General features: G+C 70.9%; 56 protein-coding genes and 2 pseudogenes. 26 read left to right on the forward strand and 32 right to left on the reverse strand.

The window, feature by feature from the left end; all coding sequences use genetic code 11:
• The 3 genes from K4S16_RS21240 to K4S16_RS21250 all read left to right on the forward strand — a co-directional run.
• Positions 1-424, forward strand: a 424-nt coding sequence (locus tag K4S16_RS21240; protein WP_149260770.1) for a transposase, incomplete at its 5' end; no start/stop codon positions are given.
• Between the two features lie 156 nt (positions 425-580).
• The gene (locus K4S16_RS21245; protein ID WP_160160974.1) at positions 581-1,192 is read left to right on the forward strand and encodes a response regulator; all 612 of its coding nucleotides are present in this window, start codon (positions 581-583) and stop codon (positions 1,190-1,192) included.
• A 42-nt stretch (positions 1,193-1,234) separates the two neighbouring features.
• The gene (locus K4S16_RS21250) at positions 1,235-2,371 is read left to right on the forward strand and encodes a hypothetical protein (RefSeq protein WP_149260772.1); all 1,137 of its coding nucleotides are present in this window, start codon (positions 1,235-1,237) and stop codon (positions 2,369-2,371) included.
• 68 nt (positions 2,372-2,439) lie between these two features.
• On the opposite strand, the gene K4S16_RS21255 is transcribed toward K4S16_RS21250, so the two are convergent.
• From K4S16_RS21255 to K4S16_RS21290, 8 genes are all read right to left on the reverse strand, one after another.
• Positions 2,440-3,822: a WD40 repeat domain-containing protein gene (locus K4S16_RS21255; protein WP_149260773.1), complete on the reverse strand. Its 1,383-nt coding sequence runs from the start codon at positions 3,820-3,822 to the stop codon at positions 2,440-2,442.
• Positions 3,823-4,033: 211 nt separating this feature from the next.
• Positions 4,034-4,510: a hypothetical protein gene (locus tag K4S16_RS21260; protein WP_149260774.1), complete on the reverse strand. Its 477-nt coding sequence runs from the start codon at positions 4,508-4,510 to the stop codon at positions 4,034-4,036.
• Positions 4,507-5,016, reverse strand: coding sequence for an RNA polymerase sigma factor (locus tag K4S16_RS21265; RefSeq protein WP_200842023.1), 510 nt, complete (start codon positions 5,014-5,016; stop codon positions 4,507-4,509). Before K4S16_RS21265 ends, K4S16_RS21260 begins: the two co-directional genes overlap by 4 nt.
• 19 nt (positions 5,017-5,035) lie before the next feature.
• Positions 5,036-5,971, reverse strand: coding sequence for an alpha/beta fold hydrolase (locus tag K4S16_RS21270; RefSeq protein WP_160160975.1), 936 nt, complete (start codon positions 5,969-5,971; stop codon positions 5,036-5,038).
• A gap of 444 nt (positions 5,972-6,415) precedes the next feature.
• Positions 6,416-7,972: an Ig-like domain repeat protein gene (locus tag K4S16_RS21275; protein ID WP_149260776.1), complete on the reverse strand. Its 1,557-nt coding sequence runs from the start codon at positions 7,970-7,972 to the stop codon at positions 6,416-6,418.
• A gap of 261 nt (positions 7,973-8,233) precedes the next feature.
• The gene (locus K4S16_RS21280) at positions 8,234-9,904 is read right to left on the reverse strand and encodes an Ig-like domain repeat protein (RefSeq protein ID WP_149260777.1); all 1,671 of its coding nucleotides are present in this window, start codon (positions 9,902-9,904) and stop codon (positions 8,234-8,236) included.
• A 256-nt stretch (positions 9,905-10,160) separates the two neighbouring features.
• Positions 10,161-11,714 carry an Ig-like domain repeat protein gene (locus tag K4S16_RS21285; protein WP_160160976.1) on the reverse strand — a complete coding sequence of 518 codons (1,554 nt, stop codon included), beginning with the start codon at positions 11,712-11,714 and terminating at the stop codon, positions 10,161-10,163.
• Positions 11,715-11,870: 156 nt separating this feature from the next.
• Entirely contained in the window at positions 11,871-13,184 is a 1,314-nt protein-coding gene (locus K4S16_RS21290; protein WP_200842025.1) for an Ig-like domain repeat protein, read from the reverse strand.
• Between the two features lie 637 nt (positions 13,185-13,821).
• Between K4S16_RS21290 and K4S16_RS21295 the strand changes: the two genes are divergently transcribed.
• A complete protein-coding gene (locus tag K4S16_RS21295) occupies positions 13,822-14,193 on the forward strand; it encodes a glyoxalase superfamily protein (protein WP_149260780.1) in 372 nt (123 codons plus the stop codon).
• Positions 14,194-14,389: 196 nt separating this feature from the next.
• Here the strand turns inward: K4S16_RS21295 and K4S16_RS21300 are convergent.
• Positions 14,390-15,757: pseudogene (locus K4S16_RS21300) on the reverse strand (IS1380 family transposase).
• Positions 15,758-15,893: 136 nt separating this feature from the next.
• On the opposite strand from K4S16_RS21300, the gene K4S16_RS21305 reads away from it, so the two are divergent.
• The 5 genes from K4S16_RS21305 (at position 15,894) to K4S16_RS21325 (ending at position 20,818) form a co-directional block, all read left to right on the forward strand.
• On the forward strand, positions 15,894-16,898 hold the full coding sequence (locus K4S16_RS21305) for a metallophosphoesterase family protein (protein ID WP_149260781.1): 1,005 nt from the start codon (positions 15,894-15,896) through the stop codon (positions 16,896-16,898).
• 284 nt (positions 16,899-17,182) lie between these two features.
• Entirely contained in the window at positions 17,183-18,277 is a 1,095-nt protein-coding gene (gene rsgA / locus K4S16_RS21310) for a ribosome small subunit-dependent GTPase A (RefSeq protein ID WP_149260782.1), read from the forward strand.
• 92 nt (positions 18,278-18,369) lie between these two features.
• Positions 18,370-18,879, forward strand: a complete 510-nt coding sequence (locus K4S16_RS21315) for a GNAT family N-acetyltransferase (protein ID WP_149261212.1) — start codon at positions 18,370-18,372, stop codon at positions 18,877-18,879.
• Positions 18,880-18,989: 110 nt separating this feature from the next.
• The gene (locus K4S16_RS21320) at positions 18,990-19,643 is read left to right on the forward strand and encodes a response regulator transcription factor (RefSeq protein ID WP_149260783.1); all 654 of its coding nucleotides are present in this window, start codon (positions 18,990-18,992) and stop codon (positions 19,641-19,643) included.
• Entirely contained in the window at positions 19,643-20,818 is a 1,176-nt protein-coding gene (locus K4S16_RS21325) for a HAMP domain-containing sensor histidine kinase (RefSeq protein WP_200842026.1), read from the forward strand. The genes K4S16_RS21320 and K4S16_RS21325 overlap by 1 nt, the downstream gene beginning before the upstream one ends.
• A 3-nt stretch (positions 20,819-20,821) precedes the next feature.
• On the opposite strand, the gene K4S16_RS21330 is transcribed toward K4S16_RS21325, so the two are convergent.
• From K4S16_RS21330 to K4S16_RS21340, 3 genes are all read right to left on the reverse strand, one after another.
• Complete coding sequence (locus K4S16_RS21330; RefSeq protein WP_149260784.1) at positions 20,822-23,110, reverse strand: ABC transporter permease; 2,289 nt, start codon at positions 23,108-23,110, stop codon at positions 20,822-20,824.
• Positions 23,107-23,835 (reverse strand): ABC transporter ATP-binding protein, encoded by a 729-nt coding sequence (locus K4S16_RS21335; RefSeq protein ID WP_149260785.1) that lies wholly within the window; start codon positions 23,833-23,835, stop codon positions 23,107-23,109. The genes K4S16_RS21330 and K4S16_RS21335 overlap by 4 nt, the downstream gene beginning before the upstream one ends.
• A 77-nt stretch (positions 23,836-23,912) precedes the next feature.
• Complete coding sequence (locus K4S16_RS21340; RefSeq protein WP_149260786.1) at positions 23,913-25,055, reverse strand: acyl-CoA dehydrogenase family protein; 1,143 nt, start codon at positions 25,053-25,055, stop codon at positions 23,913-23,915.
• A gap of 95 nt (positions 25,056-25,150) precedes the next feature.
• On the opposite strand from K4S16_RS21340, the gene K4S16_RS21345 reads away from it, so the two are divergent.
• Positions 25,151-25,927 (forward strand): MerR family transcriptional regulator, encoded by a 777-nt coding sequence (locus tag K4S16_RS21345; protein WP_235036966.1) that lies wholly within the window; start codon positions 25,151-25,153, stop codon positions 25,925-25,927.
• 15 nt (positions 25,928-25,942) lie between these two features.
• Here the strand turns inward: K4S16_RS21345 and K4S16_RS21350 are convergent, their stop codons facing one another.
• From K4S16_RS21350 to fdxA, 7 genes are all read right to left on the reverse strand, one after another.
• Positions 25,943-27,439, reverse strand: coding sequence for a polyamine aminopropyltransferase (locus K4S16_RS21350; protein WP_235036967.1), 1,497 nt, complete (start codon positions 27,437-27,439; stop codon positions 25,943-25,945).
• 131 nt (positions 27,440-27,570) lie between these two features.
• Positions 27,571-28,011 carry a DUF350 domain-containing protein gene (locus tag K4S16_RS21355; RefSeq protein WP_149260788.1) on the reverse strand — a complete coding sequence of 147 codons (441 nt, stop codon included), beginning with the start codon at positions 28,009-28,011 and terminating at the stop codon, positions 27,571-27,573.
• A 43-nt stretch (positions 28,012-28,054) separates the two neighbouring features.
• Entirely contained in the window at positions 28,055-28,489 is a 435-nt protein-coding gene (locus K4S16_RS21360) for a DUF4247 domain-containing protein (RefSeq protein ID WP_235036968.1), read from the reverse strand.
• 7 nt (positions 28,490-28,496) lie between these two features.
• Positions 28,497-29,009 (reverse strand): DUF2617 family protein, encoded by a 513-nt coding sequence (locus K4S16_RS21365; protein WP_149260789.1) that lies wholly within the window; start codon positions 29,007-29,009, stop codon positions 28,497-28,499.
• A 2-nt stretch (positions 29,010-29,011) separates the two neighbouring features.
• Positions 29,012-29,632 (reverse strand): DUF4178 domain-containing protein, encoded by a 621-nt coding sequence (locus K4S16_RS21370; protein ID WP_149260790.1) that lies wholly within the window; start codon positions 29,630-29,632, stop codon positions 29,012-29,014.
• A gap of 206 nt (positions 29,633-29,838) precedes the next feature.
• Positions 29,839-30,924: a succinyldiaminopimelate transaminase gene (gene dapC / locus K4S16_RS21375; protein ID WP_149260791.1), complete on the reverse strand. Its 1,086-nt coding sequence runs from the start codon at positions 30,922-30,924 to the stop codon at positions 29,839-29,841.
• Between the two features lie 120 nt (positions 30,925-31,044).
• Positions 31,045-31,371 carry a ferredoxin gene (fdxA, locus tag K4S16_RS21380; RefSeq protein ID WP_149260792.1) on the reverse strand — a complete coding sequence of 109 codons (327 nt, stop codon included), beginning with the start codon at positions 31,369-31,371 and terminating at the stop codon, positions 31,045-31,047.
• 112 nt (positions 31,372-31,483) lie between these two features.
• Between fdxA and K4S16_RS21385 the strand changes: the two genes are divergently transcribed.
• A complete protein-coding gene (locus K4S16_RS21385; RefSeq protein WP_149260793.1) occupies positions 31,484-31,750 on the forward strand; it encodes a hypothetical protein in 267 nt (88 codons plus the stop codon).
• Here the strand turns inward: K4S16_RS21385 and K4S16_RS21390 are convergent.
• From K4S16_RS21390 to K4S16_RS21400, 3 genes are all read right to left on the reverse strand, one after another.
• On the reverse strand, positions 31,747-32,655 hold the full coding sequence (locus K4S16_RS21390; RefSeq protein WP_200842027.1) for a polysaccharide deacetylase family protein: 909 nt from the start codon (positions 32,653-32,655) through the stop codon (positions 31,747-31,749). The genes K4S16_RS21385 and K4S16_RS21390 overlap by 4 nt on opposite strands.
• Positions 32,656-32,861: 206 nt before the next feature.
• Complete coding sequence (locus K4S16_RS21395; protein WP_149260794.1) at positions 32,862-33,734, reverse strand: crotonase/enoyl-CoA hydratase family protein; 873 nt, start codon at positions 33,732-33,734, stop codon at positions 32,862-32,864.
• A gap of 82 nt (positions 33,735-33,816) precedes the next feature.
• Positions 33,817-34,152 (reverse strand): hypothetical protein, encoded by a 336-nt coding sequence (locus K4S16_RS21400; protein WP_149260795.1) that lies wholly within the window; start codon positions 34,150-34,152, stop codon positions 33,817-33,819.
• A gap of 39 nt (positions 34,153-34,191) precedes the next feature.
• Between K4S16_RS21400 and K4S16_RS21405 the strand changes: the two genes are divergently transcribed.
• A complete protein-coding gene (locus K4S16_RS21405; RefSeq protein WP_149260796.1) occupies positions 34,192-35,004 on the forward strand; it encodes a class I SAM-dependent methyltransferase in 813 nt (270 codons plus the stop codon).
• A gap of 22 nt (positions 35,005-35,026) precedes the next feature.
• Positions 35,027-35,695, forward strand: a complete 669-nt coding sequence (locus K4S16_RS21410) for a hypothetical protein (protein ID WP_149260797.1) — start codon at positions 35,027-35,029, stop codon at positions 35,693-35,695.
• Between the two features lie 18 nt (positions 35,696-35,713).
• Here K4S16_RS21410 and K4S16_RS21415 read toward each other — a convergent pair whose 3' ends face one another.
• Positions 35,714-37,621: a TNT domain-containing protein gene (locus K4S16_RS21415; protein ID WP_235036970.1), complete on the reverse strand. Its 1,908-nt coding sequence runs from the start codon at positions 37,619-37,621 to the stop codon at positions 35,714-35,716.
• A 125-nt stretch (positions 37,622-37,746) separates the two neighbouring features.
• Between K4S16_RS21415 and K4S16_RS21420 the strand changes: the two genes are divergently transcribed.
• Positions 37,747-38,913, forward strand: a complete 1,167-nt coding sequence (locus tag K4S16_RS21420) for a S9 family peptidase (RefSeq protein ID WP_149260798.1) — start codon at positions 37,747-37,749, stop codon at positions 38,911-38,913.
• On the opposite strand, the gene K4S16_RS21425 is transcribed toward K4S16_RS21420, so the two are convergent.
• On the reverse strand, positions 38,897-39,853 hold the full coding sequence (locus K4S16_RS21425; RefSeq protein WP_149260799.1) for a zinc-binding dehydrogenase: 957 nt from the start codon (positions 39,851-39,853) through the stop codon (positions 38,897-38,899). The genes K4S16_RS21420 and K4S16_RS21425 overlap by 17 nt on opposite strands.
• Before the next feature lie 156 nt (positions 39,854-40,009).
• Here K4S16_RS21425 and K4S16_RS21430 point away from each other — a divergent pair, with 156 nt between their 5' ends.
• The 3 genes from K4S16_RS21430 (at position 40,010) to K4S16_RS21445 (ending at position 41,634) form a co-directional block, all read left to right on the forward strand.
• Positions 40,010-40,597: a hypothetical protein gene (locus K4S16_RS21430; RefSeq protein ID WP_149260800.1), complete on the forward strand. Its 588-nt coding sequence runs from the start codon at positions 40,010-40,012 to the stop codon at positions 40,595-40,597.
• Positions 40,598-40,617: 20 nt separating this feature from the next.
• A complete protein-coding gene (locus K4S16_RS21440; RefSeq protein WP_160160977.1) occupies positions 40,618-41,385 on the forward strand; it encodes a hypothetical protein in 768 nt (255 codons plus the stop codon).
• 69 nt (positions 41,386-41,454) lie between these two features.
• Entirely contained in the window at positions 41,455-41,634 is a 180-nt protein-coding gene (locus K4S16_RS21445) for a hypothetical protein (RefSeq protein WP_149260803.1), read from the forward strand.
• A gap of 202 nt (positions 41,635-41,836) precedes the next feature.
• Here the strand turns inward: K4S16_RS21445 and K4S16_RS21450 are convergent, their stop codons facing one another.
• Entirely contained in the window at positions 41,837-42,946 is a 1,110-nt protein-coding gene (locus tag K4S16_RS21450; protein WP_235037023.1) for a caspase family protein, read from the reverse strand.
• A complete protein-coding gene (locus K4S16_RS21455) occupies positions 42,930-43,286 on the reverse strand; it encodes a hypothetical protein (RefSeq protein WP_149260805.1) in 357 nt (118 codons plus the stop codon). Before K4S16_RS21455 ends, K4S16_RS21450 begins: the two co-directional genes overlap by 17 nt.
• A gap of 518 nt (positions 43,287-43,804) precedes the next feature.
• On the opposite strand from K4S16_RS21455, the gene K4S16_RS21460 reads away from it, so the two are divergent.
• Both K4S16_RS21460 and K4S16_RS44410 read left to right on the forward strand, forming a co-directional pair.
• Positions 43,805-44,212: a DUF1877 family protein gene (locus tag K4S16_RS21460; RefSeq protein WP_160160978.1), complete on the forward strand. Its 408-nt coding sequence runs from the start codon at positions 43,805-43,807 to the stop codon at positions 44,210-44,212.
• Between the two features lie 114 nt (positions 44,213-44,326).
• Entirely contained in the window at positions 44,327-44,503 is a 177-nt protein-coding gene (locus K4S16_RS44410) for a hypothetical protein (protein ID WP_160160979.1), read from the forward strand.
• Positions 44,504-44,842: 339 nt separating this feature from the next.
• Here the strand turns inward: K4S16_RS44410 and K4S16_RS21465 are convergent, their stop codons facing one another.
• Positions 44,843-45,223 (reverse strand): ATP-binding protein, encoded by a 381-nt coding sequence (locus tag K4S16_RS21465; RefSeq protein WP_149260807.1) that lies wholly within the window; start codon positions 45,221-45,223, stop codon positions 44,843-44,845.
• 138 nt (positions 45,224-45,361) lie between these two features.
• Here K4S16_RS21465 and K4S16_RS21470 point away from each other — a divergent pair, with 138 nt between their 5' ends.
• Positions 45,362-46,144 (forward strand): helix-turn-helix transcriptional regulator, encoded by a 783-nt coding sequence (locus K4S16_RS21470; RefSeq protein WP_149260808.1) that lies wholly within the window; start codon positions 45,362-45,364, stop codon positions 46,142-46,144.
• Positions 46,132-46,311 (forward strand): DUF397 domain-containing protein, encoded by a 180-nt coding sequence (locus K4S16_RS21475; protein ID WP_149260809.1) that lies wholly within the window; start codon positions 46,132-46,134, stop codon positions 46,309-46,311. Before K4S16_RS21470 ends, K4S16_RS21475 begins: the two co-directional genes overlap by 13 nt.
• A 56-nt stretch (positions 46,312-46,367) precedes the next feature.
• Here K4S16_RS21475 and K4S16_RS21480 read toward each other — a convergent pair whose 3' ends face one another.
• Together K4S16_RS21480 and K4S16_RS21485 are read right to left on the reverse strand one after the other, a co-directional pair.
• Positions 46,368-46,751 carry an ACT domain-containing protein gene (locus tag K4S16_RS21480; protein WP_149260810.1) on the reverse strand — a complete coding sequence of 128 codons (384 nt, stop codon included), beginning with the start codon at positions 46,749-46,751 and terminating at the stop codon, positions 46,368-46,370.
• Positions 46,752-46,788: 37 nt separating this feature from the next.
• The gene (locus tag K4S16_RS21485; RefSeq protein WP_149260811.1) at positions 46,789-47,211 is read right to left on the reverse strand and encodes a helix-turn-helix domain-containing protein; all 423 of its coding nucleotides are present in this window, start codon (positions 47,209-47,211) and stop codon (positions 46,789-46,791) included.
• An 89-nt stretch (positions 47,212-47,300) separates the two neighbouring features.
• Between K4S16_RS21485 and K4S16_RS21490 the strand changes: the two genes are divergently transcribed.
• On the forward strand, positions 47,301-48,128 hold the full coding sequence (locus tag K4S16_RS21490) for an NAD(P)H-binding protein (protein WP_149260812.1): 828 nt from the start codon (positions 47,301-47,303) through the stop codon (positions 48,126-48,128).
• A 37-nt stretch (positions 48,129-48,165) separates the two neighbouring features.
• Positions 48,166-52,272: a hypothetical protein gene (locus K4S16_RS21495; RefSeq protein WP_149260813.1), complete on the forward strand. Its 4,107-nt coding sequence runs from the start codon at positions 48,166-48,168 to the stop codon at positions 52,270-52,272.
• 5 nt (positions 52,273-52,277) lie between these two features.
• Here the strand turns inward: K4S16_RS21495 and K4S16_RS21500 are convergent, their stop codons facing one another.
• A complete protein-coding gene (locus K4S16_RS21500; RefSeq protein ID WP_149260814.1) occupies positions 52,278-53,531 on the reverse strand; it encodes a serine hydrolase in 1,254 nt (417 codons plus the stop codon).
• A gap of 200 nt (positions 53,532-53,731) precedes the next feature.
• Here K4S16_RS21500 and K4S16_RS21505 point away from each other — a divergent pair, with 200 nt between their 5' ends.
• Positions 53,732-54,922 carry a cell wall metabolism sensor histidine kinase WalK gene (locus tag K4S16_RS21505; RefSeq protein WP_149260815.1) on the forward strand — a complete coding sequence of 397 codons (1,191 nt, stop codon included), beginning with the start codon at positions 53,732-53,734 and terminating at the stop codon, positions 54,920-54,922.
• 26 nt (positions 54,923-54,948) lie between these two features.
• On the opposite strand, the pseudogene K4S16_RS46945 reads toward K4S16_RS21505, so the two are convergent.
• Together K4S16_RS46945 and K4S16_RS46950 are read right to left on the reverse strand one after the other, a co-directional pair.
• Positions 54,949-55,131, reverse strand: a pseudogene (locus K4S16_RS46945) (TetR/AcrR family transcriptional regulator C-terminal ligand-binding domain-containing protein); the annotation flags it as partial.
• Positions 55,118-55,348 carry a TetR family transcriptional regulator gene (locus K4S16_RS46950; RefSeq protein ID WP_375708337.1) on the reverse strand — a complete coding sequence of 77 codons (231 nt, stop codon included), beginning with the start codon at positions 55,346-55,348 and terminating at the stop codon, positions 55,118-55,120. The pseudogene K4S16_RS46945 and the gene K4S16_RS46950, both read right to left, overlap by 14 nt.
• On the opposite strand from K4S16_RS46950, the gene K4S16_RS21515 reads away from it, so the two are divergent.
• Together K4S16_RS21515 and K4S16_RS21520 are read left to right on the forward strand one after the other, a co-directional pair.
• Positions 55,241-55,744 carry a CatB-related O-acetyltransferase gene (locus K4S16_RS21515; RefSeq protein WP_235036972.1) on the forward strand — a complete coding sequence of 168 codons (504 nt, stop codon included), beginning with the start codon at positions 55,241-55,243 and terminating at the stop codon, positions 55,742-55,744. The genes K4S16_RS46950 and K4S16_RS21515 overlap by 108 nt on opposite strands.
• Positions 55,745-55,833: 89 nt before the next feature.
• Positions 55,834-56,235 carry a VOC family protein gene (locus K4S16_RS21520; protein WP_149261217.1) on the forward strand — a complete coding sequence of 134 codons (402 nt, stop codon included), beginning with the start codon at positions 55,834-55,836 and terminating at the stop codon, positions 56,233-56,235.
• Positions 56,236-56,418: the final 183 nt, after the last annotated feature.

The following is a 56,418-nucleotide window of genomic DNA, read 5'->3' on the forward strand; positions in this document are numbered from 1 at the left end:
TCGGCACCCGGACGCTGAGATCATCCTCTCCCAGCCCGGAGTGGGCGTGATCCTCGGTGCCCGGGTGCTCGCCGAGTTCGGAGACGCCCAAGGCCGCTACGCCTCAGCGAAGGCACGCAAGAACTACGCCGGAACGTCTCCGATCACCCGCCAGTCGGGCAAGATGCGCACCGTCCACGCCCGGTTCGTCCACAACGACCGCCTCGTCGACGCCCTGCACATGCAGGCGTCCTGCGCCCTGCTGCACGACCCGCACGTCCGCGCCTACTACGACCGGCTCAGAGCCCGCGACATCGGCCACAACGCCGCCCTGCGCCAGGTCGGCAACCGCCTGGTCGGCATCCTGCACGGCTGCCTCAAAACCCACACCCTCTACGACCGGGCAACCGCCTGGTCACACCACGACCACGACCTCGCCGCTTGACATCCAACCTCCAGGGATGTCTGACCCGCCGAGTCCGCGAACTCGCTGATCAACGGGTGACCTCATGCGGTCATAACCGAAATGAACAGGAGAAACGCGTGCGCGTTTCCCCGGGTGATTGAATGAGGCCTCAAGCCATCGCCGATGGGAGGCGACTTGAACGGGCTTCAACAATTCATCCTTGGATGCCTCTTGGTCGTCGTTATCGCGGGCACCGTGGCGTTCATCATAAGGAGAGGGCTCGGCGGGCGAGTGAGCCTGAGCCTCGCCAGCATCTTCGACATCGAGATAGAAATCGAGCCCGCCGACGCCGACGCGGCCCGCGCCGCCGCACGGTCCGCGACGGAAGCCCGCGGCGACATACCTGCCGAAAAGGTCGGTCAGGAGATCGAGAACCTGACCAATGTGCGGCTCGCCCGAGTGCTCTGGGTGGACGACGATCCCGACGGAAACCTGTACGAGACCATTGCCCTCGAAGAACTGGGGCTGTTCGTCACGAAAGCCACCTCGACCGCCGCCGGAGCGGTCTACCTGGGCAGCACGCTGCACTACTCCCTGATCATCAGCGACATCACCCGGCAGGACGACCCGGACGCCGGCGCCGAACTCCTGGCTTTGGCGCGGGACGAGGCCAGCGGCGTTCCGGTCATCTTCTACACATTCGGCAACGAGTCGAAGCACGCGGAACTTCTCGCCGCCGGAGCGAGCGCGGTGGTGCAGACACCCGATGATCTCATTCGAGCGGTGCTGGCCCACCGACCCGGGTGATGCCTCGAATCTCCACGTCCACATCGTCTGAGGACGGTACTGATGCAAACCAGGGATCGCGCGCACCGCTTCGGCGACTGGGCGGACCTGCGCGAGTTATGCCAGAGCGGCAGGGGCGTCGAGGAGCGCTCCTTCTACGCCGGCACGCACGTCGGCAGCAGGATGGAGCAGGTGCGTCGGGCGATCAGTGCCATCCGCATGGGCTGGGAGCGATACGCGGAGTTCAGGGACGAGCTCCACGAATACCTGGGCGTTGACCCAGGACTCGTCGACCCGGAAGAACAAGAGATCCACGAACTGGGGATGGCGGCCCTGTTCTCCCGCCGCCTGGAGTGGTCGGACCTGCGCACCTCCGAGGACGGCGATGACGGCGCGCTGGTCAGGTACTACACCTCAGAGGTCGGATACCGCAGCGTCTTCGGCCTCATCAACCGGGCCTTTCGCGCCGATGACATCACCGCCGACGCGTCCGCCCTGCGCAGCGCCGCCTTCCTCATCGAACTCCTCAGCATCGATCTGTTCAACTATCGCGCCGCCAACGCCCGCGCCGACGACTTCCACGGCACGGTCTACCGGGGGATGTGCGTTTCGCCGGACGTCTTCGCGCGACTGCGTCGTGCTGCGCAGGGGCCCGTAGAGGAGCGGTACCTCTCCGTCCCGCTCGCCATGGTGTCCACCAGCCTGGAGCCCGATCGGGCCATGGAGTTCGCGCTCCGGGAGGCCGCCATGCGACCCGGCTGGAAGCCGGTCCTCTGGCGGATCGAGGTGACCGGACTCCCCTCCGCGCTGCTCGACATCTACCGCACGGAGTTTCCAAGCAGCGTGGTGACCTCCCTGTGCGCGGTTCCCATACAGGACCTGTCCTACTACTCGCATGAACGGGAGGTACTGCTCCGCGGGCCGTTCTTCCAGATCCTGCGGGTCAGACCGGAACGACTGCGGGACCACGAGCGCATCAACGTCGTGGACGCCTGCATGCTCAACAGCAATCGGGACCACGTCACGACCATCGCGTCGAACGAAGGTGAGGACCGCCGAGCCAGGGACCTGTTCCGGCGGCTCGTCACCCTTCACCGTTCGGGCCTGTGCGCCGACCGCGCGGCCGCCTACGGCGCCACGGCGGACGCCGAGAGATACCGCGAGATCGCCGAAGAGCACCGTCACCACCTGAACCTGTGACCCCACGCTTGAAGCCGGACGTGGCGGCCGCCTTCGGAGTCGCCGCGCCCCGTTCACCCTGCTGATCCTCAGCCCGGGACGCGGAACACGTAGGTCTGGACGGGGTCGCTTGGGTGGAGGGGGCCGTCCGTGTTGGCGGCCAGCCATCGGCCGTTAGGGGACCATGCCAGGGCTCCGATGTTCAGGCCGAGTTTGCAGTGCAGGAGCGGACGGCCGTCGGCTACGCGCCAGATCGACGGTTCGTCCCCGGCCTCCCGTCCTTCGGCCTCGGGGCGGGCCGGCCACGGTGCCATGCCGGGCCAGGTGTGCGGTGCGGTGGCGATGTAGGCGCCGTCCGGGCTGGCCGCCACCGATCCGAGACGTCGCACCCCGGCGGTGATGGTGTCCAGGGCGCGGCCGGTCGCGGGGTCCAGGACGTAGACGTTGGGGCCCCAGCAGACGAACATCCGGCTCTCGGCCGCGTCGAAGGCGACGGCATCGGCGGACAGCAGCGAGTCGTCGTCAGGGCCGACCGGCACCGTGCGGTCCGGCGTCCGGGGAGCGGTGACGAAGGCGACCGTGCCGTCCTCGCCGAACTCGACCCGGTAGCGGCCGGTGCGCGACCGCACGTGACCGGCCTGCTGCGGTGCCGGGACCTCCGCGCCAGCGTCCATGTCGTATGCCCACGGTTCCGCATCGTGGATCCCGTAGGCATCGGTGAGCACGATGACGTGCTCTCCCGGTACCCACATCGCGTTGTCCAGGCCGTCGCGCCCGGGGTGGACGCGGGCGCGCTCCGTCCAGCCGTCGGTCTCGTACACCACCAGGCCACCGTCTTCGCTGGTGACGGCCAGGTACCGCGAATCGTCGGAGAACACCAACCGGTCGAGGACGGCGGGGTCTTCCAGCTCGTCGTACTCGTCGGGTTCCTCCGGGAACGGGGTGAGCGTCGCGACGGGAGAGCGCAGGCCCGGCAGGTGCGGGACGTCCTCGGGACGCAGGTGCTCGGTCGCCGCGTCCCGCGAGGCGCTCCCCAGCACCAGGCCCGGCTCCAGATGGTGCAGCCAGCGCGGGTCGGGGACCCGGACGTCGAAGTCGCCCTGAGCGAAGCGGAACTCGCCCGTCCAGCCGTCGCCCCGCTGGTAGTGGGTGTCGCCGTCGAGAAGACCGTAGTCGCCGCCGTCCAGTTGCTCCTTGTACCCGTCGCGCCCTTCGACGCGCTCCACGAACCACCGGCTGTTCTGTTCGAGCCAGGCGTCGTCCCGGATCCGGGCCGCGGAGATCTCCTCGCGGATCGGATCGCCGTCCGCCGCCGTCTCCCAGAGCAGCCGCACGAAGAAGGCGGCCTCGGATGGGACCGGCGGGTGGCTGCGCCGCTCGATGTCGTACCGGACGACGAACACCCGGACCCGGACGCGGCGCTCGGTGCGATCGAGGTCGAGCACGCTAATCCCGTAGTCGTCAGTCAGCATCGCATCCCCTCCGGGCAGTGAAGCCGACCATGATCACTCATTTCGGGTGCCGGGTTGATCGGAACCGGGAGAGTGGCGCGGATGGGGCCGCATGTGGGAGGAGTGCCGGGCGGTGATCGAGCGGTGGCAGGGCATGGCCGAGGACGGTCGCGGGCGAGGTCTGGGCGGCGGGCACGTCCTTACCGGTCGGGATCGCATTACGGCCTCCTGGCTAGTCGGTTGCTCGGGCTTGCAGGCGGGCCTCCAGGCGGTGAAGGACGCGGTTGCCCAAGCGCAGCCTGCGGACGATCGGATCGGCCAGGCGCACGCCGGGGATGCGGAGCGCCCCGAGAAAGGCGACGCGGGTGCCGTCGCCCTCGGGCGCGGCGGCCATTCCCCCGTGCAGAAATCTGCTTTGCATCCAGCACCATCCCGGGCGGAGAACGACATCGAACCGGGCACGCTGCCCCAACCTGCCGACGGCGACCGCTTCCAGGTGCTCGCCGTCGGCGTGAGCGATGGACATCGCGCGGACGTCGCCGAGCAGCATGGGGAACTCGGTCTCCAGGTCACCGGCGACCGCCCAGACCTCGTTCACGGAACGGGCGAGCACCAGCTCCGCGTAGGCGGCGCCGCGGATGGAGGCGGCCATGACGCGCAGGTGCCGCACCGGGTCGAGATCGGCCACGGGCCAACGGGGCTCGGTCATCCTTGCCATGCCTTCCGGAAGCTCTTGCGTGCTCGGTGGAGACGCGATTTCACAGTTCCCGTGGAGATCTGGAGCAGCTTGCCCACGGTCCGTTCGTCCAGGCCCTCGACATCGCGCAGGACCAGAACGGCGCGGTGCTCGGGTGAGAGCCGATCGAGGAGGTCGCGGATGTCGGCGGCCTCTTGCAGATCTCCTGTTTGGGGCACGGCGTCAAGGTCGAGCGGCTCCGCGGGCGGCCCGGACCGGCGCGCGGTCCGGACGGCTTCACGGATCGCGATGGCCCGTACCCAGCCGAACAGAGCGGCGGGCTCGCGCAGGCGGGAGATCCCGCGGAACACGGCGATCAACGTCTCCTGCGCCGCATCCGGGCCGTCCTCCAGGGCGATGGGCCCGCAGAGCCTGCCGACGTAGGGCGCCAGCAGATCGAGCAGTGCCTGCATGGCCATGCTGTCGCCGTGCTGGGCACCCCGGACCAGCGCGGCAACGTACTCGGGATCGGCCGTCACGCAGCGTGCTCCCACCTGGTCATATGCGCGCCCGGGCTGGATCCGGCGCCCGGTCGGCCCGGCTCCGCGCGAGTGGCTTGTTCTGAACGGTGGTCTCTGTCGCAGGGAAGAGTTCTTCGATGGTCGCGGCGACCAGTTCGGGTCGTTCGTCAGCAAGGTAGTGCCCACCGGGGACGATTCTGGAGTCCAGTTCATCAGCGTGATCGGCCCTGCCCTCCAGCATTTCCGGAACGAACGCGAAGTCGCCCGCGCCGAGCAGGACCGTCGTGGGAACGGCTAGGCGCTCGCGGCGGAAACGGCCGGTGGCGAGGGCGGGGATGTCGCGCAGCACGTACTGCCAATGCAGGGCGCGTCCCGCATGGGCGTGAGCCCGCGAACGCACCGACGCCACGAACTCCTCCAGTTCGCCGGCGCGCCAGCAGGCGGGGTCGGCGACGCCCCGGCGCAGGTGGTACCGCGTGAACCCTGGCCAGTGCCGCAAGATCGCACCGCCCAGCAGGGGGTACTCCCACAGGGCGGTGTACCACATGCGCCAGGCGTTCCGGCGGGTGGCGCGCTGGTCGGGCCAGGGATGGACGATGTTGAGCGCCAGGAACCGGGTGAACCGGTCGGGCGCGTCCAAACACGCCCTGAAGCCGGCCCAGGCGCCCCACTCATGCCCGACCAGGCCGACCCGGTCGAGCCCGAGGGCGTCCATGACCGCGAGCATGTCGGCGGCCCGGTCCCGAGTGCCGTACCCCCGGTAGGGCGCGTCCGACCAGCCTGCCCCGCGCATGTCAGGCATCACCAGGCGGTAGCGGTCGGCGAGCCGAGGAATCAAATGTCGCCACGCGTACCAGTGCTGCGGGAAGCCGTGCAGGAACAGCAAGGGCGGCCCTTCCCCCGCTCCGGCGACATGGAAGCGCATTGCGCGCGCTTTTACGAAGCGGTGCTCGACGCCGTCCACCCAGGGCATTTGCCGAGATGAGCGCATGCATGCCTCCCCCTGAAACTCTGTCCGTCAGAGGTAAGGAGGCGCCTGAGACGCCGAACGTTCCACACGAGTGCCGACTTTCTCGCTCGGAGTCGCACCGCCGACACCTCAGGACGGTCGCCCGCCACGCGCCGGTCCACCCGACCGCGCCGCCCGCACCGAACTCGACCCGGTAGCGACCGGTGCGCGACCGCACGTGACCTGCCTCCTGCGCTGCCGGGACCTCCGCGCCGGCGTCCCGTCGTATTTCCGCGGTTCCGCATCGTGGATCCCGAAAGTCTCGGTGAGGACGAGGACGGCGGGTGGCTGCGCCTCGTCGTGAGCCTTCATGCCCTGCCACAGGGTGATCTTGTGGGACATAGTTCAACGGCGGGGCGCCCGGTCAGTCCGAGTGGATCGAATGCCAGGCGCCCGCGGTCGGTGGGCTCAGAGGACGAGGACGGTGACAGGGGGCGACGTGGAGGCCTCGCAATGGCGGTCGCCGCTGTAGACGGCGGTGATGGTGTGGCGGCCGGTGGTGCGGAAGCCGGTGACCAGGAAGGCCACGCCTGCGAGCACGGGGACGGTTCCCAGGCTGGTGGCGCCATCACGGAACTCGATCGTGCCCGTGGGGAGGCCCTCGTCGCAGAGGACACGGGCGAGGAGGGTTGTCCGTAGGTAGCGCAGCGTCACCCGGGGCAATGCGGATGCCACGGTGGTCGAGGGGCCCTTGTTGACGGTGAGGGTAATCGGGCCGGACTCCGCAGGCGGGCAGCCGTCGTCCCCGCCGTAGACGGCGGTGATGGTGTGGGTACCGGCCTCGAACCTCCAGCCGAGGGTGGCGGTGCCTTCGTCCAGGTCGGCGGAGCCCAGGACGGTGGCGCCGTCGCGGAACTCGACCGTGCCTGTAGGCGTGCCTCCGCTGCAGGTGACCGTGGCGGTCAGGGTGACCAGGTGATGGACCTGGGTCGGGTTGGGATCGGCGGTGACCGTGACCGCCGAGGTGGCGCCCTCGCTGATCGCGATGCCGTACGGGTAGGGGCCGACGGCGGGGATGGTGAGGGTCACGGTGTAGGTGGCGGTGTCGATCACCGACACCGTGTCCTCGTAGTGGTTGGTGACGTAGGCGGTGCGCCCGTCCGGGGTGACCGCCACGCCGACCGGGGCGTTCCCGACGGAGATGGTGGTGGTGACGGTGTTGGAGGCGGTGTCGATCACTGACACCGTGTCGTCGTTGCGGTTGGTGACGTAGGCGACGCCTCCCTCGGGAGAGACGGCCACCCCGTACGGGTAGTTTCCAACGGGAACGGTAGAGGTCACGATGTTCGTGGCGGTGTCGAGCACCGAGACTGTGGCGTCCTCGCCGTTGGTGACATAGGCGGTGCCGCCATCCGGAGTGACCGCGATCCCGTACGGTGCGCCGCCGACGGGAACGGTGGCGGTCACGGTGTTCGTCGCGGTATCGATCACCGACACCGTGCCGTCCGCGTTGTTGACGACGTAGACGCCGCCACCGTCCGGGGAGACCGCCACACCGAGCGGACCGCCGCCCACGGTGATTCTGGCCGTCACGGTGTTCGCGGCCGCGTCGATCACCGACACGGTGTTGTCCCCGTTGTTGACGATGTAGACGCTGCCACCGTCCGGGGTGACCACCACCCCGTAAGGGGCGCTGCCGACGGGAACGGCGGTGGCCACGGTGTTCGTCGCGGTATCGATCACCGACACCGTGTCGTCCCCGGCGTTGGTGACGTATACGCCGCCGCCGTTCGGGGTCACCGCCACCCCGTACGGGTGGCTGCCGACGCCGATCGTGGCGGCCACCGCGTTGGTGACGGTGTCGATCACCGACACCGCGTCACCCTCCAGATCAGCGACGTAGGCCACCGTCATGGTGAGGGCGTCGGCGGACAGGGCGGCCCGGAAGGACGAGTCGCGAGCTGCACGGCTGGATATCCGCGCGCGTCTGCGGAAGAGGTCGGCCGGGGAGATATCGACGGGCATGGGGATTGCTCCGAGTTCGGAAAGAGAGATCGTCGAGCGACGAGCGAATGTCGCGTCTACTCTGCGACAGCTCACCTTGAGAAATCGACTCACTACTTAGAGTGTCCGCCATTCTTGATCCCCAAACAGCCATCTCCAGCGAAATGCGCAGAACGGCCGGCGGCACATTCACCGATCAGAACGCGACCGCCCGGACACGGCGTTCCGGGGCGGGCCTCTCTGCCGGGCACCCGCAGGGTGCCGCCGACCCGTTGGCGGGGGTCAGCGGACGGTGACAGTGACGGGGGGCGAGGTGGAGGGCTCGCAGTGCTGGTCGCCGCTGTGGACGGCGGTGATGCTGTGGGCGCCGGCGGTGGTGAAACTGGTGACCAGGCGGGCGAAGCCTGTGGTCAGGGGGATGGTTCCCAGGCTGGTGGTGCCGTCGAAGAACTCGACCGTTCCGGTGGGGAGGATTCCTCCGCAGAGCACCCGGGCGAGGAGGGTGACCTGCCGGTTCCGCAACGTCACGCGAGGTAGTGCCGAGGCCACGGTGGTGGAGGCGCCCTTGTTGACGGTGAGGGTGATCGGGCTGGACTCCGCGGCCGGGCAGCCGTCGCCCCCACCGTAGACGGCGGTGATGGTGTGGGCGCCCGCCTCGAATTGCCGGACGAGCGTGGCGGTGCCGTTGCGCAGGCGGGCGGAACCCAGGACGGTGGCGCCGTCGCGGAACTCGACCGCGCCGGCCGGGGTGCCCTCGCTGCAGGTGACCGTGGCGGTCAGGGTGACCAGGCGATGGACCTGTGCCGGGTTGGGCTCGGCGATGACCGTGACCGCCGAGGAGGTGGCGCTCGCGCCGATCGCGATGGCGGACGGGTAGGGGCCGACGCCGGGGATGGTGAGGGTCACGGTGTCGGTGGCGGCATCGATCACCGACACCGTGTTCGCGCCGGAGTTGGTGACGTAGACGCTGCCGCCGTCCGGAGCGACCGCCACCCCGTACGGGCCGCTGCCGACCGGGATGGTGGTGCTCACGGTATTGGCGGCGGTATCGATCACCGACACCGCGTCGATCCCGATGTCGGCGACATAGACGCGGCTCCCGTCCGGCGTGACCGCCACGCCGTAGGGATAGCTGTAGTCGCCGAGGGGGATGGTGGCGGTCACGGCATTGGCGGCAGTGTCGATCAACGAAACCGTGAAATCCGCGACGTCGGTGACATAGACGCCGGCCCCGTCCGGCGTGACCGCCACCTGGTATGGGGCACTGCCTACGGAGATGGTGGCGCTCACGGTATCGGCGGCAGTGTCGATTACCGAAACCGTGCCATCCCCGTTGTCGGCGACATAGACGCGGCCCCCATCCGGGGTGACCGCCACCCCGGACGGAGTGCTGCCTACGGGAATGGTGGCGGTCACGGTATCGGTGGCAGTGTCGATCACCGAGACCGTGCCATCGCTGCCGTTGCTGACGTAGACGCGGCCGCCGTCCGGCGTGATCGCTACCCCGTACGGGTAGTTGCCGACGAGGATGGTGGCGGTCACGGTGTTCGTGGCGGCGTCGATCACCGAGAGCGTGCCGTCCACGGTGTTGGTGACGTAGACGGTGCCGCCGTCCGGGGCGACCGCCACGCCCTCCGGAAAGTTGCCGACAGGGATCGTGGCGGCCACCACGTTGGTGACGGTGTCGATCACCGACACCGCGCCGCCCTCCATATCGGTGACATACGCCGTCGTAGCCGCCTCGGTGGGCAGGGCGGACCGGAGGGACGAAGCGGGTGTGGTACGACCGGATATCCGCGCGTGTGGCAGTCGGAGGTCGGCCGGGGAGATATCGGCAGGCATGGGGGCTGCTCCAAGTTGTGGAAGGTGATCGCCGAACGGCGGGCGCATATTGCCTCTCACCTGCGGCATTTCACCATGAGGATTCGACTCACTACTTAGAGTGTCCGGCATTCTTGATCCTCAAACAGCCGTCTCCAGGAAACACGCAGAACGATCGGCGGGCACATTTATCGATCAGGTCAGCCGTCCGACCTGGGACTCCGGGATGGCACCCACGTGCCGGCGCGCCATTCCTCGGGCATCGGACGCGGCTTCCGGGCCGGCCTGCATCGAGTGGCGCAGGCACTTTCAACAATGGGCGCCTGGGCGGCCCGGGTGTCTCGTCTGCCAGGCGCCCACGAGCTGTCGTCGGCCCGTTGCGGCGCGATCAGCGGACGATGACGGTGACGGTGACGGGGGGCGACGTGGAGGACTCGCAGTTCTGGTCGCCGCTGTAGAGGGCGGTGACGGTGTGGTTGCCGGTGGTGGTGAGGGTGGTGACCAGTGAGGCGAAGCCCGCGGTCAGGGGGATCGTTCCCAGGCTGGTGGTGCCGTCGCGGAACTCGACCGTGCCCGTCGGGAAGGTTCCGCCGCACGCGACGCGGGCGAGGAGGGTGACCCGCCGGTTCACCAGCGTCACGCGCGGCAGCGCCGAGGCCACGGTGACCGAGGCGCTCTTGTTGACGGTCAGGGTGATCGGACTGGACTCCGCGGCCGGGCAGGTGCCGTCCCCGCTGTAGACGGCGGTGATGGCGCGGGCGCCGCCATCGAACTGTCGGACGAGGGAGGCGGTGCCGTTGCGCAAGCGGACAGAACCCAGGCTGGTGCCGCCGTCGCGGAACTCGACCGTGCCGGTGGGGGTGCCCTCAAGGCAGGTGACCGTGGCGGTCAGAGTGACCGGTTGACGGACCCGGGCCGGGTTGGGCGACGCCTTGACGGTGACGGCGGACCTGGCACCCGGGGTGATCGCGATGCCGTAGGGGCCCGGGCCGACACCGGTGATGGTGGTGGTCACCTCGCGGGTGGCAGTGTCGATCACTTGCACCAAGCCGCTGCGGTAGAGGGTGACGTATAGGGCGGTGCCATCAGGGGTGATCGCAACCCCGCTGGCGCCGACTCCTCCGACGGGGACGGTGCCGGTCACCGTGTTCGTGGCCGTGTCGATCACCGACACCGAGTCGTAGAAGCTGGCGACGTAGAGGGTGGAGCCGTCCGAGGTGACCGCCATGCCGACCGGCCCGACGCCGACGGCGATGGTGGCGGTCACCGCACGGGCGGCGGTATCGACCACGACCACCTTGCCGGCGGCGAAATCGGTGGCGTAGAGGGTAGAGCCGTCCGGGCTGACCGCCAGCTCGGCCGGTGCGCCGCCGGTGGAGATGCCGGCGGCCACGGTATTGGTCGCCGTGTCGATCACCGACACCGTGCCGCTGGTCAGGTTGCCGACGTAGACGGCGGTGCCGTCCGGGCCGACCGCCACGCCGCCGGGAAAGCCGCCGACGTTGATGGTGGTGGACACGGTGTCGGTGGCGGTGTCGATCACTGCCACCCGGCCCTCGCCGGAGGCGGCGACGTAGACGGCGCCGCCGTCAGGCGTGACGGACAGCCCGTAGGGGCCGACGCCGACGGTGATGGTGGCGGTCACCGTATTGGTGGCCGCATCGATCACCGACACCGAATTGCCGTTGCGGTTGGTGACGTAGACGGTGGCGCCGTCGGGGGTGATCGCCGCCCACGCCGGACCGGAGCCGACGGGGATGCCGGCGGCCACCACGTTGGTGGTCGTGTCGATCACCGACACCGTATTGCCATCGAGGTTGGCGACATAGGCCAATGTCGCGGTCACCGCTGCCACGGGCAGATCGAGCAAGGCCGAAGTGGCGGTGCGGGCGGGCTTCAGAGTGCGTGAATGCGGCAAATGCGCTGGGATTCCGGTGGACATGGGGCTGCTCCGGGTTTTGAGACGATGAGCGGCGGCGGGCGCCTCGGGGCCGACCACCTGCGACATATCCCCTAAGGGTTCGATTCACTACTGAGAGTGTCCGTCGTTCTTGATTCCCACCCGCCACCTCGTTGTCATCGGTCCGTTGTCGAGGGATCAGCGGACGGTGATGGTGACGGGGGGTGAGGTGGAGGACTCGCAGTGCTCGTCGCCGCTGTAGAGGGCGGTGATGGTGTGGGTGCCGGTGGTGGTGAAGGTGGTGACCAGGGAGGCGAAGCCTGCGGTCAGAGGGATGGTTCCCAAGGTCGTGGTGTCGTCGCGGAACTCGATGGTGCCGGTGGGGAGGATTCCGTCGCACAGGACGCGAGCGAGGAGGGCCACGCGTCGGTTCGGCGGTGTCACGCGGGGCTGTGCCGAGGCCACGGTGGTCGAGGTGCCTTTGTTGACGGTGAGAGTGATCGGAGGGGACTCGGCGGCCGGGCAGTTGTCGTCGCCGCTGTAGAGGGCGGTGATGGTGTGCGGGCCGGCCTCGAAGCTACGGAGGAGGGTGGCGGCGCCCTGGATCAGGTGGGCCGAGCCCACAACGGCGGCACCGTCGCGGAACTCGACCGTGCCGGTCGCAGTGCCCTCGGGGCAGGTGACCGTGGCCTTCAGAGTGACGGGACGCTCGACCTGGGCCGGATTGGGCTCGGCAGTGACCGCGACCGCCGACGTGGGCCCCGCGCCGATCGCGATGCCCCCTGGACCGTGGCCGCCAGCGGGGATGGTGAGCGTCACGGTGTTGGTGGCAGTGTCGATCACCGACACCGTGTCATACCCGGCGTTGACGACGTAGACGCTGCCGCCGTCCGGCGTGACCGCCACATCCAACGCGTAGTTCCCGACGGGGATGGTGGTGGTCACGGTGTTCGTCGCGGCATCGATCACCGACACCGTGCCGGGATCCAGGTTGGCGACGTAGACGCTGCCGCCGTCCGGCGTGACCGCCACACCGAACGGGTTGCCACCGACGGGGACGGTGGCGGACACGGTGTTCGTCGCGGCATCGATCACCGAGACCGTGTCGTCCCCGGCGTTGGTGACGTAGACGTTGCCGCCGTCCGGAGTGACCGCGACCCCGCGCGGCGAGGTGCCGACGGGGATGGTCGTGGTCACGGCATCGGCGGCAGTGTCGATCACTGACACCGTCGCCTGGTGGCCGTTGGTGACATAGGCACTGCCGCCGTCCGGCGTGACCGCCACACGGTACGGGTAGACGCCGACGGGGATGGTGGTCGTCACGGTATTCGTCGCGGTGTCGATCACCGAGACCGTGTCGTCCCCGGTGTTGGTGACGCAGACGCCGCCGCCGTCCGGCGAGACCGCCACACCGTACGGGTAGACGCCGACGCCGATGGTGGCGGCCACCACGTTGGTGACGGTGTCGATCACCACCACCGTGCCGTCGCTGTGGATGGCGACATATGCCATCGCCGCAATGGGGGCGTCGGCGAACAGGGCGGGCCGGAGGGCTCGGGCGGGCGCAGCGCGAGTGAGGGGCAGACGCCCCGAGAGCGGAAGACGCATGGGGGTACTTTTGGCGGGCATGGGGCCCCTTTCAAATGAGGACGGCGCCCGCGGGGCGGCGACATTCAACCGCCGCTCGCCTGCGACAGATCACCGAAGAGATTCATCTCACTACCAAGAGTGTCCACAACCCTTGATCCCCAAACTGCCTTCCTGACCTCAGAGTTGTGATTTAGTAAAAGCACATTTTCTGATCAGATCCAGCCGCATCGATATCAGGGGATCGGCGTTATCCCCGCCCTGCACATTTTCTGCATGGAGACGCCGTCATGGGCGAGAGCGACCGGATGAACCTTCTCTGGGCTCTGATCGTCGGATGGGCTGACACCCCGCGATAGACGATCTCTGGTGGTGTGTAGTCGAGGTCGAGCAGCCATGGGTGTGGCCGGTCGCCGTCGGCGGGTTGCTGCTTGCCGTGGGCGTGGCAGCGGTAGCGAAGCCGCTTCGCTGGGCACGAGGGCCGGGTTTGGCGGGTGGACGCGGGGCTCGGCATGCCGGCTCTACACGGGTGAATGTCTGAGGGGCGCGGTAGGAAGGCGGTATGGACTTCAAGCTTGAGCTGGTCGCGGTGCCCGTCTCGGACGTCGACCGCGCCAAGGCGTTCTATACCGAGAAGGCCGGGTTCAACCTGGACCACGACCACCGGGTCAGCGACGAGATCCGGTTCGTTCAGCTGACGCCGCCGGGGTCGGCGTGTTCGATCGCCATCGGCAAGGGGATCGTCGAGACGGCGCCGGGCTCGGTGCAGGGGCTGCAACTGGTCGTCAAGGACGCCGACGCCGCCCATGCGGAGCTTGCCGGGCGGGGTGTCGAGGTGAGCAAGGTGCAGGAGTTCCCCTGGGGCCGGTTCGTCTACTTCCAGGACCCGGACGGCAACGGCTGGGCCGTCCAGGAGATCGTGCCACAAGGCTAGATATTGCTTTGCGCGTGAAATGTGCGCCTGCCTAGCCTCGATTTTTCGTGAGGTCGGTTGGGTCGCTCCGCGACCCAACCGGCTCTTTGCTTTGAGCGGCGGGTCAGCCGTTGGGCCCGACTGTCGCGTCGGGTGGGCGGGGTTCCACGGGCCCCGGGGTTCTCCTTCCTGGTGTTGACGGGACGGTTGGTGTTGGTCAGGGTGCCGGGAGCATCTGCAGCCGGGTGATCGCCGAGGCGATCAGATCGCTCCAGGGCCAGTGGCGGGCCAGCCGGAGCCGGAGCCGTCTGCCGCCCCGTGCCAGGCGTGCGGCGGTCGAGAAGACCCGCAGGCGCAGGCGTTTGGGTTCTCAGAGCCGTGCCGGATGATCGGTGAAGGCGAGCATCTGGGCCCAGGCGGTCAGGTCGGTGGCGAGCGCGACGAGTTCGAGCCAGACCTGGTTGGCGGCGGCGCTGTGAAGGGGCAGGTTGCGCAGGCCGGTGTCCTTGGCGCAGCGGATGCGGTCCTCGCAGCGGGCGCGGCGGCGGTGGCGCAGTTCAAGATCGGCGAGCTGCCCGTGCCGGGTGCCGGTGACGAAACACGTGAAGCGGTGCCCGTCGATGTCGGTGAACCGCAGTTGCGCGCCGGGGTGGGGTCGTTCGCGGCGGACGATGACCCGCATGCCCTTGGGCCAGCCCGTCAGGTCCAGCATCCCGGTCAGCTCGGCGACCCACGCCCCGGGGCGGGGCCTGCGGTCGGCGTCGTAGGCGCACTGCCAGATGTGTTCGGGCAGGGCGAGGATGGCGGCGCAGATGTCGTCGGTGAGGTTGAAGCCGATCGAGTACTTGACGCGGCGGGCGGTGGCCCAGTCCAGGAACTCGTGGGTGCCGCCACCTGAATCGGTCCGGATGATGACTTGTTTGTGCAGGCGGGTGGGGATCTGGTTGAGGGCCAGGCGCCCTGCGGTGATGTGGTCGGCGGCGGTGTTGGACCCGGCGTTGCCCGGCCGCAGCACCAGCGCGGCGGCCTCCCCGGTCCCGCCGGGGCCGTGGTCGATGAACGCGGTCATCGGGTGGAACCCGAAGGTGCGCTTCCACGTCGGGGCGGCGTGTTGCTTCTCCGAGTGCGCGAGCACGATCGTGGCGTCCAGGTCCACCGGGATCAGGTCGCCGCCCGTCCCGGGGGCGTGCTCGCCGGCCAGGTCCCAGGCCCGCGCACGGGCCGCCGCCCGGGCCTTGCCGATCGCCCGCAACGCCTGCGGGCCGGCCTGGGCCAGGGTGGTGACCAGCCGCGACACCGTCGGATCGGAGGCCACCGGCCCGAACAGCTCCGGCTCGGCCCGCAGCACCGCGATATCGGACAGGCAGTCCCCGCCCAGTGCCAGCATCACCGCCAGGTCCGCGACGACCTTGCCCGGATCGTGGGTCGCCCGCGGCTTGCGCCACCGCTCCAACCCAGCGGAAAGCGCCTGGTCGAGCCCGGTCGCACGGAGGGTCTGGGTCAGCAGCACCCCTCCGGCCTGACCGACGATCCCGGCCCCGTCCGAAGACACCGCGAGCTTGGCAGAGCGACCTGTAGTCTTCACGTGAAAAGTGCCTTCTGAACTGGCGCGGACAGGACCTTCGACAAGCCCTATCCTCCCAGCTCGGGGGCACTTTTCTTGTCTAAATGGGCACCCCCGACCCGCCGTCCGGTGAAAGCCCGAGGCTAGGCTCCGCCGGGTGGGACGCACGGTCATCGTCGGCGACGTTCACGGCTGCTTCGACGAGCTTCTCGAACTGCTGGAGAAGGTCGGCCTGCGCCCGGACGACCTCCTCGTCAGCGTGGGCGATCTGGTCGACCGGGGGCCGGCTCCCGGGGAGGTCGTCCGGTTCTTCCGCGAGCGTCCGAACTCGGTCGTGGTCATGGGCAACCACGAGCGCAAGCACGTGCGCGGCGTCTTCTCCTACGCGCAGGAGATCACGCGCCTGCAGCTGGGCGACGAGTACGCCGAGACGGTCGAGTGGATGCGGACGCTTCCGTACTTCTTCGAGAACGAGGACGTGCGGGTCGTGCATGCGGCGCTCGTCCCCGGTGTCCCGCTCGGCGACCAGAAGGACGAGATCCTCTGCGGTACGACCAGCGGCGAACGGGAGCTCGCCGCGCTGTTCCCGGACGGCCACTGGCACGACCGCTACACCGACTCCAAGCCGGTCGTGTTCGGTCACCACGTCACCGGCCGGGAGCCGCTGGTCCGCGACGGGAGGGTCTTCGGGCTCGACACCGGCGCCTGCCACGGCTGGAACCTGACCGCGCTGTGCGTCCCGGGCTTCACGGTCCACTCGGTGGCGGCGCGCGCCGACCACTGGTCGATCGCCAAGCGCGCATGGCAGTTGCCCGTCCTGAAGACCAGGCCGTGGCGCGACTTCACCTGGGCGGAGCTGGACGAGAAGGTCGCGCGGTTCTACGGCACGTCCGATACTGCGTCGCAGGAATGGCTCCGGGCGGTGGAGGAGTGGGCGGCGGGGCTGCGGGCGCTGGTCCCCGTTCTGGTCGATGCCGCGCATCGGGTCTCCAGGGAGTTGGCCGCGGACGAGATGCGTCGGCATCCGGCCGCGCCGGTGCTGTTCCAGGCCCACAGCGGACGGCTCGACCAGACCGCACTGGCCAAGCGTTGCGCGACCCCGCGCAGGACGCTGGACGTGGCGGCCGCCCTGGGAGTCCTCGCGCCCGCTCCGCCCGGCTGAAGCGTCGCTTCTCAACGCGCGGGTCTCGTCCGGCCGGGGAAACGAAGATCGACACGCCCGGCCGTGTGGTAGCGTCACGCTTGCAGAGACAACCAGTCGGCTACGGAAACGGGAGGTGAGTTGATGAGCGCCGCGAAGGCCGCTGCCGTGTGCAGCGCCCGCTGGACCATCCTCACGTCCCGGGCCCTGGTCTGACCTGACGTTCACGATCCCGTCGAAGCCGTGCCGGCTTCCGGGAGGCTGCACTCCGTGCTGATCGGGGCCCTTGTTCAAGGGTCTTCACGTTGTCTCAACATTCTTCCTTCTCCACCCGGCCACGCCCTCTGGCGCGCTACGGCTGGGACGATGCCTACGAGCACGCCTTCGCACCCCATCACGCCGCCGGGCTGATCCCGGCGCGGATCGTGCGGGCCGAACGCGGCCTGTGCGAGACGGTCACCGATACGGGGGCCGTCCGTGCGGAGATCCCTGCCGCCCAGCAGAGCGATCCGCTCGCGGCACCCTGCACCGGTGACTGGGCGGCGCTGCGTCCGCCGACCGACGACCATGCGGCGGTGCTGCACGAGGTTCTGGAGCGGCGCACCGCCCTGGTGCGGTCCACCGCCTCACGCACCTCGCACGGGCAGGTCCTGGCCGCCAACGTCGACACGGTCGTGGTGACCGTGTCCTTGGCCGCCCCGCTCAACCACGACCGCACCGAGCGGATGCTCGCGCTGGCCTGGGAGAGCGGGGCGCAGCCCGTCATCGTGCTCACCAAGGCCGACGAGCGCGCCGACGCGGCGTCGGCCCAGGCCGAGGTGTCAGCGGTGGCGCCCGGCGTGGACGTGCTGGTCACCAGCGCCGTGACCGGGGAGGGCCTGGACGTCCTGACGGCCGTCCTTACCGGCACGGTCGTATTGCTCGGCCCGTCCGGGGCGGGCAAGTCCACGCTGGGCAACGCCCTGCTGGGCGAGCCCCTGCTGGCCACCGGCGCCGTACGCGCTACAGACGGCAAGGGCCGGCACACCACCGCCTGGAGGGAGCTGCTGCCGCTGCCCGGCGGCGGCGTCCTGCTGGATACTCCGGGGCTGCGCTCGATCGGCCTGCACGATGCCCAGAGCGGGCTGGAGCAGACGTTCGCCGACATCCAGGAACTGGCGCTGGACTGCCGGTTCAGCGACTGCGCCCACGAGAGCGAGCCGGGCTGCGCCGTCCTGGCCGCCGTCGAGGCCGGCACGTTGCCGGAGCGCCGCCTGGAGAGCTTTCACCGGCTGCTGCGGGAGAACGCCTACGCCGCCTCCCGCACCGACGCGCGGCTGCGGGCCGACCGCGAGGCCGTCAAGAAGAACATCACGCAGCACCTGCGCGCCACCTACCGCTTCAGGGAGCGCCAGCAGTGAGCCCCACCGACACGCCCGCACACGGCCCCGGCGCCCCGGTGCGCGCCCACCTCCTTCACGACGACGCTTCCACCGACGAGAACAGGACCGCCATGTCCACCTGGAACACCCGCCCCGAGACCGCCGACGACGTGCCCGCCATCCGCGACATCGTCCTGGCCGCCTTCCCCACCGCCGAAGAGGCCGGCATCGTCGACGCCCTGCGCGCCGACGCGGAGGCGTGGATCGACGGCCTGTCCGTGGTCAGCACGACCCCCGACGGCACTCCGGTCGGGTACGCACTGATCACTCGCTGCCACGTCGACGGCGAGTCGGCGCTCGCCCTGGCGCCGTGCGCCGTGCTGCCGTCGTTCCAGCGGACCGGCGCCGGCTCGGCCGCCATCCGCGCCGTCCTGGACGCCGCCCGGGCCATGGGCGAGAACCTCGTCCTGGTCCTCGGCCACGCCGACTACTACCCGCGGTTCGGCTTCATCCCCGCCTCCCGCTTCGGGATCCGCGCGCCCTTCGAGGTCCCGGACGAGGCCATGATGGCGATGGCGCTGGACGAGGCCCGCCCGGTCCCCACCGGCACCATCCAGTACCCCGCCGCGTTCGGCGTCTGATCACCGATGTGGTGCCCCGAGGCCTCCTCGGGGCACCACAGCCCATCGTCGGGGTGATCTCGCAGCCGCCGTTAACCATCGCCTTATCGCGGTTCTGGGGGAATGGTGGGATGCGGATACTCGTGGCCGAGGACGAGCGCTTCCTGGCCGATCTGGTGGCTGAGGGGCTGCGGAAGCGGGCGATGGCGGTGGACGTCGCCTACGACGGGGCGGGGGCGCTGGAGCGGCTCGCGGTCAACGAGTACGACGTCCTCGTGCTGGACCGCGACCTCCCGCTGGTGCACGGCGACGACGTCTGCCGGGAGCTGGCGCAGCGCGAGGCGGGGGTGCGCATCCTGATGCTGACCGCGTCGGGTGCGGTGCACGAGCGGGTGGACGGGCTGAACCTCGGCGCCGACGACTACCTGGCCAAGCCGTTCGCGTTCGACGAGCTGGTGGCGCGGATCCGCGCGCTGGCGCGGCGGAACGTCCCGCCGCTGCCCCCGGTGCTGGTGCGGAGCGGGCTCACGCTGGACGCGGCGCGGCGCGAGGCGGCCCGGGACGGCCGCCGCCTGGCGCTGTCCCCCAAGGAGTACGCCGTGCTGGAGGTGCTGATGCAGGCGCGGGGCGGCGTGGTCAGCGCCGAGGAGCTGCTCGAACGGGCGTGGGACGAGAACACCGACCCGTTCACCACCGTGGTCAAGGTGACCGTGAGCAAGCTGCGGGCCAAGCTCGGCGACCCGCCCGTCATCGTCACCGTTCCGGGAAGCGGGTACCGGCTGTGATGCCCGCGACGGTGCGGGCCCGGATGACGCTGCTGTACGGCGGCCTGTTCGCCGTGATCACGCTGGGCGTGCTCAGCGCCGTCCTGTGGATGCAGAAGAGGATCGTCAACGACCGCGTGCAGGACGTCCCCGCGCACCCGAACCCCGTCGCATGCGACGGGGTCCCCGAGGACATGCCGTGCCCGCCGGCGGCGCCGGTCGCGCCGACGCCGCGGTTCGAGTTCGTGGAGCCCGGCGCGGGGCAGGGCCCGAAGAAGGTCGTCGGGCCGGAGCAGTTCCAGGACAGCCTGGTCGGGTCGCAGCGGCTCGTCATCCTGGTCGCGATCGTGGTGATCACGGTGCTGGCGTTCGCGGTGTGCTGGTGGCTGACCGGGCGGCTGCTGCGTCCGCTGCACAGCATCACGGCGACCGCGCGCCGGCTGTCGCTGTCCACCCTGCACGAGCGCATCGCGCTGGACGGGCCGCAGAACGAGCTGAAGGAGCTGGCCGACACCTTCGACGCCATGATCGACCGGTTGGAGAAGGCGGTCGACAGCCAGCGCCGCTTCGTCGCCAACGCGTCCCACGAGCTGCGCACTCCCCTGGCCATCCAGCGGACCGCCGTGGAGGTCGGGCTCGCGGACCCCTCGCCGGAGCGGCTCGCCGAGGTCCGGGCCGAGATGCTGCGCAACACCCTGCGGTCCGAGCGGCTGATCGAGGGGCTGCTCGTCCTCGCGCAGGGGGAACGGGGGCTCGACGCCCGCGCGCCGGTGGACCTCGAAGCGGTCGTCCGGCAGGTCGTGGAGGACAACGCCGCCGCCGCCGAACGCGACGGGATCGCCGTCGCCGCCGAGACGCGTCCGGTGACCGTCGCCGGGGACGAGGTGCTGCTCACAAGGATGGCCGCGAACCTGGTGCAGAACGCGATCCGGCACAACCGGCCCGGCGGGGACGTCCGCGTGGAGTTGTCGGAGGAGGCGCTGGTCGTCCGCAACACCGGACCGATCGTCCCGCCCGAGAAGGTGGACGAGCTGTTCGAGCCGTTCCGGAGGCTGCACGCCGACCGGACCGGGTCGGCGGAGGGCGCGGGGCTCGGGCTGTCGATCGTCGCCGCCATCGCCCGCGCCCACGGCGGCGACGCGAGGGCCACGGCGAACCCGGACGGCGGGCTGTCGGTCACCGTGGCCCTCACGTGACCCTCACTCGCTGCGCAGCACGGCGGCGGTGCGGGTGGCGGCGGCCCGGAGGGCGGGCGGCCAGGCGCCGAGGACGGCCGCGGCCAGCCCGGCGCAGGCCGGCGGCACCAGCACGGTCCACGAGTACACGTGGATCCAGGACGACGCCATCCCGCTGCCGAGCATGTCGCCGGTGAGCACCACGACGCCATGGTGGACGAGCACCCCGAGCGGCGCCCCGAGCGCGCCGCCGACGATCCCGAGGGCCGCCATCGACGTCACCATCATGGCGACGACCTGCCGCGGGGTCGTCCCGACCGCCTTGAGCACGCCGAGGTCCCGGCCGCGCTCCCGGGCGCTCAGCAGCACACTGTTGAGGACGCCGAGCCCCGCCGCCGCGCAGATGATCAGTGAGAACAGCAGGAACAGCCCGCCGAAGACCGCGCCCTCGCCGAGGTCGGGCCGCACAGGCTCGGCGAACAGCCCGCCGGGCGGGGCGGCGGCGGTGAGCCGGCGGACGTAGTCGGACGGGTCGGTCCCCTTGGTGAGGATCACCGAGAAGGGGCTGGGCTGGTCCTTGGTCGCCGCGGCGGGCAGGCTGGCGGTGTCGAGCATCAGGCGGTCGGTGTCGGGATGGGCGAACGCGCCCACGATCCGCACCTTGACCGGCTCGCCCGCCGTCTGGAGCGTGAGGGTGTCGCCCACGTCCAGGTCGTGGAGGCGCATGAACGCCTCGCTCGGCACGACCTCGCCGGGGCCCGAGAACCAGCGTCCGCGGACGAGGCTGTCGCCGAGGAAGGGGCGGTAGTCGCCGCTGTAGGCCTCGGCCGACAGGCTCGACGGCACCCCGGGGATCCGCACGTTCGCGGGCGCGAACGACATGATGTGGGCGGTCCCCGGCTGGGCTCGCAGCAGCGCCTCCAGCTTGTCGTCGGTCATGCCGCCGGAGGCTCTCGGGGCGACGCCCGCGACGACGGAGGTGTGCCCCTCGGTGTCCGCCGTCGTGATCTTCATGACCGTCTGCTGGAGCCCGAACCCCATGGTCACCGCGGTCACGCCGAGGCACAGCCCCGCGAGGGTGAGCGCCGTCCTGGCGGGGCGGGCGGCGGGCAGCCCGAGGCCCAGCCCGGCCGGGACGGGCAGCCGGGTGCGCAGCAGCCACCGCTGGAGGCGCCGCCCGCGGCCCCGGCGCGACACGGTCCCGGCGCTGATCGCCTGCACCGCCGGGAGCCGTCCGGCCCGCAGCGCCGGGAGGACGGCGGCCAGCACCACCAGGGCGAGGACCCCGGCGCCCCCGGCGAGGTCGAGCACGGGCGCCGCTCCCCCGGCCGACGGCAGTTCGAAGCCCGCCGCCACGCTCGCCGCGATCCGCAGGGCGAGCAGGTGGCCCGCGAGCAGGCCGACCGCGCAGCCGAGCAGCGCCGGGACGGCGACCATGACGACGTAGACGGCGGTCACCTGCGCCGGGGTGAAGCCGAGCGCCTTCATGACGCCGATGTGCCGGAACCCGGAGACCACCGCGCCGCTGACCACGTTCGCGACGATGAACACCGACACGGCCATGGCGAGCACGCCGAAGACCGTGACGAACGGGATCAGCTGGTTGAACCTCTTCTCGAAGGAGCGCTCGGCGGTGACGTAGGAGTCGTAGCCGCGCATCGGCAGTCCGGCGGTCGCGGCCGTCAGGCTCTGCCGGACCTCGGACGCGCCCTTCGCGCGGTCGAACCGGTAGAGCATCTGGAGCCCGTCCGGCCGGAAGGCTGCGACCTGGGCAGTGGTCACCCAGCCCATGAAGCCGTCCGTCACGGAGTCGGCGAACCCGACGATCGTGAGCTCGGGCAGGCCCGGGGGCGTCAGCTTGCCGCCCAGCCTGAAGGGGCCGCCGGGCTTGACGCGGAGCACGACCTCGCCCGGTCCGCGGACCCACCGGCCCTGGGTGAGGGTGAGCCTGTCGACGGGGCCGCCGGGGTCGTCCCGTCCGACCACCAGGAGGCCGTCGCCGCCGGGTCCCATGGGGCCCTTGTCCCGGGGCAGGACGGCCGTGCGGAACGGGCCCGCGGCGGCGGTGACGCCGGGCGCGCGGGCGGTGGCGGCGAGCCGGTCGGCGCTCACCCGCGCGGCGTCGAAGGAGGCCGTCGCGTGCGCGCCGCGCGCCTGCGCGAAGGCGTCGTCGAAGAGGGACCGCGACGCGGCCAGCAGGCCGAGCCCGAACACGAGCGTCGCCGTGGACAGCGCCACGACGACGGCGATGCTGGCCGACTGGACCCTGCGCCGCCGCACCCCGGCCCGCGACGCCGCCCACACCGCGCTCATCGGACGGACCGCGTCTCGGCCGTCTCCCGCGCGCCGCCGCCCGTTGCCGACTCCCGGACGATCCGGCCGTCCCTGAACTCGACCAGGCGGGACGCGCACCGGTCGGCCAGGCCCTGGTCGTGGGTGACCAGCAGCAGCGTCTGGCCCTTCCGGTTGAGGTCGAGCAGCAGCCCGGCGACCTGCTCGCCGGTCGCGCTGTCGAGGGCGCCGGTCGGCTCGTCCGCCAGCAGCAGCGCCGGCCGGTTCACCAGCGCCCGCGCCACCCCGACGCGCTGCCGCTCGCCGCCGCTGAGCACCGCCGGGTAGGCGTCGCGGCGGTCGGCGACGCCGAGTTCGTCCAGCAGTTCCAGCGCCCGGGCCCGCGCCTTGCGCGCCGGGACGCCGGCCAGCCGGGCGGCCAGCGCGACGTTCTCCAGCGCGGGCAGGTCGTCCAGCAGGTTGAAGAACTGGAAGACCATCCCGATCCGGCGGCGGCGGAAGCGGGCCAAAGCCGCCTCGCCCATCCCGGTGAGGTCGTCGCCGTCCACCGCCACCGAGCCCGCCGTCGGGCGGTCCAGTCCCGCGACCATGTTGAGCAGCGTCGACTTCCCGCTGCCGGACGGCCCCATCACCGCGACGGACTCGCCGCGCCGGATGTCGAGGCTCACCCCGTCCAGCGCGGCGACGTCGCCGAATGTCCTGCGTACGGAACCGAGCCGTACGACCGTTTCCTCGCGTGTGTTCACGCGCCCAACGTGGCAGCCGGGAGGTTTCGGCGCGGTGAGCGCGGCGGCGGCCGGGCGATGGGCGCGCGGGGCGCGGGCTAGACGCCGAGGCCGCGGCCGATGATCTCCTTCATGATCTCGGTGGTGCCGCCGAAGATGGTCTGGATGCGGACGTCCTGGTAGGCCTTGGCGATCGGGTACTCGGTCATGTAGCCGTAGCCGCCGTGGAGCTGGACGCAGCGGTCCACGACCCGCTTGAGCAGCTCGGTGTTCCACCACTTGAGCATCGCGGCCTCGTCGGGGGTCAGCTCCCCCCTGCTCTCCTTGACGATGCACTCGTCGGTGAAGGAGCGCGAGACGGTCAGCTCCGTCTTCATCTCGGCGAGCGTGAACCGGTTGTGCTGGAACTTGCCGATCGGGCGGCCGAACGCCTCGCGGGTCTTGCAGTACTCCAGCGTCTGCTCGAAGGCGGTCTCGGCGGCGGCCTGCGCGGTGGCGCCGATGGACAGCCGCTCGCGGGCGAGGTTCTGCATGAGGTAGATGAAGCCCATGCCCTCCTCGCCGAGGAGGTTCTCCTTGGGGACGCGGACGTTGTCGAAGAACAGCTCGGCGGTGTCCTGGGCGTGCATGCCGACCTTGTCGAGGTTGCGGCCGCGCTCGAAGCCCTCCATGCCGCGCTCGACGGCGAGGAGGCTGACGCCCTTGGCCCCGGCGGACGGGTCGGTCTTGGCGACGACGATGACCAGGTCCGCGAGGATGCCGTTGGAGATGAACGTCTTCGAGCCGTTCAGGACGTAGTGGTCGCCGTCCTTCACCGCGGTGGTCTTGATGCCCTGGAGGTCGGACCCGGCGGCGGGCTCGGTCATCGCGATCGCGGTGACGATCTCCCCGGAGCAGTAGCCGGGGAACCAGCGCCGCTGCTGCTCGGGGGTGCACAGCTGCCGCAGGTACCCGCCGTTGATGTCGTTGTGGACGGCGAAGCCGGGCCCGTGCACGCCGGCCTTCGCCAGCTCCTCGTTGAAGATCACGTAGTAGCGGTAGTCGGGGTCGCCGCCGCCCCCGAACTCCTCCGGCATGTCGATGCCGAGCAGGCCCGCGCGCCCCGCGGCCAGCCACACGTCGCGCGAGACGATCCCGTCCTTCTCCCACTGCTCGTGGTGGGGCGCGATCTCCTTGGCGATGAAGGAGCGCACCATGTCGCGGAAGGCCTCGTGCTCCTCGGTGTAGATGTCGCGTCCCATCCGCGGTCTCCCTACTTGGTACGTGCTGACAGGTGTGGCGCCGACCGGTGCGCGCTCAGGTAAGTGCGCGCTGATACACGATTAATGTAACACTGGTGCTGTCACATAGCGGCGGGCGGCCCGGGAGCGGCGGCATGGAGGCAGGCGGCGGTGAGGGCGGCATGGAACTGACCGTCGACGAGCTGGCCGCGCGCGCCGGGGTCACCGTCCGCACCGTGCGGTTCTACGCCGGGCGCGGGCTGCTGCCTCCGCCGAGGCTGCGCGGCCGGACGGGCCTCTACGGCGCCGACCACCTCGCGCGGCTCGAACTCGTCCGGGAGCTCCAGTCGCTCGGGCTCACGCTCGCCTCGATCGAGAAGCACCTGAAGCGCATCCCGCTGGACGCGCCGGCCGAGGACCTCGCCCTCCAGCGCGCCCTGCTGTCCCCGTGGGCGCCGGAGCGTCCGGAGGACCTCGACCGGCACGAGCTGGACCGCCGCGCCGGACGCCACCTCGACGACGAGACGATCAAGCGGCTGGAGGCCCTCGGCGTCGTCGAGCAGATCTCCGACGACCCGGCGGGCCAGGTGCGGGTCGTCAGCCCCGCGCTGCTCGGCGTCAGCGCCGAACTGGCCGCGCTGCCGCTTCCCCTGGACACGCTGATCGCCTCGTACCAAGCGGTGGACCGGCACACGACCGCGCTTGCCGCCGAGCTCCAGCAGGTCTTCCAGGACACCGTCGTCCGCCCCTACCGGGCGGGCGGGCGCGCCCCCCAGGAGCGGGAGCGGCTGATGGAGATGGCCGGGAAGCTCAAGCCGCTGATGATCCAGTCACTGGTCACCTCGTTCCAGCGGGCCGTCGACAAGGCGCTCCGCCGGTCCGTCCCCGACTAGGGCGCCCGGACCCGGCTAGGAGTTCTTCCACTCCTGGCCCTCGTACTCGACCAGGCGCGGGTGGACGAGGGTGTTGACGTCCACGTCCCGCGCGCGGCGGTCCTTGGGGAAGACGGCCGCCGCCTGGAGCACCGGCCCGTCGAGGAAGCGCAGGCCCGAGACGCCGGGCGCCAGGCCCAGCGCGGGCGGCCGCTTCCCGGGGGCCGCGAGGACGTACCCCCAGTCGCCGAAGCTCGGCACGTCCACGTGGTACGGGGTGGTCGCGAGCCCGGCGGCGGCGATGGACTTCTGGATGCTCCAGAACGACTTGGGCGCGAAGTACGGCGACCCGGACTGGACGACGATCCGCCCGCCCGGGGCCAGGGCCCGCTTCACCATCCCGTAGAACTCGACCGAGTACAGCTTGGCGGTGGACACGTCGTCGGGGTCGGGCATGTCCACGATGACCGCGTCGAACCGCCGGTCGAGGCGGCGCAGCCAGGAGAACGCGTCGGCGTTGACGGTCTCGGCGCGCGGGTCCTCGAACGCGTGCCGGTTGAGGGACTCCAGCGGCCCGTACGTCCGGGCCAGGTGGATCATCTCGGGGTCCAGTTCGACCAGGGTCGCGCTCCGCACGTCCTTGTAGCGCAGCACCTCGCGCAGCGCCAGGCCGTCCCCGCCGCCGAGGATCAGCACCCGCCCGTGCGGCCCCGACATCAGCGGGTGGACGAGCGACTCGTGGTAGCGGTACTCGTCGGCCGAGGAGAACTGGAGGTCGCCGTTGAGGAACAGCCGCAGGTCCGAGGGGCCGAGCCCGGCCCGCCGGGTGATGACGATCTCCTGGTACTTCGTGCGCTTCGCCACCGCGATCGGGGCGTCGTAGAGCGCCTGCCGCGCCGACACCTCGAAGCCGTCCGCGAGCACGTACGTCCCGCCGAGGACGCCGAGGACGGCGACCATGCCGAGGGCGAGCGCGATCCGGGCGACGCGCCCGACCTCCCGCCGGAACAGCCACAGCACGACCGCCATGCCGGCGACGGCGTTCACGACGCCGACGAGCAGCGCCCCCTTGATGTGCCCGAACGTGGGCAGCAGCAGGAACGGGAACGCCAGGCCGCCGATCAGCGCGCCCACGTAGTCGGCGGCGAACAGGTCGGCCACCGCGGACCCCGCGTCCTGCTTGCGGATCCGCTGGAGCAGCGTCATCAGCAGCGGGATCTCCGCGCCGATCAGCGCCCCGACCGCGAACGACACCACCACCAGCGCCGGGACGTAGAGGTCGAGCCACGCGAACGCCGCGTACAGCGCGAGGACCGACACGCCGCCGATGAGCGCGAGCGCGCCCTCGATGACGGCGAACGCCACGACGGCGCGGCCCTGCAGCGGCTTGGCGGCCAGCGAGCCGACGCCCATCGCGAACACCATCACCGACAGGACGATGGACGCCTGCGTGACGGAGTTCCCGACGAGGTAGCTGCCGAGCGCCACCAGGGCCAGCTCGTACACCAGCCCGCACGCCGCGCACGCGAACACTGCCGCGAGGACGAGCGCGCGCGCCGCCCGCGCCGTGACACGCGACCTCCCCGGGCCGCCCCCCTCGGGAGTGGACGGCTCCGGGGAGGCCGTGCCGGACGGCAGGGCCGCCTGGTCCAGGTCCCGGGACGTCAGGAGACCGCCCCGGCCACGATCGCGGCGACCCCGAGGTCGGCGGCGGCGACGACCCAGCCCGCCGGGTGGATCGCGCCGCCCGTCCCGCCCGCGTCCACGAGCGTGGCGCCGAGCTTGCCGGGCGTGAGCACGTCCAGCAGGAAGAACGCCGCGACCATCAGCACGATGCCGATCCCGCCGAACACGGCGGTGTCCACCAGCCCGTCGGTCAGGTCGCTGTCGCTGGTCACGATCGCGGTGGTGACGATCACGGAGGTGCCGAAGAGCTTGGCGGCCAGCAGGAGCGCGGCGCCCCGGTTGCCCTCGGTCCAGATCTGCTTGCCGAGCTTGCCGGGCGTCGTCACCTCCACGACCAGGTAGCCGATCGCCATCAGGGCGATGCCGACCGCGCCGTAGGCGAAGGTCGCCCCGATCTCGTGAAGGATGTCGTCGTTCATGTGTCGCTCCTCGTCTGCCCGACGCCCTGGTCTGCCCGATGCCTCATTTGCCGGAGCCCGGTCCGCCGCCGCGGAACGACGCTGCGCCCCTGCTGGTCCATCCATTGCTGCCCGGGCTGCTCCAGCGCCCGGCCACATGGGTGTAGTGGCGGCTGTAGCCGCTGCGCGGGTTGTCGACCGTGATGCGGCTGCCCGTCCCGTTCGGCAGGACGCCGACGACGAGTTTCGGGTAGCGCATGAAGATGCCCCCGTTGGGGCCCCTGGTGGCCATGTCGTCCACCCGGTCGATGGGCTTGAACTTGCGGCCGATCTCCGACGCCACCGTCCGCGGGGGCTTCGGCGACCGGTAGGCGCCCACTCCGTCCCTGCTGTACTTGTCGGCGATCCAGGACGACTGCGACTGCCCGCAGCCGCTGAGCGCCGTTGCCGTCAGGGTCGCGGCGACCACGGCGCCCGCCACCCGGTACCTGTTGTTCACCTGGCTCCTACCGTTCACGAGGTCTCACCAGCCGGCTCCGCGTCATCACGATCTCCCGGGTCTGCGGGTAGGCGTGCCAGGTGCGCCAGCCGAACCCGGCCTCCTGTTCCGCCGTGTCCTCCAAGGCAAGGGCGGTGACGGCGTGCGGGGAACCGGGGAACGACCCGGTCAGCGCGTCACCGCGGTCCGCGAGCCGCGCGCACACCGCCTCGACGGCACGGGCGAACGCCGTCCCGTCGCTGTGCGCCGCGGTGGTCGCGGCGAAGTCGTAGGCCCAGCCGGGCACGCTCGTCACCGCGCGTCCCGGCAGCGGCTCGGCGCGGCCGGGCAGGCACGCCACCGTCTCGCTCAGCGGCCCGGCGATGACCTGGTGGGACGCGCCGAGCAGGCGCAGCTCCACGGTCAGGCCCGCGCGCTCCACCGGCAGGACGGCGAGGGCGTCCAGCGGCGGCAGGCCGAGCGCGAACGAGAGCCCGTCGGCGCGGGCGTCCGCGTAGGGGGTGTCGAGGACGGCCCGCAAGGTCAGCTACCGCCGCCCGGGTAGATCGTCATCGATCCCGCCGGGACGCGCTCGCCGAGGCCCGCCTCCCACTGGCCGCCGCCGTACTGCTCGAACGACAGGTACCTGCCGCCCGGGCCCTCGTAGTCGACGTACTCGACCCGGCCCTGGACGCCGACGCCCGTCGTGCCCTCGCTGGTGTAGTCGGCGGTGCCGTGCTCGTCGCGGCGGTACTCCACGCCGTCCACGACGATGGTCTTCTCCCCGGGCCGCAGGTCGCCGATGTCGTGCTCGGTCCACCAGACGACCTCGAGGTCGGGGTCCTCCTCGACGGAGACCCACACCTTGGTGCCCTCGATCGTGTCGGCGTCGAGGAGGTGCTCGCTCCAGGTGAAGCCGCCCTCCTTCAGCCGCAGCGAGCCGCGGACGAAGTAGCGGGTGCCGAGGTACTCCACCATGTCTCCGGCCTTGAGGGCGCGCGGGTCGCCGGCCACCTGGTCCTCCGCGGCGAACGGGTCGCGCGGTGCGGCCGGGGCGGGCGCCGGCGCCGGGGCGCCCGAACGGCGCCGCAGCAGGACGGCGATGAGCACGACCAAGGCGACCAGGATCAGTGCCAGCAGGATCACTATCGCCGCTTTGCCCACGGCACCTCCATCGTTTCGTCCGTTTTCGGGGGCCAGACCTGCGGATCCTACCGACTGTGGCCTATCAAGCCCATACCGCGATCAGACGTATCAAATGAAGATGCGGTTTCGTCCGGAAACACCGTATTTCCTGGGCGGCAACCCGACCGGAACCGGCCGCCGACCTGGTACGGCCACCCGCTCACCGGCGAGGGGCCGGGACGGGGTCAGAGGCGTTCGGCGGCCGCGGCGACGCGTTCGTCGGTCGCGGTGAAGGCGATGCGGACGTGCCGGGCGCCGCCCGGGCCGTAGAACTCGCCGGGGCCGACCAGGACGCCGAGGGACGCCAGGTGGGCGACGGTCTCCCAGCACGGCTCGTCCCGCGTGGCCCACAGGTACAGGGACGCCTCGGAGTCGTCGATCCGGAAGCCGTGGCTCTCGAACGCGGCGCGCAGGGTGGCGCGGCGGCGCGCGTACCGGGCCCGCTGCTCGTCCACGTGCGCGTCGTCGCCGTAGGCCACGGTCATCGCGGCCTGCACCGGCGCCGGGACGATCATTCCGGCGTGCTTGCGGACCTCCAGCAGCCGCTTCACGAGCGCGAGGTCGCCGGTGACGAACCCGGCGCGGTAGCCCGCCATGTTGGAGCGCTTGGACAGCGAGTTCAGCGCGAGCAGGCCCTCGTGGGAGCCGTCGCAGACGTCGGGGTGCAGGACCGAGATCGGCGGGTTCGCCTCGTCCCAGCCGAACTCCAGGTAGCACTCGTCGCTGACCACGACCGCGCCGCGGCCGCGCGCCCACGCGACGACCTTGCGCAGGTGCTCGGCGGGCAGCACCTTGCCGGTCGGGTTGGACGGCGAGTTCACCCACACGATCTTCGGGTTGACGGGGCCGAGGGAGAGCAGGCCGTCCGTCGCGACGGGGTCGGCGCCGGCGAGCCGGGCGCCCACGTCGTAGGTCGGGTAGGCGAGCGCGGGGAAGACGACCTTGTCGCCGGGGCCGGCGCCGAGCAGCGTCGGCAGCCAGGCGACGAGTTCCTTGGTGCCGATGACGGGGAGCACGGCGTCCGGGTCGGCGCCGGACACCCCGGCGCGGCGGCGCAGCCATCCCGCGACGGCCTCGCGCAGCGCCGGCGTCCCGTAGGTCTGCGGGTAGCCGGGCGCGTCGGACGCGGCGGCGAGGGCCTCCCTGATCGGCTCGGGCGTCGGGTCCACGGGCGTTCCGACCGAAAGGTCGACGATGCCGTCCGCGTGCGCCAGCGCCCGCTCCTTGTACGGCGCGAGCCGATCCCACGGAAAGTCCGGCAACGTGAACAACGCCCTTACCTCCTCTGAGAAAACCCACCGGGCCGCAGTCGTTCCCGACCACGGCCCGGTATCCGACGCAGGCGGCCCCTGGAACGCGCCTGCAAGGAGCGCTCCAGACCCCGCACGCGATCAGTCGTCGTGGCTCTGCGGGGGCAGCGCGGCGACGATCGGGTGGTCCTTGTCGATCTTCCCGACCTTGGACGCGCCGCCGGGCGAGCCGAGGTCGTCGAAGAACTCCACGTTCACCTTGTAGAAGTCCTTCCACTGCTCGGGGACGTCGTCCTCGTAGTAGATGGCTTCAACCGGGCAAACCGGCTCGCACGCACCGCAGTCGACGCACTCGTCCGGGTGGATGTAGAGCTGACGCTTCCCCTCGTAGATGCAGTCGACCGGGCACTCCTCGATGCATGCCTTGTCGAGCAGGTCCACGCAGGGCTGCGCAATGACGTAGGTCACGTCAGTGACTCCTCTCGGATTTCCGGCCCCGCCGCACGTCACGGCTCACCGCAAGCTCGCTGTGAATAGTATGGCCACCCCGCCGCCGACGATTCGACATGGGGGTCCCTACATGTCCGGCCGCTTCGCCGCACGCCTGGTGGTGGCCATCAGTAGCGCGGACGTGGGTCAGCGGATCTCGCTGCGCCGCCGTCTGCCAACGGGAGAGTACAGCGACGTGGTGGGCGTCCTCGAATCATGGTCCGGCGGCACGCTCGCGGTGCGGCGCCGCAACGGCGAACTCGTCGAGGTGCCCGAGCGGACCATGGTCGCCGCGAAGGTCGTCCCGCCCCAGCCCCCACCGAAACGACGCCCCCGCCGAGACCCCGAAGACGACTAGCGGGGAGCGTCCAGCCCGGGGAGCGCGGGGGCGGGCACTGGGCCGCTTCGCATAGAGCCCGTGGAGCCTGCGGTAGGCGGGGCGGCGGGCGCGGAGGAGCCGGTCGGCGGCGGACTCGCCGTGACCGGGGTCGGCGGCGGGGTCCGCTCGCTGTAGGACGCGCCGGGCAGGAGCCGGCGCCCCGCGAGCAGCTCCGAGACGGTCACGAACGTGAACCCGCGTTTGCGCAGGCCCTCCACCACCTTCGGGATGGAGTCGACGCTCGGCTTGTGGATGTCGTGGAACAGGACGATGCCGCCGCTCTTGGGCTCCTTGACCCCCACGCGCGTGTCGCGGGCGACGTCGCGGTACCGCCAGTCGAGCGTGTCGACGCTCCAGAGGATCAGCGGCATCCCCACGGCCCGTTCGACGCGCTTGTTCACGGACCCGTAGGGCGGCCTGACCAGCGTGGGCAGGACGCCGGAGGCGTCCTTCACGACCTTCTGCGTGCGCTGGATCTGGGACCGCACCTCCGCCGGCGACAGGGTGGTGAGGTCCGGATGCGACCAGGTGTGGTTGGCGACCTCCTGGCCCTCCAGTGCCATCCGGCGCACGACGTCGCGGTGGGCGCCGACGTTCTCGCCGAGCATGAAGAACGTGGCGCGCACGCCGTTCTTCTTGAGCGTGTCGAGCAGCCGCGCCGTGTACGGGCCGGGCCCGTCGTCGAACGTCAGCGCGACGCACTTCACCCGGTCGCAGTCGATCTTCCTTGGCGGAGGCGGCGTCTGGGCGGGCGGTCTCGTGACCGGAGCCTTGCCCTTGAGCCTGCCGTGCTCACCTGCGGTCCGCGCCTGCCGGTCGGCGTGGCTGCAACCGGCCGCGAGCAGGAGTCCGACACCGATGACGGCACAATTCCTGATCCGCACCAGGCACCCCCGTAACGTGTGGCCTCGGGCGGCTTAATACCCTCCGTAACCGATGGAACACGCTTCCCGATGGTCCGGAAAATCAAGATCGTCCTTGGGACGCCCCGGGGATTCCCCTCCATCATGCGACGCCCCGCTCGCCCGCCTTCCACCGGGGTCGCCGTGGCGTCCGGGCCGCCGCGAGACGCCGGCCCGGACGGCGCGGCTCAGCGGACGGGCCAGTCGGGGACCTCGGGCGGGAGGTCCTTGCTGACGCGCAGCGGGAAGGCGGCGTCGCGCTTCTCCAGGAAGGACGAGACGCCCTCGACGGCGTCGGCGGCCCCGCCCAGGGAGGCCATGAGGCGGGAGTCGGCGATGTGGGAGTCCCACGGGGAGGGCGCGGACAGGCCCGACCACATGAGGCGGCGGATCGCGGCGACGGAGACGGCCGAGGTGTTGTCGGCGATCTCCCGCGCGAGCGCGTACGCGGCCGGGAGGAGCTCGTCGGGCGCGTACACGCGGGAGACGAGACGGCCCGCGAGGGCCTCCCGCGCGTCGAAGATCCGGCCGGTGGCGGCCCACTCCATGGCCTGCGCGATGCCGACGAGGCGCGGCAGGAACCAGCTGGAGGCGGCCTCGGTGACGATCCCGCGCCGCGCGAACACGAAGCCGAACTTCGCCTTCTCGCTGGCGAGCCGGACGTCCATCGGCAGGGTCATGGTCACGCCGACGCCGACCGCCGCGCCGTTGAACGCGCCGATGACGGGCTTGAGGCAGCGGGCGATGCGGAGCGCGACCGTCCCGCCGCCGTCGCGCGGGGTGCCGTCCTCCAGGACGTCGTCCTCCCCCGCGAACATGTCCTTGGACTTGTCCTTGTCGAAGGTGTCGCCGCCGCCGCTCAGGTCGGCGCCCGCGCAGAACGCGCGCCCCGCGCCGGTCACCACGACCGCGCGGACCTCGTCGTCGGCGTCGATCCGGTCGAAGACGTCGAGCATCTCGTTGCGCATGACGAACGTGTAGGCGTTCATCTTCTGCGGCCGGTTCAGCGTGACGGTGGCGATCCCGTCCCGGACCTCGTACTCGATCTCTGCGTACGGCACCTCGCGCACCCTTCTCCAGCCGGTTGTCAGAATCCGATTCTAGGAACCGGCCCCTCGCGGGCGGGCGGCCAGGTCCGGGCTGTCAGCTCCGGGCTTCGGGGAAGAGCCGGATCAGCACGTCGCGGCGCCATTCGCCGAGGTCGCGCCCCTGTGGCGGGACGGGCTCCAGGGTGCCGTCCTCCGCCGGCACGAGGCGGATCCCGACGCCGGGCGCGAGTTCGTCCGGGACCTCGCCGGTAGCGGCGAGCCGCTGCGCGAGTGCGGCGAGGACGCGTGCCCAGCCCTGCCCCAGATAGGGCGGCAGCCCGTCGGCGCGCAACTCCGGCAGGCCCCTGGCGGACAGGCCGGAGGTGCGCAGGGAGAGGCCTTCGGGGCCCTCAGCACCCACGACGCGGATCTCCGACGTGACGTCCGCCACGGCAACCCCACCTCACCATCGGGCGATGTCCGATAAATTATGACAGTGAACTGGGCCGTGACGACGTACGACTCCGCCTTCGGGTATGTGTCCGCGCACGGTGCGCCCCTTGTCGATCTGCTCGATCCGCAGCCCGGCGAGAGGATCATCGATCTCGGATGCGGCACCGGCTCGTTCAGCGCGGAGATCGCCGAACGGGGCGCCGAGGTGCTGGGCATCGACGGCAGCCCGGAGATGGTCGCGCAGGCGACCGCCATGAACCCGGGGCTGTCGTTCATCGTCGGCGACGCCCATGACTTCACCGTAGGCGAGTCCTTCGACGCGGTCGCGTCGAACGCGGCGCTGCACTGGATGACCCGCGACCCCGACGCGGTGATCGGGCGCGTGCACGCGGCGCTGCGCCCCGGCGGCCGGTTCGTCGGCGAGCTCGGCGGCGCCGGGAACTGCGCGGAGCTGATCGTCGCGATGCAGACGGCGTGGCGGGTGTTCGGCCTCGGCGAGCCCGAGCTGCCCTGGTACTTCCCGTCGCCCGCCGAGTACGCGGCCAAGCTGGAGGAGGCCGGGTTCACGCTGCGGCTGCTGGAGCACGCCGACCGCCCGACCCGGATGACCGAGGGGCCGAACGGCGCCGCCGACTGGGTGCGCGCCTACGCGTCCCGTGCGCTGGCCGACGTCCCGCCGGAGCTGGTGGACCCGCTGCTCGAGCGGGTGAACGACCTCGCCGCGCCCGCGCTGCGCCGCGAGTCGGGATGGGTCGCCGACTACGTGCGGCTGCGGTTCGCGGCCGTCCGCCGGTCGGATGGCGCCGCGCCGGCGCCCTTCGGGCCACTGGCCGCCGACCACCCGCTGTGAACCCCGCCCTAGGGTGGGAGGCATGCTGCGGTTGTACGACCATCGAACGGGGCGGGCGGAGGCGCTGCCCGCAGGGCGCGGGCTGCGCGTCCAGGTGGTGGACTCCTCGGACGGGCCGGACGGCGGGTACCGCCGCGCGGTCGTCGCCGACCTGCTGCGGCGGGTCGCCGAGCGGGCCGGGCGCCGCGTCCGGGTCGTGAGCACCCCCAGTACCGCGAGCGGGTTGGACGACTACAACGTCCAGCCGTTCGAGGTGCTGGAGGACGTGCTCCCGGACGCCGACGTCTACGTGACCGGCAGGGCCGACATGGACGCGTTGTGCCTGGTCGTGCCGCAGGAGACCGGGTCCGCTCCAGACCGGTTGACCGCGCGCCTGGCGATGCTGGAAGTCCCCTACAAGGAGCCCCTGGAGCTGTCCGGGGAGAGGGTGGCGGCGTCCACCGAGCGGCTGGACGCCTGGCGCGGCAAGGTCGCCGAGTGGGCGACGTCCCCGGGGCGTCCGATGAGCCGCGAGTACGCGGACGAGGCCATGGCCGCGCTCGCCGACGACCTCGACGGCCCCGCCGCGCTGGCCGTCCTCGACCGGCTAGCCGCCGACCGGGACGTCCCGCCGGGCGCGAAGCTGGAGACGTTCATCCACCTCGACCTGGTGTTGGCGCTCGGGCTGGTCTCCGCGATCGGCCAGGCCTGACCCTGGCCCCGGTCCCGCTCAGCCGTTCGGGACCTCGATCATGCTGCCGTCGGCGAGCAGGTCGGCGACCGATCTCCTGAACACGTGCGCCGTCCCGCCGCCCGGCTGGCCGAACCACGGGATCGCCGTCCCGGTCAGGGCCTCCATGGGGCGCTGCAACCGGTAGACGCGGTACGGGCGGTCGCGCCACTCGGGCGGCAGCGACCGCTGCGGATACGGCGTGCGGGCCGCGTACGTCACGTTCCCGTCCGAGCCGCCGTAGCGGTCCACTTCCGTCCCGGCGGCCAGTTCCATGACGTGGCGGTCGCGCAGGAGCGACAGCGGCGGCTCGCCCTTGAGCGGCTCGAACGGCCCGTCCTTGACGGTGTGGCGCGGGTCGAGCAGGAGCCGTCCGAGCAGGTGCGCGGACGCCTGCTCGGCGTCGTCGAAGACGACCTCCTTGCGGCGCTCGCCGTCCCGCATCTGGAACACCGACCAGCGGCCCGGCTCCGACGTCAGGCACCAGACGCCCTCGGCCGTGTCGTCGACGCGGTAGGCGGCGCGGTCGACGCGGAGCTGGTCGAGCCGGTGCTGGAGCCTCTCCGCCCAGCCGGGGCCCGCCTCGGTCCGGACGCGTTCGGGTGCGGCGCGTCCGGTGACTGAGGCGTTCGCGGCGTCCATGGTGTCGTCGTCCACCGCCGGGACGCGGAAGCCGTTGGCCCTGATGTGCGCGACGAGATCGGGCTCCGGCGGGACGCCGTGCTCGCTCAGGTAGTAGGCCACCGCGCCCGACCACACCCACGTCCCGTCGGTGTGGAAGGTCAGCGGCACCACCGTGCCGCGCGACGGTTCGAGCCGGTCGGGGGCGTTGGAGCGGGCGGCCATGACGGTCGGGGCCTGCCGCAGGTACTCGGCGACGCGGCCGGCCTCGTCCGGCGGGACGGGCGGGCGCGACACGGCGGGACGGCTCCCGTCCGGTCCCGCGTGGTCGAAGATCCTGGCCCTGCGCAGCCCGGAGCGCGGCCGGGGCGGCGGCGTGTCGGCCACGGTCACGGGCCGGGGGCGCGGCCCGAGCCGCCGCGTCATCCATTCCGGGACGTCCTCGCGCGGGAACCGCTCCAGCTCGCGCCGGACGTCGTCGGCGGACGGCTCCTTCTCCCAGCGCGGCTCGTCGTCATGGGCGAAGCTCGCGCGGCAGCGCACGCCCCCGTCCTCGTACAGGACCTCGAAGTCGATCCGGAACCAGGTGGAGCCCTGGAACGCGTGCGTCCCGGCGCGGAGCCGGTCGAGGAGGGCGGCGGCAGCGGCGGGCGGCGTCCAGGAGGTCCGGGCGCCGTCGCCCAGGTGGACGGTGGCGGAGGGCAGCTCCGCGTGCCCGCCGACCGCCTGGTAGTGCCCGGAGACCCGCTCCCACAGCGCCGGCGCGCGGTCGGCGACCAGGACGGCGAACTGGTTCGACAGCAGCTCCATCTGCTCGACCGGGTTCAGCGGGCCGGGATCGGGCGCGGGGCGGTCGGCGGGCTCGCGGCCCTCCAGGCGGTCGCGCAGCCAGCCCGGCCTGTTGGCGCCGTCCCTCGGCATCACGATCTGGTCGCGGCGCCAGCACTCCACCGGGATCGGCGGGTCCCACAGCGGGTCGAAGTCGTGGTTGTAGAGCGGACGCGCCGCGCCGGGTTCGATGATCATGGTCATCGAGAACCAGGTGCCCTGCTCGGACAGGTAGTGCGCGCGGCGCAGGTCCATCAGCAGGCCGGTCAGCTCCTCCGGGACGCCCTCGGCCGTCACGATCCTGCCCTCGCCCGTCAGCACCGTCAGCGCGACGTCGCTCACCGCGACAGTCGCGACGCAGTGCAGGTCGAGCCGCCGCCAGCCGGGCGGAGCCAGCCGCCGCGCGAAATCCGCGATCCGGCCCTCGTACTCCGCGACGCGGTCGTTCTGGCCCGTCACCCCGCGTCCCTCCGTCCGGATGGCTCCTCCTTTGGCACCTGATCGGCAGGTTAACCGCACTAATCAATGTATTGCGCTCTAACCCGGGCATTCGCGACGCTCGGGGGAGGCTACTTTCGTATGTCGTGTCCACCGCTGCACCCGCGTCGTCCGTCCCGGCGTCCCCCGGCCCGCCGCCCCGGCGGCGCCGCCCCACCCGCCCGCTGATGTCGGCGGTCGTCACGATCACCGCGCTGCTGTGCGCGCTCGTCGGCGGCATCGGCTGGTACTTCGCCGGCGTCGCCATCGAGGTCGACCACTCCGCCGAGTACCCGCTGACCATCGAGGACGCGGGGAACGGCACCGTCACGCTCCCCCGCGAACCGGGGACGGAGCGCCCCGGCACGTGGTCCCTCGTCTGGCGGGGCGGCCGCGCCCTGCTCGGGCCCGTCGTCGGCGGAAACGACGAGCACGTGGTCCGGAAGGTGACGTCGGTCGAGGGCGCCCTGCTGAAGGACGCCCCCGCGATGATCGACCACTGGATGTACGACGGCGACCCGAAGACGGCGCTCGGGCTGCCGTTCCAGGACGTCACGTATCCGTCCGAGGTCGGGCCCATGCCGGCGTGGCTCGTCCCGGGGACGTCCTCCAAGGGCACCTGGGTCATCGGCGTCCACGGACGCAACGCCGACAAGGCCGAGACGCTCCGCGTCATGCGGACCGTCCACGCGCTGGGCATGCCGATGCTGTCCATCGCCTACCGCAACGACATCGGCGCACCGCCCTCCAAGGACCGCCACAACCATCTGGGCGACAAGGAGTGGCACGACGTCGTCTCCGCCATGGGCTACGCACGCGCCCACGGCGCGACCGGCGTCGTCCTGTACGGGTGGTCGATGGGCGGCGCGATGGTCATGACGACGTTGCAGCGGGACCCGACGTTCGTCCGCGGGGTCGTGCTCGACTCCCCCGTCCTGGACTGGAACGCCACCCTGGACAAGCAGGCCGACGCCCGCCACCTGCCCGGCTTCATCACGGACATCGCCAAGCGCGTCCTGCAGTGGCGCATCGGCATCGACCTCACCGACTTCGACATGCGGCGGTTCGCACCCCATCTGCGGACGCCGGTCCTCATGTTCACCACCGAGGACGACGAGACCGTCGCCAACGCCCCCGCCTTCGCGTTCGCCCGCAAGGCGCCGCCGGGCACGGTCACGCACATCCCCACGCCCGGCGACCACACCGAGTCCTGGAACGTCGACCCGGCCGCCTACGAGCGTTCGCTCGTCGCGTTCCTCAAGCGGGTCGGCTGACCTCCAGCAGGGTCTTGCCGACGGTGCCGCGCGACTCGATCGCCGCGTGCGCCCCGGCCGCGTCGTCGAGCGGGAAGCGCTGCCCGATCACAGGCTTGAGCCGTCCGGCCGCCGCCTCGCGCAGCGCGCTCAGCGTGAACTCCCGCATCTCCTCAGGCGAGGCCCCGGGCCGGACGAGCGTCACGCCGCGCTCCTTGGCGTCCTCCTCGGGGATGCTCGCCCACTCCCCGCTGGCGAGCCCGAAGCTGACCATCCGACCGCCCTTCCCGAGCAGGCCGAACGCCTCGCGGGCCACGTCCCCGCCCACCCCGTCGAAGACGACGTCCACCGGGCCGGCCTTCTCCGCCCAGCCCGGCTCGCCGTAGTCGACGGCCTCGTCCGCGCCCAGCCGCAACGCCAGCTCGGTCTTCCTGGGGCCTCGGGCAGCCGCGACGACCGTCGCGCCCTGCGCCTTCGCGAGCTGGACGAGGAGCGTCCCGACCCCGCCTGCCGCCGCCTCCACAAGGACACGCTCGCCCTCGCGCGGCTGGGCCGCACGCGTCATCATCGTCGCCGTCCGCCCGTCGGCGAGCAGGGCCACCGCGTCGTCGAGGGCCAAGCCGTCCGGCACCTCGAACAGGCCCTGGGCGTCCACGACGGTCTTCTCGGCGTAGCCGCCCGTGCCGCCGGTGCTGCTGACGACCCGCCGTCCGACGAGCGCCTTGTCAACGCCCTCACCGACCGCCGTGACCACGCCGCCGACCCCGTTGCCCGGGATGACCGGCGGTTCCCACCGCACCGGCATCGGACCGGACCCCGACCGCGTCTGCGTCTCCACGAACGTGATGTTTGCGAACTCGACCTCCACCAGCGCCTGCCCCCCGCCCGGCACCGGATCGGGCGCGTCCCCCGGGACCAGCACCTCGGGCCCGCCGAACTCCCTCAACCACACAGCACGCATATCCGACTCCTTCCCATCAGCGCTTTCAGGAGGAGCCTGCTACCTCAAGCAAGGTCGAGGTCAAGCGGACGCAACGAATCCCTTTTCTCGCCACACGCACCTCTGTAAGCTTTCGCGCGTATTCGGCCCGTCGTTTGCTGCCGCTCAGGGATGGCGATGCGCACCCGGTTGGTACGTTCCTCCCCGCTGGGGTCCCGCCGCGCCGCCTGCCTGTCGGCCGTCCTCGCCGTGTGCACGGCCGCGGGATGCGGCTCGTCCGGCTCGTCCTCCAACGGCGAACTCTCCCCCAACGGCCGGTTCGACACCGGCGGCGCCACCCCCGCCGCGCAGGCGCCCACCGCGGTCCCGACCGAGCAGCTCTTCAAGACGGTGCTCGACCGCTACCGCGCCTACCAGGCCGCCTACAAGAAGGCCTACGAGACCAACGACCCCGCCGGCCTCTCCGACGTCGCCATGGACCCCCTCCTCACCGAGGTCACCGACGACATCGAGGCCACCAGGGCCAAGGGCCAGATCTGGCGCTTCACGAAGACCGTGAACCCCCGCGTCTACGCCCGCTCCAAGGACGGCACGAAGATCTATCTGATCGACTGCGTCAACACCCTCGCCGGCTACCGCTTCTCCGCCAAGACTGGCAAGCGGACCGGCGGCGGGAAGGGCGGTGCCTACGTGTACCGCTACACCGTCCAGTACGACGGCGGCGCCTGGAAGGTCGCCGCCTCCGTCCGGGACGGCACATGCTGACATCCCCCCGAGGACACGCGATGTCTCACACCCCCACCCGGCGCCGCACGGCGTCCCGCGTCACCGTGGCAACGGCCCTGCTCTCCTCCGCACTCGCGTTCCCGGCCCAGGCCCTCGCCGACGGATGCGGCGGCGCGAACAAGGGCCTCGACTGCAACCTGTCCGGCGTCACCGGCGGAGGCTCCGGCGGAGGCGGCGGGACGGGCGGAGGCTCGGGCGGCGGAGGCGGCCCGGTGGGCCCACCGCCTCCCCTGGGCCTGATCGACAACCAGGACGTGGAGAGCATCGCCGGCCCAGGCGCCGCCGCACCGCCCGCGGCCGCGCCGCCCAACACCTGGACCCTGGTGCAGCAGGCCAGAGACTCGGCCCAGCTTCCCGTGCCGACCGTCCACACGGCCCCCAAGGACAAGACCTTCGTGCGGCTGCGGACGTCCCTGTGGGTGGACGGCTTCACCGTCGTCCAGACCAAGCCGATCACGGTGGGCGCCCAGACCGTCCAGGCGACGGCGACCCCCTCGTCCGTCACCTGGAACCTCGGCGAAGGCCAGCTCGTCTGCAACGACGCGGGCACCAAGAACGGGAAGACCTGCAACTACACCTACAAGCGCTCCTCGGCGGGCCAGCCGGGCGGCGCCTGGAAGATCACCGCCACCATCACCTGGAAGATCACCTGGAAGTGCGAGGGCGCGGACTGCGACTCCCCCGGCGGCACCCTCGAAGACCAGACCATGACCTCCCAGCCCACCCCCCTGACCGTCAGCGAAATCCAAACCAACACCGGCAACTGACCCGGACACGGCTTCCGCGGGACGCGCCGAACAGGCACCGGCCCGTGCACGCACGATTGACGATCATCGATGACCCGCACCCGGGAGAGGCCCACGACCGCGTCCGGCGGGACGATCACGCTGCGGACGAGCCGGTCGGTGATGGTCTTCAACCCGGCCCTGGTGTCCCCGGTCATCATCGCGGGGGCCTCGCCGGCGGTGAGTTCGGCCAGGGGATGGGGCCGGTCTTGGCGATCGCGCTGGTCCTGACGGTCCCGCCGGAGTCCTACTGTTCCGCCCCACAGGGTCGAGATCCTGGATGGGCGCCCATTGCGGTGCCACGCCAAGAGCGCGGTCCGCGAGGTGGATCTCTACCGGCTGGAACAGCTGAAGGCGCGGCCTCATCCTGCGGGACGACGCGGGTTACGGAACAGACTGTTCCGCACCGCCTCGAACACCAGACCATGAACAACTACTGAGGCGCAGCAAAGCCAAGAGATTCGAGGTACTCGCGGACCTGTGCGCAATCATAGCCGCGCAGAGCGAGATCAAAATCAGGAGGTGACGCAAGCGGCATCGGGGCTGATGCCATGCATTGCCGAACATACTGATTGACCTGCCGACGATCATACCCGCGCAGAACCACGTCGATTCCAGGAATATCGTCGACGTCAGCGGAGCCCTTTTTGAAACGCTTGCCAGGTCCGACTTGCCGTGCCCTCTGTGGAGGATCGACCCGGTAAGCAGGCAGGACCTCCGCGTCGGCATTGTGGCGAGCGACGACTCTCTGCTCCCCTTCATCCTCAGCGGATGCCAGATGCTGCGCATGGGAAGCATTGCGAGCGAGCACGAAATTGTGAACCGTGTCGGTACCACGTTGATTGGGCCGCGGCAGTCCGCGCTGGCGAAGGCGGCGCACAAGTTGGCCGTATATGGTGTGGACGGTTAGATTCTTCGGCCCCCCGGGGATTCCTTCACGAAGCAGGTCGAGGAGTTCCTGCGTGAACGAAGTCGCCATAATGGTTTTCGGATCATAGGGTTTGACGTGTGCGGGTCCTTCGGCTGCCGCCGTGAGGGTGTAGGCACCTTCGATACTGGTGACGTCCGCAACGATTTCTGAACCGCCGAGTGCGGTGATGGCACGCCCCGAGTAGCAGCAATCAAGAATTACGATCGCAACGCGCGCTGGACTCGTGCGAATCGCACGATCGATGTGGGTGTACTCGATCCCTGTCAGATCCGGATCGATCATGGCTGTGTCGGCCACCGTAAGAATGAGGTGACCCGTCTCGCTGATCAAACCATGCCCGACGTAATACAGCAGAAGGACATCGGTGACCGTCTCAGCCGCTCGACGAATCCGCTGGATGAGTCGGGTAGACCCCCGCGGATCAAGGAACTTGCTCACCTGACCGGGCAACCAAACCCCGCGTACCGGGTCAGTGAGTACCTGCTCCATTCCATCGACGCTGTGCACCGCCGCAGGAATATCTGCAAAGGCCGGCTCGTCGAAACGGGAGGTACCGATCAGTAAGGCGCGGGAATTTCCCAGGCCGGGCCAAGGCTCAGTCAGACTCGTCATCACGATTTCGCAGCAGTTCCTCGATTAGGCGGGGCGCCTCCGACGCATCGGCGGTCTCCAACTCCACAGACTCTCCCGTGGACGTGGTCAGCTTGACCTTTACCGCCGGACGTCGACTTTGCAGCCAAACCGGCAGAGACTGGGCCAGCACGGCGGCCACTCCACCCGAGCCCACCGCGACCATCAGCACCTCGAGAGCTCCACCGAGTTCTTCGGAGCCGGCGGGCCGCCGCCGGAGCCGCACGTGTCCGGCTAAGCGGCGATCGGTTCGCAACCACTGCAGCAACGCCGCCTTTTCACGGATCTCATCACCGCCTGCAAGATCGATCCGCAATTCCACTCCAGGACGCCTCCTCTTTACGCTCCCCGCCTCGGTTGTCAGATATCCCACTATGGCTACCCTGCATACATTGTCGCAGGGAGGCCTCCCCTCGGTAGCACTTCGCCGTTATCGGTGCACCTCCGAGCAAGATTTCGGTCGGTCTCGGCACCGATGTGATCACGGCGCAGAGGACCGGGAGCGGCGGGCACGGGCCTCCCCCAGACGGTCCACCCTGCCGTTCGTGCCCGCGGATGGTGGATCTCGTCGCACCGGTATCGGTAATGGCGGCCGGTGGCACCACCGACGGCCGCGGCGTGGCGGCGCCCCCGGCCTTCCTACCTGGAAGCCGGCAAGAACCTGCCGGGTAGCCCAGGACGGCTACCGCTTCCGAGCGGCTGCGTGTCAGGGGCGTTCGATAGGTTCCGAATGGCGACTCGGACCACGATCCAGAAGGCGGACCCGTGAGCTTCCACATGCACCTACGGGCTCTTCCACCGACGGAAGTCCGCCCAGGCGGCCCGTGGATCGAGGCCTTCATGCTGGCGGCGTGGGCCAAGCACCAGGAGGAGTACGCCGCAGGGATCGCTGACTCGATCGAGAAGGACTTCGCGGAGGTCCACCAGCTCTACACGAGCGCCTCCGGCGGCCCCCCAGACGCTGGAGATTCGAACGGACTGCCGATCTTCGGTGGTGATCCGGTGCCCCGCGAGGACGGCCCCCCGTTCCTGATCTTGCGGCCCGAGCAGGTCGGAGAAGCCGCGACGTTCCTGAAGCTCGCCTCCTTCGACTTGCTCTGGGAGGCGTCCGGCGCCGTGATCTCCGCGAGCTGGGGAGACCCGACGCTCGCCCGAGAGATCCACCTGAGCCACCACGAAGATCTCGTCGCCTTCTACCAGGCTGCTGCTGACGCCGGTCAGGCCGTCCTCAAGGCGTTCTGGTACTGAGACGCCGCCCAGCAACGCCTAAAGACCAGACCATGACCTCCACAGCCCACCCCCTGATCGTCAGTGAAATTCAGGCCAACACCGGCAACTGACCGAGCGAACAAGGACGGAGCCATGCCGACCACCGACCAGGAAGAGCGCGAGCCACCGGAGATTCGCCGCGAGCCCGAGGCCCGAGAGGCGGATCGAGAAGCCGGGCTCATCCGGACTTCCCTGGAGGCAGGCCAGATCCCGCCCGGTTACGAGATCTACACCGGCGAGCAGATCGCCTCGGGGGAATGGCTTTCCTGACGACCGCCACCTCCGGCCGTACTGCTGCCACCCCTACTTGGACTGCGCGTACCACTCGCAGAGCGCCGCGCCACCGGCGGGGGCGGCCTGGCGCGGGCGATCCGCATGGCGCCTCCGGCCGCGGCCTGGGGAGGGTTGGCGCTCCATTCGCTCGTACTCGGACTCGTTCTTTGGCCAGGCGGGACGGGAATGGGGGTTCGCCGTTCATCGCCGCTTCCAGAAGACGCGGTGACGACGAGCGGATGAAGAGGCGCCCCTCGGCCTGCCACATGCCCCCGTCCAGCGAGATTTCCCAGAACGGGTAGCGCTCGCGTAGTGAGAGCAGTGCATCGGCCTCGTTCATGACGTGCTTTCGGGGAGCAGCGCCCACACGGCCTTTCCTCCGCCTCCTAGCGGCTGCGTGCCCCATTCCTTGACGAGGGCGCCCAGCATCGCCAGCCCGCGCCCGTCCTCGCTCAGCAGGTCCGCAGAGCCCGGTACCGGCAGGACGTCGGAGGAATCGAAGACCTCCACGACCGTCCCCTTGTCCGCTTGGACGACCCGCACGGTCGCCATCGCGCTATTCGTATGCCTCAAGACGTTCGTCACCAGTTCCGACACCACGACCTTCGCCACATAGGCGTCCTGGCCCCACCTCCCCAGAACGGCCTCGACCCAGTCCCGAGCTTCCTTGACCGACTCGGCCCGAACCGGCACCACGATCTCCGCGGGGCACTCCATGAACGATCACCTCCGACTTTCGGTAACTCCCCGCACAGAATCCACTCCAAGAAGTAACGTGAGCATGCAAGCCCCGAGACGCACATCGAGGACTCAAAATCACTTAATTCCACTTCAGAGCCACTGGAGATCACTGCCATGGCCAAACGCAAGCCGTCCCCGGCCCTGAAGGCCTTCGGCGCAGAGGTCAGACGCCTGCGCGAAGACGCCGGCATCACCCGAACAGAGCTGGCCCACCGTGTAGCGGTGACGCCCTCCTATATCTCCCAGGTCGAAAGCGGCAACACCCGGTGCCGCAAGGACTTCGCCCAGCGACTGGATCATGCGCTGGAAACGGGCGACCAACTCACGGCGTCCTGGGCCAGGCACCTTCGCGCCGCGAGCTACCCGAAGTTCTTCGCCGACTACTCCGAGGCCGAGTCATCAGCCGACCTACTCCGCGCCTACGAAGCGACGTTCGTGCCCGGCCTGCTCCAGACGAAGGAGTACGCCCACGTGCTTCTTCTCTCAGAGGCCGCACTCGATGCGCGTCTCAGTCGCCAGCAGATCCTGTTCCGCGAAACACCGCCCCGGCTCATCGTCGTCATAGACGAGAGCGTCCTCATGCGGGAGGTGGGTGGCCCAGGCGTGATGCGGGACCAGTGCGAACACTTGCTGAAGGCGACGGAGCGGGAGAACATCCTCGTTCAGATCGCTCCGATCGCCTACTACCGTGGTGTCTCCGGATCATTCAACATCGCCACGCAACCGACAGGAGAGGAACTGGTCTCTCTGGAGACCTCCACCGGAGGAGTCACCTCTGACGACTCAAGGGATATCTTGACCGTTGTCGGTGAATTTGCGGAGTTGCAGGCTCGCGCACTGAGCGTCACTGACTCCCGTGACTTCATACGAAAGGCGATAGACCGGTGGACGATGTGACTTGGCGCAAGGCGCGGCGAAGCAACGACCACGGCGGGGCCTGCGTCGAACTTGCCGCCCTGCCGAAGAGTGTGGGCGTGCGGGACTCCCGGGACCCGGATGGGCCGAAGCTTCTGCTCGCCCCCGCCGCGTTCCGGGCGCTGCTCGCGGACCTCAAGCAGCAGTAGCGGCAGGCGGAATCTCTAGGGCTCCGGCCGCTCTCCTGGAAATTCAGCGTGTTCAGTCATACGGCCACCTGGTGGCCGGCTCGGCGAAGTATGCCGACGGCTTCCTCAAGCCGGTCGGCCGGGACGAGCACAAGGTCGCCGTCGTAGCTCGCCGCGGTCCAGACGGGGAGCTCGCCGGCGGCAAGCGGCGCGACGATGGCGCTGAGCATTCCCGTCGCCTCCGGGTCGTGCGCGTCATCGCCGTTCCACAGCGCCGCCCATCCGTCCTCGGCCGTGTCGTCGCGCCGCATCGCCGCGCCTCCGTCCGGACCGAGCACGAGCGCGAGCAGGTCGGATCCGAGGGCGACCGTGCGGACGCCGGACACCCGCTCGAGAACGAAGCGGCCCTCCAGCACGCGCAGGTTCTGAGTTCGGGCGGCCGGCGTCGAGCTGCGATTCACAGAGTCCTCCAATTGCGTCACAGCGAAAGGGGCAGTGTTACCGGATGTCGTGGTCGGGGTTGGTCTGGTCGTATCGGTGCCGGGCCTCGGCGATGACGTCGCGATGGGTGAGAGACCAGTCGGCGAGTGCCTTCACCAGGTGGGTGAGGCTGTCGCCGGTCTCGGTCAGGCGGTAGTCGACCTGGGCGGGGACAGTCGGATACACGGTGCGGAGGACGAGTCCGTCGCGCTCCAGCCTGCGCACCGTGAGGGTGAGCATGCGCTGGGAGATGCCGTCGATCGCGCGTTGCAGTTCCCGGAAGCGCCGCGGCCCGCCGGCGAGTTCGACGATCACGAGTACCGACCACTTGTCCCCGATGCGGTCCAGGACGTCGCGGATCCCGCAGTCCGGATGGTCCGCGCGTCCACAGGGATCGAGCGCCGCGGGCTCGGGGGTTACCCCGGTGTGCGTGGGTGACATGAAACTGCCTCCTTGTGGCCGGCGGCGCGGGCGAATCAGGATCAAAGCGTAGTTACCGAAGAGAACCACAACGGAAGTCTGTGACGCACATGATCTTGGTTACCGGAGCGAACGGAAGCCTCGGCTCGGCGACCCTCGCGGCGCTGCACGCCCGCGGCGCGAGCGCGACAGGCGGCAGCCGCACACCGAAAGACGGGATGCGGCACCTCGATTTCGACGACCCCGCCGACATCGACCTCGCCGGGGTGTCGACCCTGGTGCTGGTCTCCGCCGGTTACGCCGAGGACGACCAGGTCGTCCGGCGGCACGGAGCCGTCCTGGACGCCGCGGTCCGTGACGGCGTCCGCCATGTCATCTACACGAGCCTGACCGGCGCGGGCGACCACCTCGGCTTCGCACTGGCCCACCGCGCGACCGAACGGCTCGTGCGCGCCTGCGGCATGCAGTGGACGATCCTGCGCAACGGCCTGTACGCCGAGCTGTTCGGAGGTCTGCTGATGTGGACCGGCGACGGCGTGGAGTCCGCGTTCGGCGACGGCGCCCTGGCCGCGGTCGCCCGTGCGGACCTCGCCGAGGCCGCGGCGGCCGTCGCGGCGGATCCGGCACGGCACGGCGGGCGCGTCTACGAGTTGACCGGCACGCCGATCACGGCGGCGCAGGTGGCCGAACAACTCGAAGTCCCCTGCCACACGATCGACCTGGGCGAGTACCGCCGCAGGCTCCTGAGCGTGCCGGAACTTCTGCCGTTCCAGCCGCCCATGCTCATCTCGATCGCGACGAGCGTCCGGCACGGCTTCCTCGACGGCAGCGGCCCCGACCTCGCCGACATCCTCGGCCGCCCCATCCGAGACCCGCTGGCCACGGCCGTCGCAGCCGCCTCCGCCGTGCGACCCCCGGCCCGGGCTGTCGACCGCTGACCCGCCGTCGACGGCGGTGAGGATGGTTCGGTGGCCGGTGTCGGTCATCGTGCGTACGCTGGCGCGTCAAGATCGAGATGGGGGCTGCGGCGCGTATGGGTGGCGGATCGAGGCCGGCGGGTACACGGCGGAGTTCACGGACGATCTGGAGATCGTCTATCGCAACCCCCGGGGGCGGGCGCTCAAGGAGGTTCCCGCGCAGCTGGGGGGCGCGCCCGGCCTCGTCGCGATGTTCACGGTTCGGCGGTACCTGAAGCGCCACGAGGAGCAGTGCGGCGAGGCGGCGCGTTCGTGGGCGGCCGACGGTGTGAGCGTCCCCCGCGCGCTGGCGGACGCCGACCCGTTCTGGGCGGAGGCGCTCGACGAAGCGGGCGTCACGCTCACCACGGAGCCGGTCGAAGGCGGGCTGTGCGCTCGGACCTACGTCGGCCCTGACGACCGCAGGCTCACGCAGGTGCTCCGCGAGCCCGCCGTCCGCTATCGCGACATGCTGATGGCGTTGGACGGGTGGGAGCCGGAGGGTCTGTTCGAGACCGGCCTGAACGACCCACACTGCGGCGTCGTCCCCTTCCCCGAGCGCATCATCGCGGAGCACCCCGACGTGGAGCGGCTCGCGGCGGAGAAGGTCCACACCCTGGAGGTCCGGACCGGTCGCTGGCGCTCTTTCTACAAGCCGGCCGTAGAGGAGGTTTTGGCGGGCCTGGAGGAGTCCGCACCCGCGCTCCTGATCTCCCTCCTGGACGCGGTGGCCGATGCCGCCCACGCCCACGACGAGCCGGAGTCGGCCGCCGCCTGGTTCGGCCGCGCCCGCAAGCTCGAACGGACGCTGGCGCACCGTCCCGACCCGGAGTGGCTGGCCGAGCGCTACGAGGAGCACGCGGACGTGGTGTCCGCGACGGTCCTGCGGGCATGGGCGCGCGACCTGGCCGCCAAGGGCGCGGCGACGGCGGAGGGCCTTGCCCGCTTCCGCGAGGTCATGGTGTGGCGGGTCGAAGCCGGCGGCGACGTCTATCCGCAGCTCGCCGCCGACCTCCGGAAGATCGCCAAGGCCGCCGGGCTGGACCCCGAGGAGGAACTCGCGGAGTTCCTGCGATCGGTCTTCGCGGCGGGCGAGGTGTCGTTGAGCGACGACGGGTTCTGGGCCGCCGCGCTGAAGGGCCGCGCCATGGACCTGGTGGCCGGGCCGGAGGCGGCGCGGCGGGTGCTGGAACTGCGTCCGGGATATCCAAGCCAGGGGCCGCTGTGGCTGAAGCTGCTCGAACGCAGCGGCGCCCTGGCGATGCTGGCCGGGGACGCCCCCGGCCTCCAGCGCGGGGACGCCGCCGCCTGGCTGGTCTCCTGCGTGCAGGGACCTCAGTGGAGGGACCCGCTCGGCGAGCTGTACGAGCTGGCCGAGCGGATCGCCCCGCGGCTCGCGTCCGACGGGGTGCCGGTGGCGTTCCGCTTCTGGCGGCTCGACGAGACCGGCCGCCGCAGGACGCCCCTGGACATGATCGACATACTGCTGGAGCACGGCGTCCCCGTCGCCGACCCGCCGGAGCGCCTCGGCCCCGCTTTCTTGCCCGACCTGGTCTGCGGCCGCCGTCCCGAACTGCGGCACGTGCTGGCGGACGAGCGGTTCGCGCGGGAACTGCGCGCCCGGGCGCGGGGCGACCTCGACATGACCGTCGGGGACAGCGCGTCCAACACCTGGTACGAGCCGCACGAGACCAAGGGCTGGGAAAGGCTCCCGGTGCTGTTCGACAACCCGGTCGGGCACGAGGAGGTGCGCGCGTGGTGCGCCCGCGAGCGCGCCCTGCTCCGCGCGGGCCTCGACCTGTACGGGCTGCGGATGCTGCTCGGCCGGTTCGTGCACGCGGGCGAGGCGGTGGACCTGCTGCTCAAGGACGCCGAAGCGGCGCGCGAGTTCGCGGCGGTGGACGTCATGGCCCTGCTCATGGCCGACCTGCCGGACGAGTTCACCCGCGCGCGGGTCGAGGAGCTGCTGAAGCTCCTGGAGCCCCAGTACATCAACCGCGCGGTGTCGGGGCCGAACTTCATCGCCCTCTCCAAGGCGCTGCCGGAGCTGAAGGAGCAGGACAGGGACACTTTCGGCAGGGTCGCGTTCTCGCTGGTCACGGCGGTCAACTGCCGGGTGGGGCTGGAACGCCTCATCCGTCGCTTCACTCCCGGAGAGGAGCCGAGGGAGGCGCCCCCGGCGGAGAACGCCGACCCGGTCGTGCGGCAGTGCGGCTGGCTCATGGACCTGGCGGGCTCCGGCACGCCCGCCTGGGACGGTGACCTGAGCACGCCGAGCGCCAAGTTCGACGGCAACGTGGTCGGCCTGGAATTTCAGAACCACGCCAACACCGCCGCGTACACCGGTGTCCCCTCAAGGTCGAGGGCGCGTTCGTACCAGAGGCCGGCGACCTACGGCACCTACCCCTTCGTGTCGGGGGAGCCGGGCCGCTGGCGGGTGGTGCGCTGCGGACTGCCCGAGGGCACGAAGGGCGGCGTGGCCTCCCCCGGGACGGCGTTCCGCACGGCCACGTCCGTCGCCATGGTGGTGGGCTTCCTCTATCCGGTGCCCCCGGATCGTGTGCTCCTGGAGTACGCCCCCGAGGGGGAGTTCGCCGAGGAGGGCCCGCTGGCGGCGGCCGGTGCGCGTCTGCTCGACGCCCGCGTCCTGGAGCCGGTGCGCTCCGGGGCGTGGTTCGCGCGCTTCAGTGAGCTCTGGCGCGAACGGGACCGCCCTCCGGTGACTCCTGAGATGGCGGCCGTGTTCGCGGAGAGGACGGGCCTGTCGAAGGCCGAGGCGTCCGTCGTGCTCCAGGGGGCGCTCCTGTCCGCGCCGTACCAGTTGGGCGGGGACGACCCCGTCCGGTTGGTCCACTTCGGCCCGGGACCGTCCGGCGTGACGCGGTGGATCCCGGAGGCAGACCAGGTGAAGGAGGGTCTCAGGGCCCTGCGACCGGCCGAGTTCTACACCGGGCTCTACGAACGGCTCCTGCCGGACGACCCGGAAGAGCTGTGGACGTCGGGCCCGTCGGTCGACCGCGCGGCCGCGTGGTGCTCGGAGCGGTCGGGTGCCCGCTTCCCCGTGCCCGCCGGACTCCTGCCCCGCGCGCTCAAGGAGATCACCCAGTCCAAGGGCGAGACTCCGCTGCCACGCGCGGGCATGAAGGCCCCGTGGCCGTGGCGGAGTGGCCGGCCGCTCCTGCGGCCGTGGGCGCTCCTCGGCCGCGTCGCCGCAGGCGCGGACTGCCTCGCGGACACCTGGGCCTTCTCCGGCGAGCCGGACCCGCTCGCCCTGCCGCGCGTCGCCGCCTGGCTCGCCTACCGGACCCCGGCCGGCGATCCGCTGCGCCCCGCGATCGGAGCCGCGATCTCCCGGCTGCGCGAGGCCGCCGCCGGTCCGCGCACCCTGTTCTCGCTGCAGAGCAACCACCTGATGGGCGACCCGCCGCCCACCGGCGCGCTCACCGGCCATCCGGCGGTGACGCTCGTCGAGGACGACGTCTTCGAACTGAGCCACCTGCGGGTGGATCCGGCCGCGGTGAAGGGGCCGGACGACCCGCTGCTCGACCTCCTCGACGACTACTACGATGCGACCCTGCCGTCCCAGGTGGTGCCCAGCGGCTCCGGGCTTCCCGCACTGGCGGACCTGCGTCTGCTGCTCAGCGACGACTTCGCCGCGCTCGGCGCGCACCTGGCCGCCGACGCGGACCTGGCGCCGGGCTGGGAGCAGCACCCGGCACGCTCGGTGCCGCACCTGGTGGAGGAATGCGCGGAGACCCACCGGCTGGGCGAGGACGCGGCGGCCCTCTACCTGATGCTGCTCGCCCTGCCCGACCCGTCCGACCGCAACGTGAAGGAGTGGACCGGCTGGAAGCCCGCCCGGTTCAAGGCGGCGGCGGCCGAACTCGGCGACTCGGGGCTCGTGCTGAACGCCGCTCGGGCGCGTGCGGGGCGCTCGCTGTTCGTGCCCGGCGCATGGCGGGAGTACAAGGCGCCGCGCCTCCCCATCGAAGTGCCGAAGATCCGCCTGATGCCGCTGGCGGACGAGCGCCGCTCCTTGGCGAGCACGGCCGTCGTCCCGTCCGGCCCCGTCCCCGTCCTCTTCGAACGCGCCTGGATGAACGCCCAGCCCCACGGACTCCGGTAAGCCGGTCAGCCACCTGAGCCGGGGTCGGGTTCGGCGCCGGTGATGGCCTTCATCTCCTGGCCCATGATGTCCACCAGCGATCCGCCGTCGGAGTCGCGGTTGGTGAGGATGACGCCGACCCAGCCGGTGTAGGGGTAGATGCTCCAGTTGGCGCCGACGCCGGGGTTGCCGCCGGCGCGCTGGTACATCCACTGGCCGTTCACGATGCTGATCGGGATCCCGTACGCGCCGAACGACGCCGGTCCGTGGGGGATCTTGGGCGCGGTGAGCACGTCGGCCCAGGGGCGGTCCAGCACCGTGCCGTCGCCCAGGGCGTGTGCGAACCGGGCCAGGTCCGGCGCGGTGGCGAAGCCGCCGTCCCCGGGGGCGTCGATGAAGGCGCGGCCCGGGTTCTTGCCGAGCACGTACGGGTTCGGGCTGCCCTTGTCCAGGTTGCGGAGGGCGTCCACCACGCTGCCGTCGGCCACCTTCATGTACGGGTGCGCGAGGTGCCCGTCCGCCAGCCACTGCGGCCTGGTGTAGAAGCCCGAGCCGGTCATGCCGCAGCGGTCGAAGATGTTCTCCTGGACGTAGTCCCAGTAAGGCATGCCCGCGACGGCCTCCACGATCAGCGCGGAGATGGTGACCTCCGGTTCCGCGTGGGCGGTGTTCGGAGTGCCCGGGACGCCCACCAGTTTCGCCTTGCGGGCTCGCTGCTCGTAGTACTCGTGCACCTCGTCGCGGCTCTGGAAGACGCGTTCCACGTCTTCGTCCGGAGCGTCCAGCCCGGACGTGCCGGAGAGCAGGTGGTGGATGTTCACTCGATCGGCGATGTCTTCGGCGAAGCCGGTCAGGTGGGTGCCCACCGTGTCCGTCAGGCGCAGCTTGCCCTGCTGGGCCAGCTGCAACATGGCCACCGCGAAGAACGGCTTGCCCGCCGAACTGAGGGTGAACGCCGTGCCCTCCTGGTTGCGGATCCCCTTCTGCTGGTCGGCCATGCCGTAGCTGCGGGACAGCACCGTCCGGCCCCGATGGGAGAGCAGCACCCGACCTGAGAACTTGCCCTCGGCGGCCAGTTTCGCCACGTAACGGTCGTAGGCCCCGCCGGGCAGGGTGTCCGGCGGGATCTCCCCGCGCCGGGACGGGCCGGTCGGCGGCGAGGCGGCGCGGGCGGTCCCGGCGCTCGCCAGCGGCAGCCCGGCCGCCGCGCCGGCGGCTGCCAGCCCGCCCCATGCGACCAGTCGCCGCCGGCCGATGCCACGTGCCGAATTCAAGTCCATGCTCACGGTCCCATCTCGGTCGAAAAACCTGGCGCTGACAGTGATGCGCCGCAGGGGCCGCCAGGGGGCGAGGCCGTCCCCGCCGCCTCCTGGACCGGGTCCGACGCGATCACCTCGCCAGTCAAGGCAGCGCGGTGTTGTCTGGGCGTATGGGGTTTTCCATACGTCGGCGATATGGAGCGGCTCGTAGCATCGCGGGCATGCGCGTGTCGATCGTCGAGACGAACACCGCGGTCGCGGGCAGGCGCCCGGGGCTCAGCGCCCGGTTGAAGCTCACCCTCAGCTACGCCGGATTCCTCCTGCTGGGGGGCGGTCTACTGCTGGCCGTGTTCTGGGTGTTCGTGCTGCGGTGGATGCGCGATGTCGATCCCTCGGCAATCCAGCGGAGATTCGGCGTCGTGATCGTGCTCGGGCCCGACCGCTCCGACCTCCTGCGCGGCTTCTATCCGGCCGCGGCCGCGGCGATGGGCTTCATCCTGGTGTTCGGCCTCGTGGGCGGCTGGATCCTCGCCGGACGGATGCTCGCACCGCTCACCCGGATCTCGGACGCGGCACGGATGGCCTCCGGCGGGTCGCTGTCCCACCGGATCCGGCTGCGGGGGCGCAAGGACGAGTTCCGCGAACTCGCCGACGTGTTCGACGCCATGCTCGAACAGCTCGAATCCCACGTCGCCGAACAGCAGAGGTTCGCCGCGAACGCCTCCCACGAGCTGCGCACCCCGCTGGCCATCTCCCAGACCCTGCTGGAGGCCGCCCGCAACGATCCCGCGCGGGATCACGGCGAACTCCTCGAACGCCTCCACACCGTCAACGCGCGGGCGATCGACCTCACCGAGGCGCTCCTGCTGCTCAGCCGCGGCGAGCGCGGGAGCTTCGCCCGCGAGCGCGTCGACCTGTCCCTCATCGCCGAGGAGGCCGCCGAAGCACTGCTCCCCCTCGCCGAACGGCGCGGGATCACGCTCGACGTCACCGGCGAGAAGGCCCACGCCCTCGGCTCCGCGGAGCTCATCCTGCGGCTGGTGACCAACCTCGTCCAGAACGCCATCGTCCACAACCTCCCGGACGGCGGCACCGTGACGGTCCACACCGAATCGCAGCAGGACGCGAGCGTGGTCCGGGTCGAGAACACCGGGCGGCCGGTGCCACCGGAACTGGTGCCGACCCTCACCGAACCCTTCCAGCGCGGCACGCGGCGCACCCGAACCGGCGAGCACGCCGGCGTCGGCCTCGGGCTGGCGATCGTGCACAGCATCGTCCGAGCCCACGACGGGACCCTCGCCCTCACCCCCCGCCCCACCGGCGGCCTCCTCGTCACGATCCGACTCCCCGCTGAGCAGGCTGGGGCGGCCCGGCAGGCGCCGTCCCCGGGCAGCGCTAGCAAGATCCTTTGACGGGCGGCCCGTGCGCGGCGAAGTCCTTACTCCGTCGTGGAAGCGAAAGCGCCGGCGGTCGCGGCCAGGGCGGCGGTTCTCGCCGCGTGGGCGGGCAGGGCCGGGTCGGATGGCGTGCGGAGGAGCACCAGGTGGTGGTACAGCGGCGCGGTGGCGGCGATGAGGAGGCGCCGGGCGTCGATGCCTGGTGGTAGCTCACCGCGTCGGACGGCTCGGGTGACGACGACCTCGCACCGGGCGTAGCGGTCCTCCCAGAGCCGCGGCGCGGTGCACGCCGGCGCGGGCGGCGACGGCCTCCATGGTGAGCCCGTCGTAGCCGTGCTCGCCGAGCTCCGCGAGGACCGCGTCGAGCACCTGCGCGCGGGTGCGGGCGGTCCGGCCGCCGGGACGGCGCCGGGGCGGCGGCACATGAACGGCGCCGACCACCGCATGGACGGGCCCTCGACCTTCCCCTTCCCGATCATGGGCGCCTCCTGGGCCGAGCATTTCGACCTCATCACCGGCCTGCCCGGGCGGGGCGACACCGTGGTCGGCCACGACGTCTGGTTCGGCTACCGGGCCACGGTGATGCCCGGCGTCCGCATCGGCCACGGAGCGATCATCGCGTCCGGCTCCGTCGTCGTGGACGACGTCCCCGACTACGGAATCGTCGGGGGCAACCCGGCCGAACTGATCCGCCGCCGCTTCAGCGACGCCGAAGTCGACCGCCTGCTGGCCCTGGCCTGGTGGGACTGGCCGCTCCAGCACATCACCGAGCACGTCCGCACGATCATGTCCGGAAGCGTCGACGACCTGGAGGAAGTGGCACCCCGTGTGAAGTGAAACCGACCGCCCTGTCCATGCTCGGTCGCCTAGGGCGTCAGCACGCCGTCACGGTTGACGGACGCCTCGTCCGGGGCAGAGGGATGACCATGGACATCAACTGCGTGATCGTCGACTCGGCCGACCCCGATCGCTTGGCGGCCTTCTGGAGCGAACTCCTCGACCGTCCGGTCGTCTCCCGTATTGGGCCGTATGTCTGGCTGGAACGCAGGAACGGCCTGGGCGTGGGCTTCCAGCGCACCGACGGCTCCAAGACCGCGAAGAACCGGCTGCACCTGGATCTGGACTCGGACGATCCGGCGGCCGAGCAGGCCAGAGTCGAGCGGTTGGGCGGACGGCGGCTGACCGAATACGACCCTGGAGGCTTCCTTGTCATGGCCGATCCCGAGGGGAACGAGTTCTGCATCATCCCGAAAGGATCGGTCGAACTCGACGACGAGGGCCGGGCGCACTACCTGCCGGCGGACGGGGAGGCGGCCGTGTCCACATGAACCGCGTCGAAGGACCCGAAACCCCCCGTGGGCTGGGGGGATGGTCGCAGTGGGCTGAGGGGGACAGGGGTGCGCTGGTAGGATCTCGGCCGATGCGTGGGCGGTCGTGAGTGACGTAGCCAGGTGGCTGTGAGAGGCGCAGCCAGGTGGCCCGCCCCGGCGTGACGCCGCCGGTCCCGGATC

Source organism: Actinomadura sp. K4S16 (assembly GCF_008327685.1).
Classification (GTDB): domain Bacteria; phylum Actinomycetota; class Actinomycetes; order Streptosporangiales; family Streptosporangiaceae; genus Spirillospora.

Coding starts and splice junctions, on each gene's coding strand:
- K4S16_RS21250 (WP_149260772.1), top strand. CDS start 1,235: ATGCAAACCAGGGATCGCGCGCACCGCTTCGGCGACTGGGCGGACCTG.
- K4S16_RS21255 (WP_149260773.1), bottom strand. CDS start 3,822: ATGCTGACTGACGACTACGGGATTAGCGTGCTCGACCTCGATCGCACC.
- K4S16_RS21260 (WP_149260774.1), bottom strand. CDS start 4,510: ATGACCGAGCCCCGTTGGCCCGTGGCCGATCTCGACCCGGTGCGGCAC.
- K4S16_RS21270 (WP_160160975.1), bottom strand. CDS start 5,971: ATGCCCTGGGTGGACGGCGTCGAGCACCGCTTCGTAAAAGCGCGCGCA.
- K4S16_RS21275 (WP_149260776.1), bottom strand. CDS start 7,972: ATGCCCGTCGATATCTCCCCGGCCGACCTCTTCCGCAGACGCGCGCGG.
- K4S16_RS21280 (WP_149260777.1), bottom strand. CDS start 9,904: ATGCCGGACACTCTAAGTAGTGAGTCGAATCCTCATGGTGAAATGCCG.
- K4S16_RS21285 (WP_160160976.1), bottom strand. CDS start 11,714: ATGTCCACCGGAATCCCAGCGCATTTGCCGCATTCACGCACTCTGAAG.
- K4S16_RS21290 (WP_200842025.1), bottom strand. CDS start 13,184: ATGGCATATGTCGCCATCCACAGCGACGGCACGGTGGTGGTGATCGAC.
- K4S16_RS21295 (WP_149260780.1), top strand. CDS start 13,822: ATGGACTTCAAGCTTGAGCTGGTCGCGGTGCCCGTCTCGGACGTCGAC.
- K4S16_RS21315 (WP_149261212.1), top strand. CDS start 18,370: ATGTCCACCTGGAACACCCGCCCCGAGACCGCCGACGACGTGCCCGCC.
- K4S16_RS21320 (WP_149260783.1), top strand. CDS start 18,990: ATGCGGATACTCGTGGCCGAGGACGAGCGCTTCCTGGCCGATCTGGTG.
- K4S16_RS21325 (WP_200842026.1), top strand. CDS start 19,643: ATGCCCGCGACGGTGCGGGCCCGGATGACGCTGCTGTACGGCGGCCTG.
- K4S16_RS21330 (WP_149260784.1), bottom strand. CDS start 23,110: ATGAGCGCGGTGTGGGCGGCGTCGCGGGCCGGGGTGCGGCGGCGCAGG.
- K4S16_RS21340 (WP_149260786.1), bottom strand. CDS start 25,055: ATGGGACGCGACATCTACACCGAGGAGCACGAGGCCTTCCGCGACATG.
- K4S16_RS21355 (WP_149260788.1), bottom strand. CDS start 28,011: ATGAACGACGACATCCTTCACGAGATCGGGGCGACCTTCGCCTACGGC.
- K4S16_RS21385 (WP_149260793.1), top strand. CDS start 31,484: ATGTCCGGCCGCTTCGCCGCACGCCTGGTGGTGGCCATCAGTAGCGCG.
- K4S16_RS21405 (WP_149260796.1), top strand. CDS start 34,192: ATGACAGTGAACTGGGCCGTGACGACGTACGACTCCGCCTTCGGGTAT.
- K4S16_RS21410 (WP_149260797.1), top strand. CDS start 35,027: ATGCTGCGGTTGTACGACCATCGAACGGGGCGGGCGGAGGCGCTGCCC.
- K4S16_RS21425 (WP_149260799.1), bottom strand. CDS start 39,853: ATGCGTGCTGTGTGGTTGAGGGAGTTCGGCGGGCCCGAGGTGCTGGTC.
- K4S16_RS21430 (WP_149260800.1), top strand. CDS start 40,010: ATGCGCACCCGGTTGGTACGTTCCTCCCCGCTGGGGTCCCGCCGCGCC.
- K4S16_RS21440 (WP_160160977.1), top strand. CDS start 40,618: ATGTCTCACACCCCCACCCGGCGCCGCACGGCGTCCCGCGTCACCGTG.
- K4S16_RS21445 (WP_149260803.1), top strand. CDS start 41,455: ATGACCCGCACCCGGGAGAGGCCCACGACCGCGTCCGGCGGGACGATC.
- K4S16_RS21450 (WP_235037023.1), bottom strand. CDS start 42,946: ATGACGAGTCTGACTGAGCCTTGGCCCGGCCTGGGAAATTCCCGCGCC.
- K4S16_RS21460 (WP_160160978.1), top strand. CDS start 43,805: ATGCTGGCGGCGTGGGCCAAGCACCAGGAGGAGTACGCCGCAGGGATC.
- K4S16_RS44410 (WP_160160979.1), top strand. CDS start 44,327: ATGCCGACCACCGACCAGGAAGAGCGCGAGCCACCGGAGATTCGCCGC.
- K4S16_RS21465 (WP_149260807.1), bottom strand. CDS start 45,223: ATGGAGTGCCCCGCGGAGATCGTGGTGCCGGTTCGGGCCGAGTCGGTC.
- K4S16_RS21470 (WP_149260808.1), top strand. CDS start 45,362: ATGGCCAAACGCAAGCCGTCCCCGGCCCTGAAGGCCTTCGGCGCAGAG.
- K4S16_RS21485 (WP_149260811.1), bottom strand. CDS start 47,211: ATGTCACCCACGCACACCGGGGTAACCCCCGAGCCCGCGGCGCTCGAT.
- K4S16_RS21490 (WP_149260812.1), top strand. CDS start 47,301: ATGATCTTGGTTACCGGAGCGAACGGAAGCCTCGGCTCGGCGACCCTC.
- K4S16_RS21500 (WP_149260814.1), bottom strand. CDS start 53,531: ATGGACTTGAATTCGGCACGTGGCATCGGCCGGCGGCGACTGGTCGCA.
- K4S16_RS21505 (WP_149260815.1), top strand. CDS start 53,732: ATGCGCGTGTCGATCGTCGAGACGAACACCGCGGTCGCGGGCAGGCGC.
- K4S16_RS21520 (WP_149261217.1), top strand. CDS start 55,834: ATGGACATCAACTGCGTGATCGTCGACTCGGCCGACCCCGATCGCTTG.